Source organism: Dyella sp. KRB-257, from assembly GCF_049445995.1.
Lineage (GTDB): Bacteria > Pseudomonadota > Gammaproteobacteria > Xanthomonadales > Rhodanobacteraceae > Dyella_A.
On record NZ_JBMSDZ010000013.1, the window covers coordinates 56397 to 113659 of the forward strand.

Here is a 57263-nt window from a genome sequence, read left to right on the forward strand (position 1 = left end):
CGGCTCGAGGGGCTCGGCAAGCTGGTTCAGGCCGAGGGCGAGGCCCGGAGCGGCATGCTCGAGGATTTGCGTCGTCTGACTCAACAAGCCGAGCAGACCGGGCAGTCGCTCACGTCGCTGACCGATGAGGTTCGGGACAAATTGGTGGAGATGGTCGAGAAGTTCGGTACGGGTGTCAGCCAGGCGCTTGAACACAACCTTGCCACGTACAACAAGCAACTCAGCGATGCAGTCGGCATGCTCAAGAGCGCCTTCGAGGAGATCGCCGAGTCCGTGGATGCGGCGAGCTGACGATGTTCGCCAAAGCCGTAAAACGCAGCAGCAAAGGCAAGAGCGAGGGGGAGAAGCCCTTCTGGATCTCTTACGCCGATCTCATGACCGCGATGATGACGCTGTTCCTCGCGGCCATGGCCGTCACCATGGTTGCCATCACGCACAAGGTTCGACAGGTCGAGAACAAGGAGGTCGTTCGTGCCAAGCAGATCAAGCAGATCTGCAGCAATATCCAGGGCCGGCTAGCCGGCGACGGCGTGGTTCAGGTGGACTGCGAAGACAACCGCATCAGCTTCGGCGAAGCCGGGCGGTTCGGCCACGATGACTACCACCTCCCTCCCGCCGCAGGTCCGGCGCTGGCCCGGCTGGTCCCGGTGGTGCTTCAAGCCGCAGATGATCCTCTGGGCCGCAAGTGGCTCAAGCAGGTCGTCATCGAGGGCTTTACCGATACCGATGGTTCCTACCTGTACAACCTTCATCTGAGTCTCGAGCGCTCGGAATGGGTGATGTGTCTGCTCCTGGATCCGCAGCGCAATACCGACCTTTCCCTGGCGCCACAGCAGCTTCAGCGCGTTCGGGATCTGTTCCTGGCCGGCGGCGTGTCGTTCAACGGAGCCAAGTCCACCAAAGACGCCAGTCGTCGAGTGGAGCTCAAGCTGCAGTTCTATGGCTCGGATACCGACAGCGCCCAGGCCAGGCCTGTCTTCCAAGTCATGGCGACCGACCGATGCATGCTCCGCTGAAAACTCGGATGCTGGATCTGGGTTTCCTGGACATGCTGCTCGCCGAGCTAGTCCTGGAACGGATCCCGTCCGCCTCGGATCTGCCGTTGGCGGAGCGGGTCGCCGAGGTCAAAGAGCGTTTCGGCGGAACCTCTGCAGCCATCCGGTCGGATCGGGTGGAGGCCGCTGCGCGCCAGGCACTGTCCGACGTGGGGAAGTTGCGGCCCAGTCATCGTTTCGTCCTTGCACACTCGCTAGCGCAGCCGATTGATGGTCTCGGTGGCCGATCGGTCCTCGATCACGATCGTGTAGCTCAGCAACTGCTCAACGACTGGGAGTCGGCGGCACGCGACCAGGTCCTGAAACTGTCGCACTGGCGCGGCCTGTTCCGCTCCTACATGCAGGCTCCGGCCGGTGACTGGCAGAAGCGCTTGAGACTCCTGCTCTCGCGGACGCTCGAACCGGTGGTGAAGCGTCGCCGGGGTCGTCCCGCCTGGCTGGATACCTTGACTCGGCACGAGCACCTGCTGGGTGACGAGCCCTGCCTTCCTTATGTTGACGAGATGGTGGCCGGAGAGCACGGTCTGCTGACCGACCTGCGTGATCACGTGGATATTCCATCCACCAGCTGGTTCTGGCACCAGCTCAAGTCGCGGCTCTTCCAGCAGATCGCTTCCATCGGCGAGGCCGCCTTTCGAGCATCGATCGATGCGTTCCTCGAGCTTGACCGCCTGATTCCCCTCGTGGGGGATGAGCTCCTGAAAGCGATCCTGGAGCGCTATGACGCGGGGAAGGATCGGTCGCTACATCCGTCGCTGATGGATTTTTCCCTGAAGGCCTGGGGCAGTCCCCAGCTGTCGAGAAACACAAAGTGGGATCTCTGCCGACCCTCCGTTCGACAGATGGTCAACGGTTGGCTGGCCAAGGATGACCTCGAGGATTTCTACCGGCTATGCAACACGGAAAAGATGGTCGACGAGCGGCGGCTGGAGTTCTGGCTTCGCTTTAAGGACCAGATGACCTACACCCAGATACTGCTGGGTGGGCGTTTGCGGAGTAGCCGCGATCCGGACGTACGCGCGTTTATCGCAAAAAAGGGTGAGCGCCTGGGTGACCTTACGGCCAGCACTTCGGCCAACAACGCCATCCTGATGCAGATCGGTGGCTGGTTGTTCATCGAGTTCAGCGAGGTGGGCACGGCAGCGCGCGCGATTCGACTGAGCGATGGGGTCATCAAAACGGGAATGGACTTCTACCCGCTGACGACACTCCGGCACACGGGCGATCAGTGGACTCATCAGCCCAGTACCACATGGGAGGAAAAGTTCCTCGGCCTGCTTCGGGAGGTTGGCGTTTCTCCCGACGATTCGAAGATGAAGCGGTCCGTGCGTACGACTTCCGGATCCGAGCGCGAAGTCACGCCAAAGCCCAGTGCTGCGCAGGTACCCACGGAGGATTCCATGGTAAGCAAACTCAAGAGTTTGGGTCTTGAGGTCATCGACAACCGGCCGAAGGGTGGTGCGCTCTGGGTCTATACAGACCGTGGGACAACCGCTGAAAAACTCGCGCAGATCCGCAGCATGGGTTTTCGATGGAAGGACAGTAAGCAAGGGTTCTACCTGCCATGAAGTGGGGTAAATCCAAGCTACCGAGCGAGACGATCCAACGTGCATACACCGACGATGGAGTCCGCTTTTTCCGCGGTGCCGATGCCACGCCACGGTGGTGGGCCGGCGATCATCTCGCGCCGGATGAACGCCCGCTCGTCGCCTATCTTCAGCAGCTGGTGTTCGAAGGTGCGGCGCTCGAGGCGGATGACGCGCTCCTGCTTCCTTGGACAAGCGTCTATTCGCTGCTTTCCGATGAATCCCACCTGGGAAGCGTGCCACTCCTGGCTCTCCCCGAGCGATCGGACTGGGTTCCTCGGCTGGAGTCGACGGGGGCGATATCCGATCCCGACTTCCGGATCGCCGTCCAGGGCTGGTCTTCGGCCCAATGGGGCGAGACCTCGTTGGATCGACAGGGGGCCGTGCTCACGCGCTCCAGCGACCAATGGTTGATGCCGGAGCCCTCGTGGAAGTTGCTTGGCTTGTTATCCCGGTTCGCCCGCGAGCAGGCGTCGCTGGACGCCGACCAGCGACTCCGAGCCGTCGGCGAGATCAGGCAAGCCGCCATCGCAGGCAGGGCCGTGCTGGACGATTTTCTCGACAAGACCGACATTCGTACGCCGGACACGCTGAAGCTTGACCTTCGGCGTGATGAGGCTCTCGGCTTGCCCGTAATCGAGGTCCGGCCGCTACCCGATGGCGCCCCGGACAACTTTGTGGAGACCTTCGATCGCTATGGCCAGGTGAGGGGGCGTTACGACCTAGTCCAGCCCGGAGGGCGTCTGACCCATGTGGCTCCCGGCCCAGCGGTGCGCCGCGTGCTGGAAGTCGTGAAAGGGATGCCGGCACGACGCCTTTCCGCGGAACAGGCGAGGATGTTCACCCACAACCCGTACGCCGTGCTGGGGGATGACGCCGCCGAGGCGCTCGATGAGGAGCAGTTCAATGCCGCTCGGCGCGATGCGGGGTTGCTCCCCGCCCGGTTCGAGGTCGTCCCGGAGGCCTCCACCCCGGCACATGTCGCGCTGCGCATCCCTCAGGCGCAGGGCGAGACGGCATACGAAGATCTGTCGCTGAATCTCGGCCAGGCCAAGCAATGGCTGGCGGCGGCAGGCCGATCTCGTGCCCGGGGTCTCCCCGTCTTCCACTGGGATGGCAGCGAGCTGCTGCTCGATCAGGCGGCCGAGCATCAGTTGGCGCAGCTGGCCGAGTGGGTCGGGCGAAGCGAAGTGGCCCGGATGCATCAGGCCGCCGGAGACGTGCTGGACCTAAGGGCTTTCAGCAGCCGGGTGATCGGCTTTGATTCCAAAGTCCAGGCCGTGCCCTACGTTCCGCATCGCACTCAGGGCAAGGAGTGGCTTCCCGGCGATGACGTGGGCGTGGTCACGGTCGATCACTCGTCAGGCGAGGTCCGAAATCACGCCATGACGCCGGCTTCCATCGACGAGCTCGAGGAGGCGATCGGGCAGGCCAAGGAACAGGGTCTGGCGTCCGTGCGCCTCCCCGGATCCGACGTGGATCTGCCGGTCCCGCAGGCCGAGTCACTGGTGGATGAGTTCCGCGAGCTCGGCATCAAGTCCGGCGGCAAGACACTGCCCAAGCCGCTGTCCGATCCGAAGCCGAACCAGCGGGTCGGGCTTCGCATCCATCACAACATCGAGTCGCTTGAGTACGTCGAGACGGTCGAGGATCTCGTCGGGGCAGTCAGCGCGGAGGATGTCGAGCCTCCCGCCGCGCTCCGTCCGGAAATCTCCCTGTTGCCGCATCAGGCGTACGGTCTGGCTTGGATGCAGCAGCGCTACCGCAACCAGGGCGTGGGCATCGCCGGATGCCTGTTGGCCGATGACATGGGTTTGGGAAAGACGCTCCAGTCCCTCTCGCTGATCGCGTGGGCCTGGCAGCGCTCCCAATCGGCGCGTCCAAGCCTGGTGGTGGCCCCCGTTTCCCTGCTGGAGAACTGGAAGCAGGAGGTCGACAAGTTCCTCGATTGGCCCGATGGAGTCGTTCTCAGCCTGTATGGTTCGGACCTGGCTTTGAAACGTTCCGGTGGCGACGCGCTGGACGATGATCTGCGTCAGCTCGGCGTGACCAAGCTGCTCCGGCCGGGCTTTGCCGACGGCTACCGGCTCGTGCTGACCACCTACGAAACCCTGCGCGATTACGAGCTGTCGATCGCTCGCCAGCATTGGGATATCGTAGTCTGCGACGAGGCCCAGAAGATCAAGAATCCCACCGCCTTCGTGACCCAGGCGGCCAAGGCCTTGCACGCCAACTTCAAGATCGCCTGTACCGGCACGCCGGTCGAGAACTCGCTGGCCGATCTCTGGTGCCTGTTCGACTTTTTCCAGCCGGGCTGTCTGGGGGCTTTGAACGAGTTCACCAAGGTCTACCGGGAGTCCATCGAGTCCCGGCAGGAAGGGCATGAGGCCCTGGTCGAACGCCTCCGCGCCATGATCCAGCCGTGGGTCCTGCGACGGATGAAGAATGAGGTGCACGAGGGGCTGCCCCGCAAGGTCATGGGGCAGGAGGCCGACCGCACCGCAGTCGCGCTTCAGATGTCGCCCGCGCAGCGCCTGGCCTACATGGATGCGGTTGCGGCTTACCGACAGGCCAAGGAGCAGGAAGGGCAGGGCCGCAGCGTGTCCATGCTGAATCTGCTGCACCGTCTGCGCATGATCTGCGCACACCCGCTGGCGGCCTTGCGGGATGACCATGAGCGCGTCCACGTGAAGGAGCACATCGCCGCTTCGCCCAAGCTGGCGTGGCTGCTTGGTCGTCTCGCCCAGATCAAGGCGCGGGGCGAAAAGGCCATCGTATTCACCGACTATCGGGATCTGCAGCGCCTGCTTCAGCGCGCGATCGAACATCATTTCGGCTTCCGGCCGCAAATCATCAATGGTTCCACCGCGATCGGCACGAGCCGGGGCGAATCCCGCCAGGGCCTGATCGACGCCTTCCAGGCCACGCCCGGCTTCGGCGTGTTGATCCTCTCCGCGTCCGCCGTGGGCTTCGGCGTGAATATCCAGGAGGCCAACCACGTCATCCATTTCACCCGGACATGGAACCCGGCCAAGGAAGACCAGGCGACCGACCGTGCCTATCGCATTGGCCAGCGGCGTGACGTGTACGTCTACTGCCCGACAGTGGCAGGGCCGGGCTTCGCCTCCTTCGAGGAGCGGCTCGCGGAGCGCCTGGATTACAAGAGAGATCTGTCCCGAGACATGCTGGCGGGTTCGAAAGAGCTTTCGGTCGAAGATTTCGAGGATCTTTGATCGAGGGAGAGTTCTGCGAAACTGGCGGCCGAGGATTGGCGCTGCGGCCAGTAAAACCTCAGCCACATCGGTCAGCAATCAAACCAGGCAGTACCTATCGTGATCACAGGCACCATCAAATCCCAGGTCGACCAGATCTGGAACGCGTTCTGGAGCGGCGGCATCTCCAACCCCATGGAGGTCATCGAGCAGATGACCTACCTGCTTTTCATCAAGCGGCTGGACGAGCTGCACACGGTGCGCGAGAAAAAGGCCAATCGCCTCGGGCAGCCTATCGAGAACCTCATCTTCAACCGCAACCAGCAGAAGCTGCGCTGGTCGCACTTCAAGGATCTGGGCGATCCGGGCCTGCTGTACCACATCGTTTCGGAAGAGGTGTTCCCCTTCATCAAGAAGCTGGGCGGCACGCACGGCGAGTCCACCTATGCCACCCACATGAAGGATGCGCGCTTCACCATCCCTACGCCCGCGCTGCTGGCAAGGGTGGTGGACATGCTCGACGCCATCCCCATGGAGGATCGCGACACCAAGGGCGACCTCTACGAGTACATGCTCGGCAAGATCGCCAGCGCCGGGCAGAACGGCCAGTTCCGCACGCCGCGCCACATCATCAAGCTGATGGTGGAGATGATGGCGCCCAAGCCCAGCGACGTGATCTGCGACCCCGCCTGCGGCACGGCCGGTTTCCTGGTGGCGGCGGCCGAATACCTCGATCAGCATCACCGCGACGAAATCTACGCGAACAAGAAGGCCCTCAAGCGCTTCAACCACGACACCTTCCATGGCTTCGACTTCGACAGCACCATGCTGCGCGTCGGCTCCATGAACATGCTGCTGCATGGCGTGGAAGATCCGGCCATCGAGAACCGCGACTCCCTCAGCGAAAGCCACGCCAGCGTCGAGGACCAGTTCAGCCTGATCCTGGCCAACCCGCCGTTCGCAGGCAGCCTGGACTACGAAAGCACGGCCAAGGACTTGCAGGCCATCGTCAAGACCAAGAAGACCGAGCTGCTGTTCGTGGCGCTGTTCCTGCGCCTGCTCAAAGCCGGCGGTCGCGCGGCGGTGATCGTGCCGGACGGCGTGTTGTTCGGCTCCTCCAAGGCGCACAAGACGCTGCGCCGCCTGCTGGTGGAGGAGCACAAGCTGGACGGCATCGTCTCCATGCCCTCGGGCGTGTTCCGCCCCTATGCCGGTGTGTCCACGGCCATCCTGCTGTTCACCAAGACCAACTCCGGCGGCACCGACCAGGTGTGGTTCTACGACATGCAGGCCGATGGCTACTCGCTGGACGACAAGCGCAACCCGCTGGATGCGGACAAGCACGAAACCAACAACCTGCCGGACGTCCTCACCCGCTGGCAGCATCGGGACAAGGAAATCAAGCGCGCCCGCACCGAGCAGAGCTTCCTGGTGCCCAAGGCCGAAATCGCCGGCAACGACTACGACCTGTCGATCAACCGCTACAAACAGGTGGTGTACGAGGAAGTGCAGCATGCCTCGCCGCAGGTGATCCTGGCCGAACTGAAGGCGCTGGAGGCGGAGATCATGCGGGGGATGGATGAGCTGGAGGGGATGCTCAAGTGAGCGCAAGCTCAGTTCGTTTCACCGATGCTGTCCGTGACGTATCGGGCGGCAATTTAAAGATTCCTCAGTCTGAATATCAGGCCGTCGGCTCGCTTCCCGTTGTCGATCAAGGGAAGGATTTCGTGGCCGGCTTCACGGACGACGAGAACTATTCGTTCCGGAGTGAGAAGCTTCCGGTCGTCGTTTTTGGCGATCACACTCGCGCCGTTAAGTACGTTGACTTTCCGTTCGCCATGGGTGCGGATGGTGTGAAGGTTCTTAAGCCTACCGAAGAGTGTGATGCAAAGTTTCTCTATCACTATCTACGCCAAGTTCGTATCCCGAACGCTGGCTATAGCCGGCACTACAAGTTCCTAAAGGAGCTGCGCCTCCCATTGCCGCCGCTGGCCGAGCAACGCCACATCGCGGCGATTCTGGACAAGGCCGACGCGCTGCGCGCCAAGCGCCGCGAAGCCATCGCCAAGCTCGATCAGCTGCTGCAGTCCGTGTTCCTGGACATGTTCGGTGACCCGGTGACAAACCCAAAGGGCTGGCCGAATCCCACCGTGGGCAGTTGCTGCGAAAAGGTGACCGTGGGAATCGTTGTTAGGCCAGCTTCCTACTATGTGGATGTTGGTGTGCCGGCAATCCGATCGTTGAACATCGGCGTCAATCGCATCATCGCCGACGACTTTGTCTATTTCAGCGAGCGCGATAACAATGGACCATTGAAGAAGACAGTGCTTCGAACAGGAGACGTAGTGGCTGTCCGCTCTGGGCAGCCAGGCAAAGCTGCGGTTGTACCGCCTGAGTTGGATGGGGCGAACGCTATCGATGTATTGATTACGCGCACCGACGATTCGCTACTCCTCCCCGAATTCCTCGCATACTTCCTGAACTCCGCGGCAGGGAAAAAGCTTGTCCTTAAAGAGCAGCGCGGGCAGGTGCAAAAGCATCTAAACGTGAAGCAGCTATCGGAGGCTGAGATTCCTCTCCCTCCGCTGGATGAGCAAAAAAGGTTTCTCGCATTTGCCAGATGTGTTGGTGATCTGGAGAAGCGATTGACAGCGGGATCTACGCATTTTGAAGCATTGTTCTCGGGTATCCAGTCACGAGCTTTTGCAGGGACGCTCTAACCCATGACCAACTTCCAGTTCCTCCTCCCCGAGTTCAAAGCCCTCTACGAGCCGGCCAAGGGCGCGGAGCAACTGGTTTATTCCGATCCGCGGGCCTGCTGCATGCGCACCCGCCATGCGCTGGAGCAGGCGGTGCATTGGCTGTACGAGCACGACCGCGACCTGCGCATGCCGTACGACAGCGCACTCAATGTGCTGCTGACGGACCGCGACTTCCAACGGCTGCTGCCGCCGCACATCCACCAGAAGACCCGGCTGATCCAGAAGCTGGGCAACCAGGCGGTGCATGCCGGCCAGCCGATCGGCCAGCTGGATGCGCTGCGGCTGGTGCGCGAGCTGTTCCACGTGCTGTTCTGGCTGGCGCGCAGTTACACCCGCGCCAGCGACCCCAAGTCGCTGGAGGCGAGCTTCGATGAGAAGCTTGTTCCAAAGCTGGTGCGCGCCGACGAAGCCATCGCGCTGACCCGCGACGAGCTGAAGAAACAGGAAGCCACCTTCCAGCAGCAGATCGCTGCCCAGCACGCCACGCTGGAACAGCGCGAGGCGGCGATTGCCGAGCAGGCCGCCACGCTGGCCGAACGCGAGGCGCTGCTGGCCCAGGTCAACGCCAAGCTGGCGGAAGCCCGTGCCGAGCTGGCGCAGGCCAAGGCCGCCAACATCGCCGTGCCCGACACGCACGACTACGACGAGGCGGACACGCGCCGCTTCTTCATCGACGTGCTGCTGCGCGAGGCCGGCTGGACGGTGGGCGGCAACGCCTCAGTGGAAGTGCCGGTGGCCGGCATGCCCAACAACCAGGGCGAGGGCTTCGTCGACTACGTGCTGTGGGGCAGGGACGGCCTGCCGCTGGCCGTGGTGGAGGCCAAGCGCAGCCTGAAAGACCCGGACGTGGGGCAGCAGCAGGCCAAGCTCTACGCCGACTGCCTGGAGGTCGAGAAAGGCCGCCGCCCGCTGATCTTCTACACCAACGGCAACACCACCTGGCTGTGGGACGACCGCCGCGCGCCGCCACGCGAGGTGCAGGGGTTCTACACCCGCGAGGAACTGGAGCTGGCGATCCAGCGCCGGGGCATGCAGGGCGACCCGCGCACGCTGGCGATCAACACCGCCATCGTGGAGCGCCCCTACCAGCACCGGGCCATCCGCGCGATGGTCGAGGCGCTGGCCAGTGGCCGCCGCGCCGGCCTGCTGACCATGGCCACCGGCACCGGCAAGACCCGCACCGCCATCGCGCTGGTGGAGCTGCTGATGCGCTCCAACTGGGTCAAGCGCGTGCTGTTCCTGGCCGACCGCGTGGCACTGGTGAACCAGGCGGCCGGGGCGTTCAAGGAACACCTGCCGGACTCCAGCCCGGTGAACCTGGTGACCGAGAAGCACGGGCAGGGCCGGGTGTACCTCAGCACCTACCCGACCATGATGGGGCTGATCGACCAGATGGACGGCGACACCCGCCGCTACGGCGTCGGGTATTTCGACCTGGTGATCGTCGACGAGGCGCACCGCAGCGTGTACCAGAAATACGGCGCGATCTTCCGCTACTTCGACAGCTACCTGGTGGGCCTCACCGCTACCCCGCGCGACGAGGTGGACCGCGACACCTACCACCTGTTTGGCCTGGAAACCGGCGTGCCCACCGACGCCTACTCGCTGGACGAGGCGGTGGCGGACGGCTTCCTGGTGCCGCCGAAGGCGCATTCGGTGCCGATGAAGTTCGTGCGCGAAGGCATCAAGTACGACGAGCTGAGCGACGAGGAAAAGGAGCACTGGGAATCGCTGGACTGGGGCGACCGCGCCGGCGAGAGCGAGGAGGCCCCCAGCGAGGTGGCCGCCCCCGACATCAACAAGAAGCTGTTCAACCAGGACACCGTCGACAAGATGCTCCGCCACCTGATGGAGCACGGCCTGAAGGTGGAGGGTGGCGACAAGCTGGGCAAGACCATCATCTTCGCGGTGAACCAGAAGCATGCCGAGTTCGTCGCCAAGCGCTTCAACGACAACTATCCGCATTACAAAGGCGAGTTCGCCCGCGTGATCACCCACGCGGTGAACTACGCGCAGAGCCTGATCGACGACTTCGGCAGCAAGCTCAACAAGCTGCCGCAGATCGCCATTTCGGTGGACATGCTGGATACCGGCATCGACGTGCCGCAGGTGTTGAACCTGGTGTTCTTCAAGGCCGTACGCTCGAAGGTGAAGTTCCTGCAGATGATCGGTCGCGGCACCCGCCTGTGTCCGGATCTGTTCGCGCCGGGCGTGGACAAGACCGAGTTCTACATCTTCGACTTCTGCGCCAACTTCGAATACTTCAACGAGAATCCGCGCGGCGCGCTGGGCGGGCTGGCCGAGCCGCTGGGCAAGCGGCTGTTCAAGGCGCGGCTGGATCTGCTGTCGCTGCTGCCGGATGGGAAGGGTGACGAGGCCCATCCGCTCTCCGATGGCGTCGGTGGCTACGACACCCTGATGTTCCTGCGCGAAGGACTGACCGACGAGCTGCATGGCGAAGTAGCAGCGATGAACCTGGACAACTTCATCGTGCGCACCGAGCGCGAGCACGTCTCGCGCTTTCGCGAACGGGAGCAATGGAAGGCGCTGGACGATTCGGCGTTGGGCGACCTGCGCGGTCATGTGGCGGGCCTGCCCAGCGAGCGCGAGCCCGAGCACATCACCGCCAAACTGTTCGACCTGATCTGCCTCAACCTACAGCTGGCGCTGGTGCGCTCTACCGCTGACTTCGTCGGCTACCGCGACAAGATCATCGAGCTGGCCAGCGAGCTGGAGACCAAGGACACCATTCCGGCGGTGCGCGCCGAGCTGGCCCTGATCCAGGACGTGCAGTCCGAGGAGTTCTGGAAGGACATCACCCTGCCGATGATCGAGCAGGTGCGCCGCCACCTGCGCGGGCTGATCCAGTTCATCGAGCGCAAGTCGATCAAGCCGGTCTACAGCGTGTTGACCGACGAGATCGGCGAGGCGACGCGCGTCGTGCTGAAGGACTTCAGCACCGGCATCAACCTGGCCCAGTACAAGAAGAAGGTGGAGGCGTACATCCGTGCCAACGAGAACCACGTCGCCATCGCCAAGCTCAAACACAACAAGCCGCTGACGCCCACTGACCTGGCCGAGCTGGAGCGCTTTGTCTATGAGTCCGAGCCCGTGGAGAGCCGGGCACGCTTCGAGCAGGTGTTTGGCACCGAGCGCTCGCTGCCCGCCTTCATCCGTTCACTGGTCGGCCTGGATCGCGCGGCCGCCAAGGAAGCCTTCGGCCAGTTCCTCGACACCAGCCGCTACACCAGCCAGCAGATTCGCTTCATCGAGATGGTGATCGACCGCCTCACCGCGGCCGGTGTCATGGAGCCGGGGCAGCTCTACGATCCGCCGTTCACCAGCATCCACCACGAGGGACTGGACGGCACCTTCGGCGATAGCGACGCCGACGCAATCATCGGGGTGCTCGGTGAGATCAAGCGGCGAGCAGCGGCCTGATACCCGGACGCAGGGAGAGCATGGTGATCCAGCTGAACGACCTTTTGGAGAAAAGCGGCCTCGCCCCGCACGAGGTCATGGTGATGCGCCATCGGCCGACCGAGCCAAAACTGCACCGCGCGCTGCCGTGGTTGGCTCAGGATCAGCCGGAGGTCTACAACGCTTACCAGTCCCAGCACGGGCCGCGGGTGGAGCAATCCCTTGCAAAGAGGAAGTATCTCGCTTCGTTCATCGGCTGGAAGCCTGGGCGTGCGCTCTTTGTGGGTCTGTATGAGAACCGGGGGAGTCGCCGGATCAGCCGCAGGCAGTTTCTGGGCATGCCCGGGAACCAGGCGCTGCTGGACTACGGCACGCGTGGACCCGCAGATGGGCACGATCCACTTTGGTTTGAGCTCCAGCTTCGCGACGAGCTGTCTTCTTGGAAAGGCCGCCTGGAGTTGGAATGGACGGGCATCGATCGCTCGTGGTGGCGCCTTGCCGAAAAGAACGAATTTCCCGTCACCGCGATCCATGGCGAAAACCAGCTCGCTCGAGACATGCCTGACTGGCAGGAACTAGTGCTGAGTTGGCAGGAGTTGAAGGCCTTGCCGGGCAGTTGGGCAAGCCGCCTCGCCGAGTGGCGAGGGATCTACTACATCTTCGACACCGCCGAGCACCTGGGTTATGTCGGGGCGGCTTATGGCAACGAGAATGTCCTTGGTCGCTGGAAGAACTACGCGCGATCGGGAGATGGCGGCAATCGTCGGTTGATCGGCCGAGATCCTAACTACTTCGAGTTCAGCATTCTGGAGCGGGTGTCGCCAGACATGGGCGCTGAGGCCGTACAGGTGCTTGAGGCCCAGTGGAAGAAGCGGCTGCACACACGCTATCCATTCGGTCTCAACGACAACTGAGCGCAAATCGCCGCGTGCCGATCCCGGGGCGCCTCGCAGTGAGGCGAGTGGAGCAGGGCCGCATCGCAAGGCCAAACTGGCTAGCGGGCGAAGGGCTGTAGATGCCGAATCTCTGGGACAGTCTCGCTCCGAAGCCGCGCAGACGTTGCTGGTGGCAAGTGCCTATGTCCGGGACACTTTGGGGACATAAAAGGCGGTGTACGCGAGGTACAGATGGGGACAATTCGGGGACACCAAAAACAAAAAGGCCGAGAGTTCGCATCCTCGGCCTTTCTGTAAGTGCTTGATTTTGGTGCCGGAAATAGGAATCGAACCTACGACCTACGCATTACGAATGCGCCGCTCTACCAACTGAGCTATTCCGGCAAAGAGCCGCGGATTTTACGGGGCGCTGCAGGGCAGCGCAAGTTCCGCGGATGCGGTTTGCGACATTCGGTTTGCGACATTCAAGCTGACGGAGCACGAGCCGTTACTATCCCTGCACCGACCGGTGTCCCATGGCCATGGAGTGGCAGCCGACGAGCGCCCTCCGTGCTGCGATATGCGCCCTCACCGCGAATGCTTGCCGCCTGCCTCGTGGCGCTGTGCATGCTTTCCGTCGCGGCAGCGACGGGGCAGGGCGCGGTGGCGCCGTCCGGCGCCGGGTTCGATCGCCTGGCCGATCAGCTCGAACGCGGTGCGCTGGTCATCAACACGCACGACGATGCGCTGCGGCTGCTCGACCGGCTCAAGCGCGAGCTGCCGCCGCGGGACGCCCGCCGCGAGCTGCGTTACCGCTACATGTTCTGCATCCTGGGCATGGATGGCGACCCCGCCAAGGGCGTGGCGTATGCCGAGCAGGGTATCGCCGATGCCCGCCGCATCGGCTACACGGATGCGGAAATCAACTTCCATTTCTGCCGCGGTTCCATGCTGGAGTCGCTCACCACCCCCCGCGATGCGCTGCCCGACTACAACGCCGGCATCGAGATCGCCCGTCACGCGGAAAACACCCGGCTGGTGGCCGACGGCCTCACCTGGCGGGGCTCCGTGCAGTCCCTGCTTGGCGAACACGCGCTTGCGCTCGTCGACTTTCTGGAGGCACAGAAGTTCTACGACCGTGCCGGTGAGCCGATCGAGAGCGAGCAGAATCTGCTCAATATCGCCGTGGCCTACCGTCGGCTGGGCGAGCTCGAGGAGGCACGCGGTCATCTCGACAACCTGATGAAGCTGGGCATGGCGCGCAAGGATCTGCCGCAGCAGATGGCCGCGCACATGGAACTCGGTTTCCTCGACGCCGAGTCGAGCCCGCGGCAACTGCAGTCGGCGCGGAAACATTTCACGGCGGCGCTGCAGATGGCCCGCACCACCGGCAGCCATGTGGCGCAGGGCTCGGCCCACATGGCGCTGGCGCAGGTGCTCAACCAGATGGGCGACTACCACGGCGCCTTGCGTGAACTGGACGCGGCGCATGCCGAGGACGCCATCTCGGGCGATCAATCCGATGGCGACATGTTTGCCCTGCAGGAGGGCGTGGCGCACGCCGGCCTGGGCGATCACGCCCGGGCCATCGCCGACTTCAACCGTTCCGAGGCCCTCCTGCGGAAGAGCGGCAACCTGCGTTATCTCGCGCAGCTGCTCGATCACCGCTCGCGCAGTTACGAGGCGCTGGGAAAAACCGCGCAGGCGCTGGCGGACCTGCGGCGGATGGTGAAGGTGCACGAGGCGCTGGATCGCAAGGCGCAGTCGTACAACACCACGCTGATGAGCTACCAGTTCGATACCGCACGCAAGGAGCAGGAAAACCGCAGGCTCGAAGCCGATCGCAAGCTCCGCGATGAGCAGCTCGCCTCGCTCAAGCGCGTGCGCCACTGGCAGCGCACCGCCCTGGCCCTGGGCGGCGTGCTGATCGTGCTGCTGCTGTGGCAGGCGCAGCGCCAGCTGCGTCGGTCCCGCCGCCTGCACCGCATGGCGATGACCGATCCGCTGACCGGGGTGGCCAATCGGCGGGGGCTGGAATACGTCGGAGAGCGGGCGCTGCGGCACGCTTGCACGATGGACGAGCCGATGGCGCTGCTGGCGATGGATCTGGACCACTTCAAGCAGGTCAACGACGACCACGGCCATCCAGTGGGCGACGAGGTTCTGAAGCGGTTCTGCAGCCTGTGCACCGAGAGCCTGCGGCAGATCGATCGCATCGGGCGCATGGGCGGCGAGGAATTCCTGGTGGTTCTTCCCGGTACGGCCCTCGATGCGGCGCGACCCATTGCGGAGCGGCTTCGCGAGTCGGTGTCCGCACTGGTGCTCGACGATCTGGTGCCAGGCCTGCGCATCACGGTAAGCATCGGCGTCACCGAGCGCCGCGAATCGGACAAGGAGTTCAACCAATTGCTGACGCGCGCGGACCAGGCGCTCTACGCAGCGAAGCGGCAGGGGCGAAACCGGACGGAGTCCCTCTGAGTAACCGTGTTGAAAGTCAAGCAGTGAGAGGCGGATTTTGAGCGCCGGCCGAACCTGTGACGCCCGTCGCGCCATGCCGGAGCGCGTCGACCGCTGATCGGGGGAATGGCGCCGCTTGTCGGATGCAAGACCGGATCCGCGGCCCGCCATGATTATTCTCCGTGCCTTCAGATGGGGGATGACCATGGGCCAGTTTTTCAGGCAACCCGATCACGCCGGGGGCGCGGCCGGCAGCCGTGCGGGGCGATCGGGCGTCTGTGCGGGGCGATCCGTCGCTCCGCCCCGCGCCGCTCGACCGCAGCGGCGCGAGCGGGGTTTCACGCTGATCGAGCTGATGGTGACGGTGTTCGTCGCGGCGATCCTGGCGGTCATCGCGGTACCCAGCTTTCGCTCGATCATCGCCTCCAGCCAGCTGCGTTCGGCCGCCGACGACGTGTACAGCGCGGTGAACACGGCCCGCCTCGAAGCGATCAAGCGCAATGCGACCATCCAGCTTTGCGGAAGCCCGCAATCCACCAACGGCACCGGTACGCTGGCGACCAACTGCAGCACGCAGACGGCGGGCGCGATCGTCTCGTCCACCGGCGTGGGCGTCATCCGCTCGGGCTTACCCGGGATCAAGTCGCCGGTGCAGCTGAAGGGCGGTCTGACGGCGCTGCAGTTCGACAGCAACGGCATCGCCCACGCCGTGGGCAGTACGGCGAACTACACGGGCACGATCGCCGATATCTGCACCTCGGCGCTGTCGACCAACAATCATCGCCTCGTGCAGCTCGCAGCCGGGTCGATTGTTACCGTGGCCGATCCTTCCAGCGGAGCCTGCCCATGATCTCGCCTGGCCGCCATCGAATAGTGACCCGTTTGCAGGCCGGAGTCGGTCTGATCGAAGTGCTGGTTGCCTTGGTGGTGCTCTCGATCGGCCTGCTCGGCGTCGCCGCGCTCTTGGCGACCTCGCTCTCCACCAACAACAGCGCGATGTCGCGCAGCATGGCCGTTGTGTCCAGCTACTCCATTCTCGATGCGATGCGTGCCGACAGCACCAACGCCAAGGCGGGCCAGTACAACACCACGGTGACGGCCGATGCTTGTCCCACCGGGCAGGGCACGCTGGCCGCTGCTCAGCTGGCTGGCTGGTGCGGCCAGCTCGGGACGTACTTCGGCCAGACGGCCAATACGCAGGGCATCATCAACTGCACGACGCTGGGCATCTGTCAGGTGCAGGTGGTGTTCGACGACAGTCGTGCGGGGAAGGGTGGAGTCAATAACCAGACCGTGACCACGCAGGCCCAGCTATGAAGAAGTATCGGTCTCTCCGGCAGGCCGCCGGCTTCACCCTCGTCGAGCTGATGATCGCGATGCTGCTGGGGCTCATCGTCGTGGGTGGCGCGGTGAGCGTGTTCCTGGCCGGACAGAACACCTACACCACGAACACAGCCTTGGCCGATGTCCAGGAGAACTCCCGCGTGGCGTTCGAGATGCTCATGCAGGACTTGCGCGCAGCCGGACTCACCGGTTGCGACAACGCCGCCCCGGTGGCCAACGTGCTGCAGGACCAGGACACGCAGTGGTACGCGAACTTCGGCAACGCGGTGCACGGCTATACCGGTAGCCAGACCGATCCGGCCGTCACCACCGGCACTGCGCTCGGGCAGCGGGTGACTGGTACCGATTCGGTACAGATCCTCAGTGCGAACGACGCTGGGCTCAGCATCAAGACCTACGACAAGAATTCGGCGCAGTTCACGCTCAATCAACCCTCGCCCCTGGTGCCGGGCGACATCATCGTGGTGTGTGACCCCACCCACACGGCGATCACCCAGGTGACCGGGCCGAGCAGCGCCAGCAGTACCAACGTCGAGGTGGTGAGCAACACCGGCAACACGGTGTATCCCGGCAACTGCTCCAAAGGTCTCGGTTTCCCGCCGGTGTGCACCCCCAACGGCAACCAGTACGTGTTCCAGTCCAATTCGCAGATCATCAAGCTGCAGGCCCACGACTGGTACATCGGCTACAACTCTGCGGGCACCAAGTCGCTGTTTCGCGGTTCGGTCAATACTCACTCGAGCAATACGAGCGCGCCGGCGATCTCCGATGAAATGGTGCGCGACGTCACCGACATGCAGCTGCGCTACCACGTGCAGGGCGAGGCGCGCTTCAAGACCGCCGACCTCGTCGCCGACTGGTCGAGAGTCGACGCGGTCCAGGCGACGCTGACGCTGGAGAGCACCAACAAGCGTGCCAGTACCGCCCAGCAGGCAATCAGCCGCAAGTTCACGGCCACCGCCACCATTCGCAACCGGGTGAACTGAAATGATGCATACCAGCCCTCGGTATTCCACCATTCTGCTCGCGCGACGGCAGCGAGGCGTCGCCCTGGTCGTTGCGCTGCTGCTGCTACTGGTCATCACGATCGTAGGCCTGGCCGCCGTGCGCAGCACGACCATGCAGCAGAAGATGACCTCCAACTTCCTCGACCGTCAGATCGCCTTCCAGGCGGCCGAGGCGGCGCTGCGGCAAGGCGAGGTAGCGGTGCAGGCAGCCACGTCACCGGGAAACTTCTACAACTGCACGCCCACGGGAGGAAACAACTGTTTGGTCAATCCCATGGCTGATGCCAATGTGCCGACCAGCCAGTATGTGACGGTCGCACAAACCGCATTTGACGCAGGGGCGCTCTCGGCAAGCCAGCCCCAGTATGTGGTCGAGTACCTCGGGAATTTCCAGATTCCCTCGCCGGCCGTCAGCCAGGTATCCAGCTGCTCGGGCTACGGTCCGTGCAGTTCCAACAGCACCGCCGATTTCTTCCGCATTACCGCGCGCAGCGGTCCGGCCAATGCCGGCGACCGTGCCACGGTGACCCTGCAGTCGATCTACCGCAAGTAACGGCGAACGTCGTCCTGTCCTGATTGGGAAACCACCATGAAGCGCAATTTCCTCATCGCCAGCCCGCTGCTGACGCTCCTCTGCTTCGGCGGGGTGGCGCACGCCACCACCTATACCGACAACTTCTCGGGTGCGCAGGCGACACTCGACTGGAAAGCGCTGGACTACGCCTGCCTCACCGCCGGTTCCGGCACGGGCAGCATTCCCAAGTGCGCCAGCCCGAATGACAATCCGGGATATGGTGCCCTCCGGCTCACTCCTGCCGTAAACGAGAAAACCGGCGCGATCCTTTCCAACTTCAGTTTTCCCCTGAATCAGGGCCTGCAGGTCACGTTCACCACCTACACCTATGGTGGCGACAGTGGCGGTACGGCAGGGGATGGTGCCGATGGCATCACGTTCTTCATGACCGACGGCACCCAGCCGGTACCGTCCACGGCCGGTGCGCTGGGTGGCAGCCTGGGTTACAGCTGCTCGAACATCAACTCCAAATACGAAGGCCTGGCCAACGCCTACCTCGGTCTGGGTATCGATGAATTCGGAAACTTTCTGAACAGTGGCGATAACACCAACACCGGTGTGGTAAATACCCATTACTCGGGCGATACCTCGTTCGGCTTCAACACCTGGTACAACGGCGGACACCAATATCAGCCGATGCGCATTGGCCTGCGTGGCGCAGGAAACCTGACCTGGGCTTATCTGCAGTCGCTGAATCCCGACTACTACTCCGGTTCGCCGAACAAGAGCAAGCTGACCGCGGTTTGCAGGAGTGGCAAATACGTCAATGACGATGGCGACCATGCGTGGTTGCCCGCCTACACCAATTACGCGGTCATCCCTGGAGGCTATCGGGTGCTCCCGAATTCGCAGAAGATCGCCAAGGAGAGTGCCACCACGCGCACCGACGCATACCCGATCACCTACAAGATCACCATCTCGCCGTCGGGTTTGCTCAACTTCGCCTACAGCTACAACAACGGCGCGTTCACCCCAGTTCTTGCCAACCGCCTGATCACCCAGGACAACGGCCCGCTGCCCAGCGCGCTGCGCTTCGGCTTCTCGTCCGGTACGGGCGGCAGCAACAACGTCCACGAGATCACCTGTTTCCAGGCTTCGCCGCTGCAGTCCAACTCCAGCGCGGCGACCAACACGATCCAGTCCGGCGAAGTGAAGATCGGGTCGCAGGTCTACCTGGCCACCTACACGCCCGACAACTGGTGGGGTTCGGTGCAATCGCTGCCCCTGGTGACCACCAACGGAACGCTGAGTATTTCCACCCAGGCGAACTGGGACGCCAGCTGCGTGCTGACCGGCGGTGCCTGCCCGGCCATGGGGACCGATGCCAACGGCAATGCCACCACCACGGTGACCGCCGAGTCGCCGTCCTCGCGCCAGCTGATGACCTGGAATCCGACCAGCGGGCAGGGTGTGGGTCTGCAGTGGTCCAACCTGACCACCACGCAGCAGACCGCCCTCAACAGCACCGACAGCCTCGGCCAGGACCGCGTGAGCTGGCTGCGCGGCACCCGCAGCGTCGAGCAGCTGCAGTCGCCGCCGGGCAACCTGCGGGCGCGTACCAAGGTGCTCGGCGACGTCATTGACTCCAGTCCGACCTTCGTCGGTGCGCCGGTTTCGGGCACCTTGCCTGACTCGTTCGCCGATGCGCTGTACAGCAATGCGAGCATCCCCGAGGCGGCAAGCGGGGCACAAAGCTACAGCGCTTTCGTGACCGCGCAGACCGGGCGCACCAACATGGTCTACGTGGGTGCCAATGACGGCTTCCTGCACGGCTTCGAGGCTGGTGCCTACGACAGCTCCGGCAGCTACGTCAGCACCCTCAACGACGGTAAGGAACTGCTCGGTTACCTGCCGTCCGGCCTGTTGACGGGCAGCAAGCTGGTCAACCTCACCAGCCCGGTCTATACGCACGACTTCTATGTCGATGCGACACCGGGTGTGGGTGACCTGTTCTACGGCAACGCCTGGCACACCTGGCTGGTGGGCGGTGTGGGTACGGCCGGCAGCGAGATCTACGCGCTGGACATCACCAATCCGGGCAACTTCTCCGAGCCCAATGCCGCCAGCCTGGTGAAGGGTGATTGGATCGGCGGTTCCGGTTCGCTCAGCCACCTGGGCAAGACCGTGGGGACGCCGATCATCGTGCGCATGCACAACGGCCAGTGGGCGATCATCTTCGGCAACGGCCTGGACAGCGGGCAGACAGCAGGCGTCTACATCGGGCTGGTCGACTCGACCACCGGTGCGGTGACGTTCCAGTTCCTCGATACCAAGATCGGGAGCTCCACGTCCGCCAACGGCATCGCCTACGTGACCTCGGCCGACCTCGACGGCGACCACATCGTCGACTACCTGTACGGCGGCGACCTGCAGGGCAACGTCTGGCGCTTCGATGTGACCAGCAAGAACAGCAACAGCTGGTCGGTATCCAAGTTCGGCGCAAGCGGCGCCAACAACTTCAATCCGCTGTTCGTCGCCAAGGACGCCTCCAGCAACCTGCAGCCGATCACCACCTCGCCGGTGGTGGCCAGCGTGCGCACCGGCAACACCAACCGGCTCATGGTTTTTTTCGGCACGGGTCATAAGACCCCGTTCACCGCCAGCCAGGGCGACCAGTACGCCAGCGGCACCCAGACCTTCTATGGCATCTGGGACTACGACATGAGCAACTGGAACAGCATGGCGTCGATCAAGTACGCGACGCTTTCCGGAACCCAGTCGATCTCGCGCAGCACGCTGCTGCAGCAGGCGCTGGTGTCGCAGACGACCGGCAGCGGCAACGGGCAGGTGCTCGGCTACCGCACGCTGCCGACCTCCAGCAAGGTCTGCTGGAAGGGATCGACCGATTGCGCCAGCAACAACAACGAGTACGGCTGGTATTTCGACCTGCCCGATACCCATGAGCAGATCATCTACAATCCGACCATCGTGGAGGGTGCGGTGGTGGTGAACACCGCGGTCCCGCCGACCATTTCGGCCATCCAGTGCAACCCGGGCCTGCAGACCGGTTGGACCATGGCGTTCGATCCGGCCTCCGGTGGCGGCGTGAAGAATGGCTTCTTTCCGGGCATCAGCGGTGGCTTCGGCGCCGGGGACGATGGTTCGGTCACCTCGGGCATCCGGTTAGACGCGGTGGGTACGGTGACGACGGTCAAGTACGGTGGCGACACCTACATCGTCACCCAGACCGTGCAAGGCGCCGCCAAGCTCAGCAAGGTCAATCCGCCGAACAACGAGAACCCGTCCCGCGTGTCGTGGCGCGAGCTGCGTTCGAACTGACAGCGTGCAGTGCAAGGCAATCGGCAGCGGCGCATCTGGCGCCGCCGCCCGCCCGGCGAGTCGGGCAAGGATCCAGGAGAACGATCGATGTCCCACCCGCACCGTAAATTCCAGTCCAAGCACCGTGGCGCCGGCTTCTCGCTGATCGAGTTGATGATCGTGGTGGCGATCATCGCGATCCTGGCGGCCATCGCCTTTCCGTCCTACACGCGCTACGTCACGCGCACGCACCGTGTGGCAGCCGAGGGCTGCCTGTCGGAGCTGGGCAACTACATGGAGCGCTTCTACACGACCAACCTGCGTTACGACCAGGACAGTTCGGCCACGGCGCCCTCGATCACCGGCTTCGATTGCGAGGGCGCCGCCCAGACGGGGAATGACTACACATACCAGTTCAAGGCGGGCCAGCCGACCCGATCCACCTTCGTCATCGAGGCCGTTCCGCAAGGGGCGCAGGCCACGCGCGACGCCAGTTGCGGCACGCTGTCGCTCGATCAGGCGGGTACGCGCACGGTCAGCGGTACCGGGGCCTTGTCGGATTGCTGGCGCTGAGAGGAAAAAATCGCCCGCCTGCTGCGGCCGCCGCCAAACGCCCGTGCCGGCGGCGCGCTGGGCGCAAATCCGGGTCATTGGGCTCACCCGATTGCTCACTTGTGTCGCCTGTCCTGGCCCCGCTCCGGGCGCCGACGCCCAGGTGAGCGCCCCGGGCGTTCGTGCGGGTCTTGCCCGCAGGCGTGGCCCTGTCGTCGCCCGCGTGCGCCGTCCCAACGGATCGACACTCAGCCCGTGCCTGCCGCTGCATGCGGTGGCGTGTGACGTGCTAGAAAGTTCACCGGTGGGTCCGCATCTGCGGGCTCCAGGGAGAACGGCATGGTGGAGCAGCCTGGGAGGCAGCGATGGGCGGGCGGGCGTGAGCTTGCGCGCGCGCTGGCATGGGCGGCCATGCTGGCGGGGCTCCTCGATGCCGGCCGGATAGCGGCGCAATCGGCCCGGTGGGCGGGGATCGTGCCGGGCCTGTCGCTGGCCGGCGTGGCGCTCCTGGTGATGCTGTCGCCCGCACCGGCCAGCCGCCGCGCACGTGTGCTGTGGGCGGTGCTGGCCGGTGCCACGATCGCGGGGATTGGCCTCATCGGTCCGCTTGCCGGCGAATCGGGCGCCGCGCGGTGGCTGCTCGCCATGCTGTGGATCGCGGCGCTCGCCCACGCCCTGTCCAGCGGTTCCCCGGGCGTCGCTTCCCTGGCGCGCGGGTGGGCCCTGGGGGCCGGGATGTCCGCGCTTGCCGGGCTTGCCGCCGCGCAAGGTGGCGCCGCGGGCCCGTCGCAACTGCTCGATGTGGGCATGGTCCTGCTCGGCGCGCGGTTCGTCCTGATGCCGGCTGGTGCACCGAGGCTGATCTTTTCCTCCCTGCTGGCGGGTCTGGGCTGGATGGGGTTGGTCGGCCTGGCGCTTCGCTTGCCCTGGCTGAGCCGGGGCGGTGTGGGTCCGGTCCCCATGGCGCTGAGCGCGGCCATCGCCTTTGTGCTGCTCGCGGTGGCTGCGTTGGCTGCCGCCGCTCTGGTCAATCGGCGGGCCGGTGCGTGGACGCTGGTGTGGGCGCTGGGTCTGCTGGTGGCGATGCTCGGCCTGTTGTCGGTGACGGGGCTTGTGCTCGGGATGCGGACCATGGACGTCCTGGGCGGTTACGACCAGGTCTCCTGGCCCACCGCACTGGGGCTGATCGTGCTTGGCCTCGGTCTGGTGGCCGCATGCCCCCGCTCGCCGTGGGAGAGCAATTACCGCACCTATCTTTTCCCGGCGGGCATGGGGCTGGGCCTGGTGCTGTTGGCGGTGATGCTGTGGATCGCGCTCGTGCGCCAGCAGCAGGCGGTCGAGCAGCGCGAGCAGACCAGCCGGCAGGACAGCGTGCTCACCGCGCTGCGAGGCGGCATGGATGCCCAGGTCATGGCGATCCGCCGGATGGCGTGGCGCCTGGCGAGCGTGGACGAGGCGACGCAGCGCCAGCTCTTCACCGTCGACGCCGCGCAGTATCTGGATGACCTGCCCGGGCTGCGCGCCGTGGGCTACGCCGACCGCGGACACGTGTTGCGAATGATCCAATCGCGCGGAGGCCTGCCGGCACTGCCGGCACTGCCGGATGGACAGATGGATGACGTGCCCGCGCGCCGCCGGGTCTTCGACGCGGTGGATGCCATCGGCGACGTGCGGTTGAGCGGTCCCACGCCATTGCGGCGTGACGGCACCGGCGCGTTGATCGTGTCGCCCGTCCATGCCGCCACCGGATCGCGTGGATACGTGGTGGGCGTGGTGGTCTACGACCATCTCTTCCCGGCGCTGCTGGCGGCACAGCGTGACGTCGGCCAGGTGCGCGTGCTCGAGGATGGCCACACGCTGTATGCAAGTGGCGCGGTCACCGCCGCCGCGCCCGCGTTCGCGCCGACGGCGAGCCGGTCCCTGCCGATGTACGGCCGGACGTGGCAGGTGGAGCTGGGCAGGCGCAGCGGATCGCCTCCCGCTTACGCCTCGCTCGTGCTGCTGCTGGGTTTCGCCCTGGGTGGGCTGCTGGCGGTGGCGCTGCGCCTGTCGGCGCTGGCGCGTGAGCGGGCGCGCCAGGCCGAGGCGGTGAGTGGGGAGCTGCGCGACCAGATCGAGGCGCGCGAGGTGGTGCAGGCCGCCCTGGTGGACGCCGAACGCGACATGATCGCGGTGCTGGAGAGCATCAGCGACGGCGTGTTCATGGTCGATCGCGAATGGCGTTTCACCTACGTCAATCCGCAGGCCGCGCGCATGTTCGGCGCGACCGCGTCATCCCTGCTCGGCTTGCGCTGCTGGGACGTGCTTCCCGATGTGCTGGACGAGGGCGGGCCGCAGGGCCATCTGCGGCGCATGTGGGTGCGCGCCCTGCGCGACGGCACGCCGCTCAGCATCGAAGCTGCTCACGGATCGAGCCAGCGCTGGTACGAATTGCGCGCGTATCCGCACGCGCACGGCCTGACCGTCTACCTGCACGACGTCTCCTCGCGCAAGCGACAGGAGCGCGAGCTGCTCAAGCGCGATGCCGAATCACGCCATGCGCTGCAGCTTGGTCGCATGGGCAGCTGGGAGCTGGATCTGCGCAGCGGTCGCCTGCACTGGTCGGCGGAAACCTGCGCGATCTTCGGTGTCGAGCGCAGCCCGGAGGAGGAGGGCATGGAGGCTCTTCGTCGCCTCGTCCATCCCGATGACTGGGCCTCCCTGATGGAAGACCAGGACGTGCTGCGCCGTGGCGAGGGCGTGGTCGATCGCCGCTACCGCATGATCCGTCCCGACGGCGAGCTGCGCGTGATCCGCGCGCTGGCCGAACGGGTGGACAAGGACGGCGATCCGGTCGTCGCCGGCGCGGTGCAGGACATCACCGAGCAGCAGCGCGCCAGCGAAGACCTGTCGCGGGCGATGGAGGCCACCCAACTGGTGATGGACAGCGCGCCGGACGTGATCATCGTGCTCGATCGCGAGGGCCGCTTCCTGCGCGTGAGTGCCGCCGCCAGGCGGCTGTGGGGCTATGCGCCGGAAGAGCTGATCGGCGAATCGATGGGCAGCCTGATCCATCCCGACGACCGCGCATCCAGCTTCGCCGAGGTGGTGCGCATCGCCAGCGGGCACCCCAACGCCAATTTCCGCAACCGCAATGTCACCCGCGACGGCCGAGTGCTCCACATGCAGTGGTCCGGCGTGTGGTCCGCGCAGGCGCAGTGCCTGTACGTGGTGGGACGCGACCACACCGAGATGCACCGCGCGGAGCAGATGGATGCCGCGCAGCGCCGCATCCTCACCGCGATCGCCAGCGGGCAGCCACTGGCCGACGTGCTCGAGGCCATCGTGCTGGCCTACGAGGCGCAGTGGCCCGATGCGCTGTGCTCCGTGCTGCTGCTGCGCGAGGGCTGCCTCCATCATGGCGCGGCGCCGCATCTGCCGCGGCTGTACATGCAGGCGATCGACGGCAGCAGGATCGGGCCGGAGGCCGGTTCCTGCGGCACGGCGGCATGGCGGGGCGAGCGGGTGATCGTGGCCGACATCGCGACCGATCCGCTGTGGCAGGACTATGCCTCGCTGGCGCTGCCGCACGGCCTGCAGGCGTGCTGGTCGACCCCGATCGTGGCACGCGACGGCGTCGTGCTGGGCACGTTCGCGGTGTATCACGGCGAACCGCACGAACCCTCCGCGGCGGAACTGGACAGCATCGACGGCCTGACCGCGCTGGCCGCCATCGCGATCGAACACGAGCATGCCTTCCGACAGCTCAGCGCCAGCGAGCAGCGTTTCCGCTCGTTGTTCGAGCACCACCCCGACGCGGTGTTCGCGCTGGACGGCGAAGGGCGCGTGCGGCAGGCCAACGCCGCGGCGGCGGCGCTGCTGGGCCTGTCGCCGGATGCACTGCGCCAGCGACCGCTGCGGCACTTCCTGCACGGCGACCGCGATCGCCTCGACGCGGCGCTTGCGGCAGCGGCGGCCGGCGACGCCGAGCGGCTGGACGTGTCGGTGCACGACGGTGCGGGCGGGCACTTCCCCGCCGCCCTGATCACCTTGCCGATCATGGTGCAGGGGCAGGCGCACGGCATGTTCGCCGTGCTGCAGGACCGCCGCGAACTGCGCCGGGCCCAGCAGGCCACGGCCAGCCAGCTGGCCCTGCTGGCCGCGGTGGCCGACAGCGTGGGCGAAGGCCTGCTGGCCGTGAACGTCGACGGCGCGCCGACATTTCTCAACCGCACCGCCGCGCGGTGGCTGGAGCTGCCGGCGTACGGCCTGCCGCAGGCGCATGCGCTGCCGGCGGAGGCACGCGATGCGCTGGCCGGCATCCTCGCCGGCAGCGGCTATGCCAGCAGCGACGACGCGCGCTTCTCGCTGGGCGAAGGACGCGCGCTCGACGTGTCCTATGTCGCCACGCCATTGCGCATCGACGGCCGGCTGTCCGGCGCGGTGCTGGCGTTCCGCGACATCGGCGACATCAAGCAGACCCGCCGCACGCTGCACGAGCGGCAGCGTTTCTTCGAGCTGTCGCTCGAAGTGTTCTGCATCCTCGACGCCGCGAGCGGCCATTTCGTGCAGGTCAACCAGGCGTTCTGCCGCCTGCTTGGGTACGAGGAGGAGACGATCCGTGCGATGCCGCTTTTCGCGTTGATCCACCCGCAGGATCGCCTGGCCACCGAGGATGCCGTCCACTGGCAGCAGGAAAGCGGCGAACTGCTGACCGGCTTCGTCAACCGCCTGCGCCGCGCCGATGGCAGCGACGTGTGGCTGGAGTGGACCTCGCGGCTGTCGCCGGAAGGGCTGATCTTCGCCGTGGCCCGCGACGTCACCGCCAAGCGCCGGGCCGATGCGGCGCTGGCCAGGGCGATGGACGACCTGCGCATCCGCAACCGCGAGCTGCAGGACTTCGCCTATGTCGCCTCGCACGACCTGCAGGAGCCGCTGCGCAAGATCCAGACGTTTTCCGACCGCCTGCAGTCCCGCCTCGCCGACACGCTGGACGAATCGGCGCGCGATTACCTGCAGCGCATGGGCGACGCCGCCTCGCGCATGCAGACGCTGATCGACGACCTGCTGGCCTATTCGCGCGTGGGCACGCGCACCGGCATGCCGGTGGCGGTCGACCTGTCCGCCGAGCTGGCCACCGTGCTCGACGACCTGGACGCGCGCGTGCAGGAGGCGGCCGCGACGGTGGAGGTCGAGCCGCTGCCGACCATCCATGCCGACGCCTCGCAGATGCGCCAGCTGCTGCAGAACCTGCTGGCCAATGCGCTGAAGTTCCGCGCGGCCGACCGGCCCTGTCATATCCGGGTCACCGCCCATCCGCTGGGCGAGCACGAGCACATGCCGGAGCGCTGGGAGATCCGGGTGGAGGACAACGGCATCGGCTTCGATCCGACCTATGCCGAGCGCATCTTCGCCCCGTTCCAGCGCCTGCATCCGCGGAATGTCTATGCCGGCACGGGTATCGGTCTGGCCATCGTCCGGCGTATCGTTGAGCGACACGGAGGATCGATCCACGCCGAGAGCCGCAGCGGCGAAGGTGCCCGTTTCATCGTGATCCTGCCGGTACAGGCGTCCGCCACGCTCACGCGCATGGCCGAGGATGCGCCCTTGGTGAACACGGATTCGTCGGGAGCCGGAACATGACCAAATTGCACGGATCGTTGTCGATACTGATGGCCGAGGACGATGCCGACGACCGCGTCCTGCTCGCCGACGCCTTCGCCGAGAGCGGCGTGGTGGTGGCGCTGGACTTCGTTTCCGACGGTGTCGAACTGATGCAGCGTCTGGCGCAGCTCGACGCCGACGTGAACCTGGGGCTGCCGGATCTCGTGCTGCTGGATCTAAACATGCCGCGCATGGACGGCCGCGAGGCGTTGCGCGCCATCCGCGGGCACGCGCGGCTGCGGCACCTGCCGGTAATCATCCTCACCACGTCCAGCGCCGAGCTGGATATCCGCGTGAGCTACCAGCTGGGCGCCAATTCCTACGTCACCAAGCCGCGCCGCTTCGACGAGCTGATCGCGGTGCTGCGTTCACTGGAGCGTTACTGGATGGATATCGTGCAGCTTCCTTCCGATACTCGCCGGGGGCAGTCATGAGGCGGCACCCCCTGCGCGTATTGGTCGTCGACGACGACGAGGACGATTACATCCTGATCCGCGACATGCTGCGGGACGTCAGCGAGGGCGGCTACATCTTCGAGTGGTGCCCCACGCCGGAACAGGGACTGGCCGCGCTCCGACGCGGCGACCACGACGTCTACCTGGTGGATTACCTGCTCGGCCCGGCCAGCGGGCTGGACCTGATCGAGACGGTGAACCGCGAGGGCCTGATCCGCGCGTTCATCGTGCTCACCGGCCGCGGCAACCCCTCGGTGGACATGGCCGCGATGGAAGCCGGCGCCAGCGATTACCTGGTCAAGGGGCTGATCGACGCCGAGCGGCTGGCGCGCAGCATCCGCTACGCGGTGGACCACACCCGTTTCGTCGAGGTGCTGCGCGACAGCGAAACCTGCCATCGGCTGCTGTTCGACGAGGGACCGGTGCCGCTGCTGCTGTTCGATGCGCACAGCCGGGAAATCCTCACCGCCAACGCCGCGGCCCAGGCCGAATACGCCGACCTGCTGCCGGAGCTGGTCGGCCAGCGCTTCGATGCACTGCTCGCCCCGCACGAGCACGATCGGTTCCTGGCGCAGCTGGCGTCCGGTCAGCTCACCAACGGCGAGCTCAGCGCCTGGGAATATCGCCGCGACGGGCATGCGCTGCGCCATGTCGAGGGCATCTTCCACGCCATGGATTTCCGCGGCAGGCGGACCGTACTGGCGCACGTGCAGGATGTCAGCGCGCGGGTCCTGGCCGACGCCCAGCTGCACCTGTTCAACCGGGCCATCCAGTGCACCGGCAACGGCGTGGTCATCACCGCGGCACGCCAGCCCGATCAACCGATCATCTTCGTCAACCGCGCGTTCGAGCGCATGACCGGCTACAGCGCGGACGAGGCGATCGGCCGCAACTGCCGCTTCCTGCAGGACGGCGAGGACAACCAGGCCGAGCGCGCCGCGATCCGCCAGGCGCTGGCCGCGCGCCAGGAATGCAGCATCCTGCTGCGCAATGTGCGCAAGGACGGCACGTTGTTCTGGAACCAGCTGTACATCTCGCCGGTGACCGACGCCGGAGGCGAGGTCACGCATTACGTGGGCATCCAGATGGATGTCACCGCCCAGCGCGACACCGAGGCGCGCCTCGCCTATGCGGCCACCCACGATAGCGGGACCGGGCTGGCGCGCTACCCGGTGATCGAGGCGATGCTGGAAGAGCACGCGCTGCATCGTGCCGACTGTCCGATGACGCTGGTCTATGCCGACGTGGACCGTTTTCACGCGATCAACGAGACCATGGGGCACGAGATCGGCGACCAGGTGATCGTGGCGCTGGCCCGGCGCATGCGCGAGCTGGTGGGCGAGCGCGGGCGGGTGGCGCGCTTCGCCGGCGACGAGTTCGTGATCGCGCTGCCCGGCATGCCGCTGGACGACGCGATGGAACTGGCCGAGCAGCTGCGCCAGCGCGCGGCGATGCCGATCGCCATCGCCACCGGCGAGGTGCTGGTGACCATGAGCATCGGCGTCGCCACCTACCCGCAGCGGGTCAACCCGCTGGCCGACCTGCTGCTGCGCGCCGAGGCGTCGATGACGCGCGCCAAGCACCTGGGGCGCGATCAGGTGTGCGCCTATTCGCACGACGACATGCGGCGCGAGGAGGATCGCCGCACGCTTGGCGCGCGCCTGCGCGCCGCGCTGCAGGGCGGCGAGCTGTTCCTGGACTACCAGCCCCAGGTGAGCGCCGCCAGCGGCCGCATGCAGGGTTTCGAGGCCTTGCTGCGCTGGCACAGTCCCGAGCTGGGCCTGGTAATGCCCGACCGCTTCATCGCGGTGGCCGAAGGCATGGGCCTGATGCCCGAGCTGGGCCAATGGGTGCTCGAACGGGCCTGCGCGCAGATGCGCACGTGGATCGACGGCGGCCTGGCCGACGGCCTGGTAATGGCGGTGAACGTGGCGGCGCAGCAGGTGCAGCGAACGGATTTTGCCGAGCGCGTCACCGATACGCTGCGGCGTCATGGACTGCAGCCGGCGCAGCTGGAACTGGAGTTCACCGAAAGCTCGCTGATGGAGAACATCGAACGCGGCCTGCACTCGATCCGCAAACTCTCCGCGCTCGGCGTACGGCTGGCGTTCGACGACTTCGGCACCGGTTATTCCAGCCTGTCCTACCTGCGCCAGTTCAAGGTGGATCGGCTGAAGATCGACAAGTCCTTCGTGCTTGATCTGCCCGACGACGAGGACAGCGTGGCGATCGCCCGCACGATCATTGCGGTGGGCCACCAGTTGCAGATGGACGTGGTCGCCGAAGGCGTGGAAACCCCCGAGCAGGCGCGCCTGCTTGCGGGGCTGGGCTGCGACGTGCTGCAGGGCTATCTGATCGGCTATCCGATGAACGCGGCCGCCGCGGGCGACTGGCTGCGCGGCCATCCGGCCGGCGTGCCGGTGCCGGACCTCGCCTGAGAGGCTGTGAAAAAATCGCCCGTCTACTGCGACCGCCGCCAAACGCCCGTGCCGGCGGCGCGCTGGGCGCAAATCCGGGTCATTTGGCTCACCAAACTCCCCGGATTTGCGCCCAACGCACCTTGTCACGAACGCTTGGCGGCGCTCTCGCTACGGCGGTCGAATTTTTCACAGCCTCTGACCCGCGGGCGCGCGGGCCGTCCGGCCCGTCAATCCAGCAGGATCGGCTCGTGCATCCCCGGCATCTGGCTGGGGATGCCCAGTTGGTCCAGTCGCTCGCGCATCGCGCGCATGCCCACGTCGTAGTCACCGTGCACCAGCAGCACCTTGCGCCGCGGCGACTGGCCCAGCCAATGCAGCAGGGTGGTCTGGTCGGCGTGGGCGGAAAATCCGTTGATGGTCCAGATCTGCGCGCGCACGCGAATCTCCTCGTTGAAGATGCGCACGATCTCGGCGCCGTCCACGATGCGTCGCGCCAACGTGCCCTGCGCCGCATAGCCGACGAACACCACACTGCAGCGCTCGCGCCACAGGTTGTGCTTGAGGTGGTGGCGCACCCGCCCGCCGTTGCACATGCCCGAACCGGCGAGGATCACCGCGCCGCCCTCCATCCGGTTGATCGCCATCGACTCGGCCGTTTCGCGTGCGAAGTGCAGGTTCGGCATGGCGAACGGGTCGCCGCGCTGCAGCTCCTCGCGGAAGCCGTCGTCGAAGCACTCCGGATGGCGGCGGAAGATCTCGGTGGCGGAGATCGCCATCGGTGAATCGAGAAACACCGAGGTGTGCGCCGGGATGTGTCCGTCGCGGATGCCCTGATGCAGGTAGTAGAGAATCTCCTGCGCGCGTTCCAGCGCGAAGGTGGGGATGATCACGTTGCCGTGGCGCGCCATGGTTTCGCGGATTGCCCGGTACAGCTCGTCCACCGTATCCGGCAGCGAGCGGTGCGGCCGGTTGCCGTAGGTGGTTTCCATCACCACGTAGTCGGCCGCGGGCGCCGGCACCGGGTCGCGCAGCAGCGGGCGCCCGGGGTTGCCCTGGTCGCCGGAGAACACGATGCGCCGCACCTGCTCGCCATCGTCCAGGGTGAGCAGGATCGAGGCCGAGCCGAGGATGTGGCCGGCATCCAGGAACTGCGCCTGCACGCCCGGCGCCAGCGGCACGATCTCGCCGTAGGACACCGGGTCGGCGAAGAAATCCAGCGCGTGGAAGGCGTCGTCGAGCGTGTACAGCGGCGTGCCGGCTGCCTCGTCGCGCCGCCGGCCGCTGCGCTGGGCGCGGCGGGCCTCCTCTTCCTGCAGCCCGGCGGCGTCCAGCAGTACCACGCGGGCGAGATCGCGCGTGGCCGCGGTGGCGAGAATGTGGCCACGGAAGCCCTCGCGCACCAGCTTGGGAATGCGGCCGCAATGATCCAGGTGCGCGTGCGTGAGCAGCAGCACGTCGACGCTGGCCGGCTCGAAGCCAAACGGCTCGGCGTTGGCCCGTTCCTCCTCGTCGCTGCCCTGGAACAGGCCGCAGTCCACCAGCACGCTGAACTTGCCGAAGCGCAGCAGGTGGCACGATCCGGTGACCTGCTTGGCGGCGCCATGCGCGCTGTAGACGATGCGCGGGTTCATGGGGACGTTCTCCGGTGGGGTGGGGCGACGGTGCGCAGGCGGCCGCCGCAACGCTCGAGCATCACCTGCGCCAGATCCCCGCTGAGGTCGATCTGCGCCTGCGGCGAGGCGATGGTGTTGCTGGTGACCACGCGGCCCGCGCCCGCGGCGTGCAGGGCCTGCAGCGCGCCGTCGGCGAAGATGCCGTGCACGGCCACGCACACCGGTGGCGGCAGCGAGCGCTCGCGCAGGCACTGCACGGTGGCGATCATGGTGTGGCCGCTGGCGATGATGTCGTCCAGCACCACCGGTGTATGGCCTTCCCAGCGATCCAGCGCGGGCAGGGTGATGCGCACGTCGCGGTCGCCGTGGCGCTGCTTGGCGGCCACGGCCCACGGCGCGCCGAGCATGCGCGCCACCGCGCCCACCCACTGCGCGCTCTCGCCGTCGGGGCCGATCAGCAGCGGCTGCGGCACTTCGCGGGCGATCCACTCGGCCAGCCGTGCGGCCGCGTGCACCACGTAACCGTCCAGCGGGTAGACGTCGCCGAGGCGGCGATAGCGGTGCAGGTGCGGGTCCGCCGTGATCAGCCAGTTGAACGCGCCGCCCAGCAACTGGCCGAAGACACGCGCCGACACCGCCTCGCCGGTGTGGAAGCGCGTGTCCTGGCGCATGTAGGCCAGATAGGGCGCGATCAGGCCCACGCGCGAAGCGCCCAGTTCGCGGGCGGTGGCCGCGGCCATCACCAGCGGCAGCAGCTTGGCGTCGGGATGATCGAGCGTGCACACGATCACCGCCACGCTGCGCGGCAACGGCGGCTCGATGCGCACGCGGCTCTCGCCGTCGGGAAAGCGATGCACCTGCACCACCCGGCGCGGCAGGCCGCTGTGCTGCGCCAGTCGGTCGGCGAAATCCTCGTTGCCGGGCAGGGCGTAGATGGCGCTCACGGCGTGTCCTCCAGCGAAATGATGGTGGGGTGCCGCGCCACGTATTCCATCGCGTAGGCCAGCTCGCCGGGGCTCTGTGCGTGCACGGTGAACAGAGGTTGGCCGGTGCTCACGCGGTCGCGCCCGTGCGCCTGCAGGGTGAGCCCGGCCAGCGGTGCGGAGGGTGCGCCGGCGAGCTTGGCCACGCGCGACAGTCGACGGTTGTCGATCGCCGCGACGACGCCGTCGCGCGGGGCCAGCACCGGCTGCTGCCAGGGGGCACTGCCCGGCACGCGCAAGCCACCCTGTGCCGTGCAGATCGCCTGGAACTGCACCCACGCGCGGCCGGAGTCCAGACACTCGGCGGCCACGGCACCGGCGCCCAAGGCGCTGGCCACGCCGCCGAGTTCGAGCACCGCGGCGGCAATCTGCAACGCGCGTGCGCGCAGGTCGGCCGGGGCGTCGGCGTGGTTCTGCAGTACGGCGAGCACGTCGTGTGCTTCCAGCGCAGGGCCGATACCGCGGCCGATCGGTTCACGGCCGTCGCTGAGCAGCACGCGCAGCTGCAGCCCGAACGCCGCGGCCACTTCTTCGAGCAGGCGCCTGAGGTCGCCCGCTTCGGCGTCGCTGCGTATTTTTGCGGTGGGGCCGACCGGCACGTCGATAACGACGTGGGTGGAGCCGGCGGCGATCTTCTTGGACAGCACCGAGGCCACCAGCTGGCCGGCGCTGTCCACGTCGAGCGCGCGCTCCACCCGGATCAGCAGATCGTCGGCGGGAGCGAGGTTCATCGCGCCACCCCAGACGATGCAGCCGCCGCAGCGCTCCACGGCGTGGCGCATCCGGGCGAGGTCCAGCTCCACCGGTGCGAGCATGGCCATGGTGTCGGCGGTGCCGGCCGGCGAGGTGATGGCGCGCGAGGAGGTCTTGGGCATCACCAGCCCCAGCGCGGTGACGATCGCCACCACGATCGGCGTGGTGCGGTTGCCGGCCAGGCCGCCGATGCAGTGCTTGTCCACCACGGTGGGCTGCGGCCAGCGCAGCCGGGTGCCGGTGTCGACCATGGCGCGGGTCAGCGCGATCACCTCGTCGGTGGCGAGATGGTCGCCGCTGCAGGCGGTGATGAAGGCGGCCAGCTCCAGGTGGCTGTAGCGATGCTCGACGATGTCGCGCACGATCGCGTGCAGCTGCGCATCGTCGAGCGTGCGACCGTAGATCTTCGCCCGCACGCTGGCGAGCGACTCGACGCTGGCCGGGTGGGCGATCACCACGTGCTCGTGCGGTTGCGGCTGCAGTGCGCGCCACGCCGATTCGCTGAGGCCGGCCTCGTCCGACGCCAGCAGCTCGCCGTGCACGATCGCCAGCGTGGCCAGCAGCCGGCGCTCGCCCACCTGCAGCTGCACGCGCGCATGGGCGCCGAGACCTTCGCTGCGGCAGATCGGCGAGGCGTGGTGCAGGTAGACCATGTGCTCGGCGCCGGTATCGATGCCCAGCCGCCGCAGGCGATCGCCGCCCACGGTGGGACGATGCGTGGTGCCTGGATCTGCCATGCCGGTCTCCATCGACTCGCTCCCGCCGGATCGCCGTCGCGTGCGCTGCTGGTGTCGCATCGGCACGGCCCGCGGGGGATGTTGCCGCACGTGGCGGGTGGCGCCGCCCGGCACACGTTCGCGCACCCGCGAGTGGCTGTATAGCCGCCCATCGCCAGCATATCGGCCGGCGTGCCGGCAGGATATGGGGCCGGCGTGCCCGCGCCGTGCATCGCGCCGGGGGCAGGCGGCGTTTGCGATGGCGCGACGCGGACACCCGACATCGGCGCGTCACTCACAGTGCAAGGGTGTGGATGACCTGCGAGCCGTCGTCCGGATCGAGCCGGCGCTCGAAACCCAGATGCCGGGCCAGCTCGCGCATCGGCTCGTTGTCGGCGTCGTCGATCGAGAACATCTGCTTGAAGCCGTTGCGGCGCGCCAGCTTGATCAGGTGCTGCATCAGCGTCACGCCCAGGCCGCGGTGGCGCCAGTCCTCGGCCACCGTCACCGCGCACTCGCAACGCTTGCCGTCGGCGGTGGCGCTGTAGCGGCTTATGCCGACCTCGCGCAGCTCACCGTTGTCGTGCGCCAGCGCCACGAACGCCATCCGCTCGGGGTAGTGCACGTCCATCAGCTGCTGCATCAGCGCGGGGCTGACCTCCTTGAAGTCGGACAGGAACCGGTAGCGTCGGGATTCCCCGGAGAGGCGTTCGATGAAGGCCTCCTCGCGCTCGCGGTCCTCGGCGCGCAATGGTCGGATCAGCACGCGCGTGCCGTCGCGCAGGGTGTCGATCCAGTGCGTGCCCTCGAGGGCCGTCGGCGGCAGCGGCGGTTCGTGCGAGGCAGCAGGGGGTTGTGCGTTCATGGCGGACTCCGGGGGAGATGCCGCCGATGCTAGGCAACTGCCCGGGAGGTCGGGTTGACCTCGGTCAAGGCCGGGGCCCGGAGCCTCAGAGGTTGAGAAAAATTCGACCGCCGTAGCGAGAGCGCCGCCAAGCGTTCGTGACAAGGTGCATTGGGCGCAAATCCGGGGAGTTTGGTGAACCAAATGACCCGGATTTGCGCCCAGCGCGCCGCCGGCACGGGCGTTTGGCGGCGGTCGCAGTAGACGGGCGATTTTTCTCAGCCTCTCAGATGGCGCCGCCCTTCCTGCCAGCGTCGCGCGAACTGCTGCACATCTCCTCAAGCAGGTCGGGACGCAGGATGGTGATCGACTTGCGGTCCACCTCCAGGATGCCGGCTTCCCCCATGCGGGTGAACAGCCGGCTCACCGTCTCCACTGCCAGCCCGAGGTAGCTGGCGATGTCGTAGCGCGACATGGACAGGTTCAGCGTGCTGCCGTCGCGGTGCAGTCGCGCGTAGCGGTCGGACAGGCTGCGCAGGAAGATCGCCATGCGCTCCTGCGCCGGCTGCCGGCCCATCATCATCATGTGCTGGTGCTCGGCGGCCACCTCGCGGCTGATCACGCGCATCAGCTGGCGCTGCAGCGAGGGCATCTGGGCCAGCAGCAGGTTGAGCCGGTCGTAGGGCAGTTCGCAGATGCTCGAGCGTTCCAGCGCCTCGGCCTGGCTGGCATGGTGGTCGTGGGCCAGCGCGTCCATGCCGACCAGCTCGCCGGGCAGGTGGAAGCCCAGCACCTGCACGTTGCCCGAGGCGTCCTCGACGAAGGTGCGCAGCGAGCCGGAGCGCACCACATACAGGGCGTGGAACTGCCCGCCCTGGCGGTACAGCGCCTCGCCGGGATCCAGCGTGCGCTTGTCGCGGATGGTGTCGTCCAGCCGCCTGAGGTCGTCGCCATCGATGCCGGCCGGCAGGCACAGTTCGCTGAGCGCGCAGGAGGCACAACTGCGACGCAGCTGGTTCAGGTCGAGGACGCTGCTGGTTTCCATGCGGTGGCCTCCCGGCCTTCCAGGGCAAGACATGCGCCAGGCGGGCACGCACGCCCACGCAGGTTACCCCATGGACGGGCAGCCGTCTCCCTCGTGCGGCGCGCAGTAGATGCCGTGCAGCGCCTCGATGACCTTGGGGGCGGGGCCGGCGGCCAGTGCGTAGTAGATGGTCTGCGCCTCTCGGCGGGTGGTGACCAGGCCGTCCTGGCGCAGCCGGGCCAGGTGCTGCGACAGCGCGGACTGGCTGAGCGTCATCGACGCATGCATGTCGCTCACCGAGCGTTCGCCGCCCAGCAGCAGGCAGAGAATGCGCAGCCGCTGCCCATTGGCCAGCACCTTCAGCAGTGCGGCGGCCTGGTCGGCGTTCTCGCGCATCGCATCGATGTCCATCGCGGGCAGCGCAGGGGAATGGGGGCGTGTCATGGCAGTCGTCTCGTGGCGGATCCGCGGGGCGCCGCGCGTCCCATGGAAAAGCGTTGACATGCTAGCTTGAAGCTAATTAAGATGTCACTACATTAGAATAAGCTAATTTAGTGAGCATTTGATCGGCGGCAAGGCGGGGGTGGATAGCCCGGCGCATGGTCGCTGGCACTGCGGCCTTTCCGGCGCGTCACCCACAGGAGTCAACTCATGGCACACGTCATCGTCATCGGCGCCGGCATCGGCGGCATGTGCGCGGCTTACGAGCTGCGCGCCGCGATCGGTGGAAGCCACACCCTCACGGTCGTGGGCGAGGCACCGAACTTCTCGTTCACGCCGTCCAATCCCTGGGTGGCGATCGGCTGGCGCGAGCCTGCCGACATCCAGGTCGAGGTGGCTCCGGTCCTGGAGCGCCGCGACATCGGCTACATCGACTGCGGCGCAGCGCGCGTGGTCCCGCAGGAGAACCGCATCGAGCTGAAGGACGGGCGCAGCCTGGCCTACGACTACCTGGTGATCACCACCGGACCGCGGCTGGCGTTCGACGAGGTGCCGGGGCTGGGTCCGCATGGCGGACACACCCAGTCGGTGTGCACCACGCCCCATGCCAAGGACGCCTGGGCGAACTACGAGGCATTCGTGAAGAACCCCGGGCCGGTGGTGGTGGGTGCGGCGCAGGGCGCCAGCTGCTTCGGCCCGGCCTATGAGTTTGCCCTGATGCTCGACACCGACCTGCGCCGGCGCAGGATCCGCGACCGGGTGCCGATGACCTTCGTCACCAGCGAGCCGTACATCGGCCACATGGGGCTGGGCGGCATCGGCGACTCGCAGGGCCTGCTCGAGCGCCAGTTCCGCCAGCGCCACATCCGCTGGATCACCAGCGCGAAGATCGACAGGGTCGAGGCGGGGCAGTTCCACGTTTCCACGCTCGACAGCGCCGGCCAACCGGCCGGCGAGCACACGCTGCCGTTCGCCTACTCGATGGTCATCCCGGCGTTCACCGGCGTCGATGCGGTGCACGGCATCGAGGGCTTGGTCAACCCGCGCGGCTTCGTGCTGATCGACAAGCACCAGCGCAACCCGACCTACCGCAACATCTTCTCCGCCGGCGTGTGCGTGGCGATCCCGCCGGTGGAAGCCACGCCGGTGCCCACCGGCGCGCCCAAGACCGGCTTCATGATCGAGTCGATGGTGACCGCCCTGGTGGCCAACCTGAAGGCCGAGCTGGAAGGGCGCGAGGGCAATGCCGAAGCGACCTGGAACGCGGTCTGCCTGGCCGACATGGGCGACAGCGGGGCGGCTTTCGTGGCGCTGCCGCAGATCCCTCCGCGCAACGTCACCTGGGCCCGCGAAGGCAAATGGGTGCACGTGGCCAAGGTGGCCTACGAGAAGTATTTCCTGCGCAAGATGCGCGCCGGCACCAGCGAGCCGCTGTACGAGCGGTACGTGATGAAGGCGCTCGGCATCGAGCGGATCAAGCCGGGTACCGGCAAGCACTGAAACCGATTTTTCCCCACCGGAGAACCGTCATGAACATCGATCGCTTCGTCCTCGCCTTTGCCGGCAGCGTGGTGCTGCTGAGCGTGGCGCTGGCCCACTTCGTCTCGCCGTGGTGGCTGCTGCTCACCGTGTTCGTCGGCGCCAACCTGCTGCAGTCGGCGTTCACCGGCTTCTGCCCGCTGGCGATGATCCTGCGCAAGGTCGGCCTCAAGCCCGGCTGCGCGTTCGGCGAGCGCTGATCCACCTTCCCCGAGAGAGACCGACATGACCGTGCGCGTGCGCCGCCTGGCTCCCTTTTTCGCGCTGGCGCTGCTCGCCGGCTGCGGCGGCAAGTCCGCGTCCGAAGTGGGCCAGGCGTCCCGGCCATCGCTGGCCTCGGTGGTGATCCATGCCGGCGAAGCATCCCGCGAGCAGACCTGGGACGGCGTCGTCGAGGCGGTCAACCAGGTCACCCTGACCGCGCAGACCAACGCCCGCGTGCTGGCCCTGCCCCACGACGTCAACGACGTGGTGCCGGCCGGCGCGGTGCTGGTGCGCTTCACCGACGTGGAGCAGCGCTCCTCGCGTGACGCGGCGCTGGCGCAGCTCGCCTCGGCGCGGGCCAGCTACAGCGATGCGCAGGCGTCGTACGAGCGCTTTGCCGCGCTGCTGCCCAAGGGCTACGTGTCCAAGTCGGACATGGACAGCGTGCGTGCCCGGCGCGACGCCGCCAAGGCCGCGCTGGACGCGGCGCAGGCGCAACTGGCGCAGGCCAGACAGAGCGTCGACTACACCGAGGTGCGCGCGCCCTACGCGGGCGTGATCACCCGCCGCTTCGTGCACGTGGGCGAAGCAGTGCAGTCGGGCCCGCCCTCGCCGCAGCCGCTGATCGCGATGGAGTCGCTCGACGCGCTGCGGGTCAGCGTGCAGGTGCCGCAGGGTTCGGTCGACGCGATCCGTGCCGCGAAGAGCGCGACCATCATCGCCAATGGGCGCCGCGTGCCGGCTGGCGACATCACCGTGTTCCCGTATGCCGACCCGGCCACGCATACCTTCACCGTGCGCGTCGACGTGCCGGGACAGGACAGCGGGCTTCGCCCGGGGACGTCGGTCAAGGTGGCGTTCCCGGTCGGCGATGCGAGGCAACTGCTGGTGCCGGCTTCCGCGCTGGTGCGGCGTGGCGAGCTGATCGGCGTCTACGTGATCGGCGATCATGGGGTGTCGCTGCGCCAGCTGCGCGTGGGCGATCCGGTGGGCGACCGGGTGCAGGTGCTGGCCGGCCTGGACGACGGCGAGACCATCGCCACCGACCCGGTGGCCGCGTTGAACTACCTTGCGCAGCAGCGCGCCAAGGACGCGACCGGCCATGAGTGAGGCAGGGAGGATGGGCATTTCCGGGCGCATCGCACGGGCCTTCCAGGCTTCGCAGATCACCCCGCTGCTGGCCCTGGCGGGCCTGCTGCTGGGCATCGCCGCGGCGATCATCACGCCCAAGGAAGAGGATCCGCAGATCGAGGTCACCATGGCCAACGTCATGGTGCCGTTCCCCGGCGCCAGCGTGGACAACGTCGAGCATCTGGTCTCGTTCCCGCTGGAGCAGAAGCTCTCGGAGATCCGCGGCATCAAGCACGTCTACTCGATGAGCCGCCCGGGCATGGCGGTGGTGACGGTCGAGTTCCAGGTCGGCGTGCCGCGCCAGGAGGCGCTGGTGCGGCTGTACAACAAGATCTATTCGAACGCCGACTGGGCGCCGCCGGGCCTCGGCATCGGCCAGGCGCTGGTCAAGCCGTACGGCATCGACGACGTGCCGATGATGGCACTCACGCTGTGGTCGGATCGCCCGGAGGTGGACGCCGAGCAACTGGCCCGTGTCGCACATACCCTCGAAACCGAGGTCAAAAGCATCCCGGGTACGCGTGACGTCTACACGCTCGGTGCGCCCGACCGCGCGGTGACGGTGCAGATCGATCCGTCGAGGCTGGCCAACTACCAGCTCACCGTCGGCGATCTTGCCCAGGCGCTGAAGGCGGCCAACATGGCGGCCGACGTCGGCAGCGAGATCGGCGACAACCGCAACGTGCCGGTGAAGGCCGGTCGCCTGCTGATGCATGCCGACGAGGTCGCGCATCTGGTGATCGGACTGTCCGGTGGCAAGCCGGTGTACCTGTCCGACGTGGCGCAGGTGGCCGCCGGCGCCGACCAGCCCAGCCAGTTCGTCTCGTTCGGCACGCCGCCGGGCAAGACCGGCCCGCTCGCCGGTCTGGTGCCGGCGGTGACCATCGCGATCGGCAAGAAGGCAGGCACCAACGCGCACACCATCGCCAGCGAGGTGCAGGCGCGCATCGCCGCGCTGCGCAACGTCTCGATCCCGGACAGCGTGCACGTCACGATGACCCGTGACTACGGCTATACCGCCAACCAGAAGGCCGACGAGCTGATGCTGCACCTGGCGCTGGCCGCGCTGGCGGTGGTGGCGCTGGTGCTGTTCGCGCTGGGCTGGCGCGAGGCGGTGGTGGTCGGCGTGGCGGTGGTGGTGACGCTGGCGATCACCCTGTTCGCCTCGTGGGCGATCGGTTTCACCATCAACCGCGTGTCGCTGTTTGCGCTGATCTTCTCCATCGGCATCCTGGTCGACGACGCCATCGTGGTGGTGGAGAACATCCACCGGCACATGGCGCGGGGCGGCAAGCGTCTGCTGGAGGCGATTCCGCAGGCGGTGGACGAGGTCGGCGGCCCGACCATCCTGGCCACCTTCACGGTGATCGCCGCGCTGCTGCCGATGGCCTTCGTCGGCGGCCTGATGGGCCCGTACATGCGCCCGATCCCGATCAACGCCTCGGCCGGCATGCTGATCTCGCTGGCGGTGGCCTTCGTGGTCACGCCGTGGCTGGCCTTCCGCCTGCTCGGTCATCACGAGCGCCACGCGCAGCCGATCGGTGAGGCGGCCAGGCCATCGCGCGTCGATGCGTTCCTGCAGCGCTTCTTCATGCGCCTGATGACGCCGTTCCTGGTGGGCCGTGGCGCGCCGCGGAAACGCCGCCTGCTGTTCGCCGGCATGGGCCTGCTGGTGCTGCTGGCGGTGGGCCTGGTGGGCATGAAGGCGGTGATCCTGAAGATGCTGCCGTTCGACAACAAGAGCGAGTTCCAGGTGGTGCTCAACATGCCCGAGGGCTCCACCCTCGAGCAGACCCAGCGCGTGCTGGTGGAGATGAGCCAGGTGATCGACAAGGTGCCGGAGGTGAAGGATTTCCAGCTCTACGCCGGCACCTCCGCGCCGATGAACTTCAACGGCCTGGTGCGCCAGTACTACCTGCGCAACCAGCCGTACCAGGGCGACATCCAGGTCAACCTGGTCGACAAGGACGAGCGTACGCGGCAGAGCCACGAGATCGCCAGTTCGGTACATCCGGCGCTGGCCGCGGTGGCGCGCAAGTACCACGCCCACATGGTGCTGGCCGAGGTGCCGCCGGGTCCGCCGGTGATGGCGCCGATCGTGGCCGAAATCTACGGGCCGTCCTACGGCGGGCAGCGCCAGTTGGCGCTGACGATGGAGCGGATGTTCGACAAGACCGACGGCATCGCCGACATCAATTCGAGCGTGGAGAGCCCGGCCGCACGCCGCAAGGTGCTCGAGATCGACCGCGGACATGCCGCCACGCTGGGCGTGAGCCAGGCCGAGATCGTCGCGGTGCTGCAGGCGGCGATGGGCGGCGACCGCGCCACCTACCTGGGCGAGCCCGGCATCAAGTACGCGGTGCCCGCGCTGCTGCGGCTGTCGCCGGCCGCGCTGGCGTCGACCCCGACCATCCTCTCGCTGCGGGTGCGTTCGCGCAGCGGTGCGCTGATCCCGCTGTCGGAGGTGGTGAAGGTGAGCGACGAGCCGTGGGCCGGCGCGGTCTACCACAAGGATCTGCGCCCCTATGCCTTCGTCACCGCGGACGATGCCGGCAGCGAGGACAGCCCGATCTACGGCATGTTCCGGCTGGTCGGCAAGCTCGGCGCGGGCAAGGTGGACGGAAACACGCTCACCCAGCACTTCACCGGGGCGCCGATCGGCGCCGACCACTACGCGATCAGCTGGAGCGGCGAGTGGGAGATCACCTACGAGACTTTCCGCGACATGGGCATCGCCTATTCGGTGGGCCTGGTGCTGATCTACCTGCTGGTGGTCGGCCAGTTCCGCAGCTACCTGGTGCCGCTGGTGATCATGTCGCCGATCCCGCTGACGGTGATCGGCGTGATGCCGGGCCACTGGCTGCTCGGCGCGCAGTTCACCGCCACCTCGATGATCGGCATGATCGCGCTGGCCGGCATCATCGTGCGCAACTCGATCCTGCTGGTGGACTTCATCAACCACGCGATCGCCAGCGGCCTGCCGCTGGAAGAGGCGGTGATCGAGGCCGGCGCGGTGCGCGCCAAGCCGATCGTCCTGACCGCCATCGCGGCGATGCTCGGCGCGTTCTTCATCCTCACCGATCCGATTTTCCAGGGCCTGGCGGTGTCGCTGGTGTTCGGCGTGCTGGTGTCCACCGTGCTCACCCTGCTGGTGATCCCGCTGCTGTATTACGCCATGCTTGACCGGCGCCGCCGGAAGACCGCGGCGATCGCCGATGAAGGAGCGCACGCATGAGCGAGACCCAGGAATTCACCCTGACCCTGACCCAGGAGAGCGACTACGTTTTCCGTATCGCCTTCGACGACACGCCGATCCCCGAGCTGGTGACCGACGAGACCGCACCGCTGGGTGGCGACCAGGGCCCGAACCCGTCGCGCCTGCTGGTGGCGGCCGTGGCGAACTGCCTCAGTGCGAGCCTGCTGTTCGCGCTGCGCAAGTTCAAGAACAACCCGGGCACGCTGGTGACCCGGGCACGTGCGACGCTGGGCCGCAATGAGGAAGGACGGCTGCGGGTGCAGCATATCGCCGTCACGCTGGAGCTGCCCGAGGCGGTGGCCGACTACCAGCAGGCCGAGCGCCTGCTGGCGCAGTTCGAGCACTTCTGCGTGGTGACCGGCAGCGTGCGCGATGGCGTGCCGGTGGAGGTGAGCGTGCGCGACCGCGATGGCCAGCTGGTCCATCACAGCGAGGCGGAGTAGGGCGGGCGATCGAGGGCTGCGGCAGGGCGTCGCAGCAAGACGGATCGGGTCGAAAGAACTGACGGCGGTCAACAGGCGAAACGAAGGGCTGATGACAATGCATCCGTCTTTCGACACAAAAACAAAGGAACGCCCCATGAAAGCATCCGCTCTTGCCCTGACCGCCCTGGCCCTCGCCTTTGGTGCCGCATCCGCCGCCCACGCCGCCGATACCTCGCCGTGGGTGTTCCGGGTCGGCGTCCACACCGTCAATCCGAAGTCCAACAACGGCACCCTGGCCGGCATGAAGGCCACCATCGACAGCGACACCAAGCCGACCTTCAGCATCGAATACATGTTCGATCGCCACTGGGGTGTCGATGTGCTTGCCGCGCTGCCGTTCAAGCACACCGTGCGCCTCGACGGCACGGCCGCCGCGACCACCAAGCACCTGCCGCCGACGGTGGGCGTGAACTACCACTTCATGCCCGATGCCATGGTGTCCCCGTTCGTCGGCGTCGGCCTGAACTACACCCGCTTCTTCGAAACCCGCGGTGTCGGTCCGCTGCAGGGTACGCATGTAAGCATCGCAAACAGTTTCGGCGCAGCCGCGCACGTCGGCCTCGATTTCCGCATCAACGATCGCTGGCTGGCCACTGCGGATGTACGCTGGATGAGCATCGCCGATGACGTGAAGGTAAACGGCAGCAAGGTCGGCAAGGCCAGCATCGACCCGCTGGCCTACGGCCTGAGCATCGGTTACCGCTACTGATGCCGGCGAGGCGATCACCTTCGTCCACTAGGGAACCAAGGGAACCAAGGACATGATCGACAGCACGGTCGTTGAACTCTCGCGGTGGCAGTTCGCGGTCACCGCGCTCTACCACTATCTGTTCGTTCCGCTCACCCTCGGCTTGAGCTTCTTCATCGCGGCGGTGGAGACGGTATACGTCACCACCGGCAAGACCATCTACCGCGAGATGGCCGAGTTCTGGGGCAAGTTGTTCATCATCAACACGGCCCTGGGCATCGCCACCGGCCTGACCATGGAATTCGAGTTCGGCACCAACTGGTCGTTCTATTCGGGTTTCGTCGGCGACATCTTCGGCGCGCCGCTGGCGATCGAAGGGCTGATGGCGTTCTTCATGGAGTCCACCTTCGTGGGCCTCATGATCTTCGGCTGGAGGCGGCTGACCAGGGTGCAGCATCTGCTGGTGACGTACCTGGTGGCCTTCGGCGCCAACCTGTCGGCGCTGTGGATCCTGATCGCCAACAGTTTCATGCAGAACCCGGTGGGCGCGAAGTTCAACCCGGTCACCATGCGCATGGAGCTGGCCAGCTTCTCCGAACTGATCTTCAGCCACGATGCCCAGGCCAAGTTCGTGCACACCAGCATCGCCGGCTACGTCACCGCGGCGATCTTCGTCACCGGCATCAGCGCGTTCTACATGGTCCGCAACCGGCACATGGCGATGGCGCGGCGCTCGTTCCGCATGGCGGCGCTGTTCGGCGTGCTGGCGACCGCCGGCGTGATCACCCTGGGCGACGCGCTCGGCTTCGTCGGCGGCCAGGCGCAGCCGTCCAAGCTGGCGGCGATGGAGGCGATGTGGGAGACCGCCCCGGCCCCGGCGCCGTTCAACGTGATCGCCTGGCCGTCGCAGGACGAGAAGCGCAACCTGTTCGAAGTGCAGGTGCCCTACGTGCTGACGCCCCTGCTGACCCACACCATGACGCAGGAAGTCCCGGGCGTGGACCGCATCGAGGCGGACGCGGCGCGGCGGATCGCCAACGGCATTCCGGCGGTGGCGGCATTGAAGGTGCTCAGTGCCGACCCGACCGATGCCGATGCGCTGGCCCGGTTCAACGCGCACCAGTCCGACCTCGGCTATGGCTTCCTGGTCAAGCGTTATGCCGCCGACCAGGACGTGGAGAAGGCCACCCCGGCGGACATCCGGAGGGCGGCGAACGACGCGGTGCCGAACGTCTTCGCGATGTTCTGGAGTTTCCGCGCGATGGTGGGCCTGGGCCTGCTGATGCTCGCCTACTTCGTGCTGGCGGTGATCTATTCGGTGCGCAACGACGTGCAGCACAAGCGCTGGTTCCTGCGGCTGGCGCCATGGATGATCCCGGTGCCGTTCATCGCCAACGAGTTCGGCTGGCTCACCGCCGAGATCGGCCGTCAGCCATGGACGGTGTACGGCCTGCTGCCGACCTGGATGTCCGCCTCCAGCCACAGCGTCGGCTACATGGTGTTCTCGCTGATCGGTTTCGTCGCCCTCTACACGGTGTTCATCGTGATCGAGATGTTCCTGATGGTGAAGTTCATCAAGAAGGGTCCGCATGACGCGGATCACCGCCCGGCACCGACGTCGCGCCCCGCCATGGGCGGTGGTCATGCGTCGGCTGTCGCCATGATGCGCAAGGAGGACTGAGCGATGGAACTGTATTTCGCATTCAAGCTGCTCTGGTGGCTGCTGCTTGGCGTGCTGCTGATGGGCCTGGCGATCATGGTCGGCATGGACATGGGCGTGGGCACGCTGCTGCGCTTCGTGGGGCGTGACGACAACGAACGCCGGGTCTGCCTCAACGCCATCGGCCCGCACTGGGACGGCAACCAGGTGTGGTTCATCCTGGGCGGCGGGGCGATCTTCGCGGCGTTCCCGCTGATCTACGCCACGGCGTTCTCCGGGCTCTATATCGTGATGCTGCTGCTGTTGTGGACGATGATCGTGCGCCCGCTCGGTTTCGAATACCGCAGCAAGCTGCAGTCGCCGGCCTGGCGCAACGCGTGGGACTGGGCGCTGCTGGTCAGCGGCGCGGTGCCGATGATCATCTACGGCGCCGCGATGGGGAACATGCTGCAGGGGGTGCCGTTCCACTTCGACTGGGACATGCGCTCGTACTACACCGGCAGCTTCGTTTCCCTGTTCAACCCGTTCGCCGTGCTGTGCGGCCTGCTCTCGCTGTCGCTGTCGATCTACATGGGCGGCGTGATGCTGCTCGGCCGCACGGGCGGCGCGATCGCCCCGCGGGCGCGCAAGGCGGCGATGGGCGCGGCAGTGGCTGCGATAGGCCTGTTCACGCTCGGCGGCATCTGGGTGTCGACCATGCACGGCTACGTGCTCGATCACTCGCCGGCGCCGGGCCTGCCGCAGAACCCGCTGCAGCAGCAGGTGAGCGTGGTGGCCGGCGGCCTGCTGGCCAACTTCCGCGCGCAGCCGCTGCTGTGGGCGGTTCCCGCGCTGGGCTATGCCGGCATGCTGCTGGGCCTGCTGGCGGTGCGGGCGCGGCGCCCGACGCTGGCCTGGTGGCTGGGCGCGCTGGCGTGGATCGGCGTGATCGGCACGGTGGGGGCGGCATTGTTCCCGTTCCTGATGCCCTCCAGCACCGAGCCCTCGCAGAGCCTGACCATCTGGAACTCGGTATCCAGCCAGACCACGCTGCTGTGGGCGACCGGCTTCGCCGCGGTGTTCGTGCCGCTGGTGATCTGGTACACGAGCTGGGCCTTCTGGGTGATGCGCGGCGAGGTGGATGCCCACGCCATCGAACACGACGATCACGCTTACTGAGGGGCACGCCATGAAGACGTTTCTGCAGTTCCTGATCTACATGCTGCTGGCCGTGGTGGCGATCGTGATGGGAGTGATCCTGGGCGACTACGGCTCGTGGTATTTCGCCTGGTTCGTGGGCACCGCGATGATCGTGCTGGTGGCCGCCGCCGGCGGCGCCTGGATGGACGCGCACGACGAGACGTCCGAAGAAGACGGCAGCGCCGCCCGCTGACGGGAGAGTCGTCGGGTGAGGGCGAGGGGACCGGCAACGGTCCCCTTCGTTTTTGTCAGCCCAGCAGATCCTGCAGCGCCCGGTACGGACCATCGGTGGCCGCCAGCGCGGCCGGGCTGCCCCGCTGCACGATGCGCCCGGCATCCAGCACCGCCACTTCGTCGACCAGACCGGCGAGCGGGCCGAGCTGGTGGGTGATCAGCAGCACGGTGCGGCCGGCCATGGCGCCGGCCAGCGAGTCGTACAGCGCGCCGGCGGTAGCGGCATCGAGCCCTTCGGTGGGTTCGTCCAGCAGCAGGATCGGCGCGTCCTTGAGCAGGGCGCGGGCGATCGCGAGACGACGCGCCTGGCCGCCGGACAGCCGCGTGCCGGCCTCGCCGAGCGACGTGTGGTAACCGTCGGGGAGGGCCTCGATCACCTCATGCACGCGCGCCGCGCGGCAGGCTGCCTCGATGCTGACGGCATCGGCATCGGGTCTGGCCAGCAACAGGTTGTCCAGCACGCTGCCGTTGAACAAGTAGGCGTCCTGCGAGACCACCGCGATGTGGCGGCGGGCATCGTCCGGCGCGTAGTCGTCGAGCGGATGGCCGCCCAGCAGGATCCGGCCCTCCTGGCAGTCCCAGAAGCGCGCCAGCAACTGCAGCACGCTGCTCTTGCCGGCGCCGCTGGCGCCGACCAGGGCGGTGCGCGAGCCCGGGGCGAGCGTGAGGTCGAATCGGTCCAGCACCCACGGCTGCGACGGGTCGTAACGGAAGCGCACGCCATCGAACACCACGCCCGCGTCGAGCGGAGTCGGCGACTCGCCTGCCGGCGAGCTGACGGCCGGTTCGGCGTCGACCACCGCAAAGATGCGCCGCGCCGCGGCCAGTTGCTCGCCCAGCATCTGGAACGCCAGCGGCAGCGGCATCACCGCCTCGAACGCGGCCATCGCGAACAGCGCCAGCATCGCCAGTTGTGCCGGGGCGATCGCGCCCTGCGCAACCGCGGGAGCGACCGCGATCACCGCCCACCACAGGGCGAGATGGGCGCACAGGCCGACGGCACCGGTGGCCAGGCCGGAGAGCCCGCTCAGCTGGCGCTGGTCGTCGAGCAGGGTTTCCGACTGCTGCTGCACCCTGGCGTGCCAGCGTCCCTGCGCCCGGTAGACGCGCAGTTCGGCGTCGCCACCCAGCGCATCGGCCACGGTATTGCGCAGTGCCGTGCGTGTCTGCACCACGCGGGCGCCGGCGGCCGCGCCGCGGCGCTGCAGCCAGCGCGGCAGCCACACGCCGGCCGAGGCCAGCAGCAGGGCGGTGCCCAGGGCCACCGGCACGCTGAAAACCGCCATCACCGCGACGATCGCCACGCTGGCCAGCGCCGCGACCGCCACCGGCACGAACAGGCGCAGGTAGAGCTGGTTGAGCGTGTCGATGTCGGCCTGGATGCGCGACAGCAGGTCGGTCGCGCGCAGTGCCTGCAGCCGGGCGGGAGCCAGCGGCTCCAGGCGCTCGTAGAACCACACCCGCAACTGGGCCAGCAGGCGGAAGGTGGCCTCGTGGGTGATCAGCCGTTCCAGATATCTGCCGCCGGTGCGAGTGAGCGCGAAGGCGCGGATCAGCGCGGCCGGCGTGAAATAGTTGAACGCGATCCCCGCGACCCCGGCCAGCGCCATCGACGCGATGAAGTGCCCCGATACCGCCAGCAGGCCGACGTTGGCGAGCAGGGCGGCGTTGGCGAGCAGTGCGCCGGCGAGCATCCAGCCGACGTAGGGCCGGAACAGCGTCCACAGGCGACGCATGTCCGCCCGGGATTGTGCGGACAGGTCCCGGCGCTTCATGCGGCCACCTGCTGTGCGGCGGCGAGCAGGCGGGCGAACGGCCCGGAGCCGGCGCGCAGCCGGGCGACCGGGCCCTGCTCGGCCACGCGGCCACCCTCCATCACCACCACATGATCGGCGAGCGCCAGTGCGTGCAGCCGATGGGTCACCAGCAGCACGGTGCGGCCGCGGGCGATCCGCGCCAGCGCGGCGAGTACCTCGCGCTGGCTGTGCGCGTCCAGGTGGGCGGTCGGTTCGTCCAGCAGCAGCACCGGGGCATCCTTGAGCAGGGCCCGCGCCAGTGCCAGGCGCTGGATCTGGCCACCGGAGAGCCCGACGCCACGCTCCCCCAGCGGGGTGTCGTAGCCCTGCGGCAGGGCATCGATGAACGCCGCGGCGCCCACCGCGCGCGCCGCCTCGCGCAACGCGTCGAGGTCGGCGTCGGGGCGACCCAGGCGCAGGTTGTCGGCGACGCTGCCCTCGAACACATGCGCGCGCTGCGGCACCCAGGCCACGCGTGCCAGCCAGGCGTCCTCGTCGATCCTGGCGAGGTCGGTGTCGTCGAGCCGGATCGTTCCCGCACCCGGAGCCATGAAGCCGAGCAGCAGATGGAGCAGGGTGCTCTTGCCCGCGCCGCTGGTGCCGACCACCGCCGTGACGCGTCCGGCCGGAGCGGTGAAGGTGCAACGGTCCAGCGCGATGGTGCCATCGGCATACGTGAAGCTCAGCTCGTGCAGGGTAAGCGCCGGCGGCGCAGCGGGCGCCGGGGCGCTGCCGATGCGAACGGCGGGTGCCGACTCAGCGAGGAGCTGCACCATGCGCTCGGCCGCGCCGATCGCTTCCATGCGCAGGTGATAGACCGTGCCCATGTTGCGCAGCGGAGCGAAGAACTCGGGCGCCAGCAGCAGCGCGAACAGGCCCGGCAGGAACGCCAGCTCGCCCCACATCAGCCGGAAACCCACCAGCACCGCCACCACCGCGATGCTGACGGTGGCCAGGAACTCCAGCACCACCGAGGACAGGAACGCCACCCGCAGAACCTGCATCGTGCTGCGCCGATAATCGTCCGACACCCTGGCGACCACTTCCGCCTCACGCCGGCTGGCGCCGAGCAGCTTGAGCGTGGTCAGGCCCTGCAGCGTGTCCAGGAAGCGCGCACTGAGAAAGGCGAGCACGCGCCACTGCTTCTGGTTCAGCTCCTCGGTGCCCTTGCCGATCATCCACATGAACAGCGGTATCAGCGGCGCGCTGACCAGCATGACCAGCGCCGACACCCCGTCGGCCGGCACCACCGCCACCAGGATCACCAGCGGCACCAGCGCGGTCATGCGCATCGTCGGCAGGTAGCGCGCGTAGTAGCCTTCGAGCGCTTCCACGCCGCCGACCACGCTGTTCACCAGGTCGCCGCGTGCCTGCCCCTGCAGCCATGCCGGGCCGAGCCGCTGCAGATGGGCCAGCAGATCGGCGCGCATCGTGCGGCGCACCGTGGCACCTGCCTGGAACGCCACGCGTTCGGCGGCGCGGGCCAGCGCGAAGCGCACCGCGAACACCAGTGGCAGCGCCACCAGCGCAGGCCACATCCGGTGCAGCGGCAGGCGATGCATCACCCCGGCGTTGATCGCCCAGGCGATGAGCCACGCCTGCGCCACCAGCAGCATGCCGTTGACCAGGCCGAGCAGCATCGCTTGCCGCAGCTGCGTGCGCACCCGCGGCCGGAAGCTCTTGAGCCAGGTTTCGGGGCTCGACAGATGATCGGAGGCGGCAGGCACGCGACGGGCACCCTCGGCAGCGGAAGCGGGAAGCGTCGCGCCGGGCACGCGAGCCGCCGCAGGATAGCAGTGCCGGTTGCTCAGACGGTGCGGCGCACGAGCGCAGGATCGTGCCGCCAGCGCCGCATGACCGCCAGCCACGCGCTCGATGCGACCAGCATCGCGGCGATCGCCAGCACGGTGCGCCCATCCGGCACCGCCAGCCCCATGACCCGGCGCAGGAATGGCACGGCGATCACTGCCGTCAGCATCACCAGCACCGCGACCAGCATGCGACCTACCCACGGATTGTGCGCGGGATTGTGCGCGGCGCCGGGCATTCCCTGGCGATTGGCCAGGGTGAGCGCGAACACGCCGCCGACCAGCGCGGCAAAGACCGCCGTCCGCGCCCGTGCGACATCACCGCCGTGGGCGAGCAGCAGGCCATAGCCGGCGAGCAGCACCGACGCCACGCCGGCTCCCTGCAGCACGCCGCGGGCGAGGTTGCGCCAGGCGAACGGCGATGCCCCCGGTGCGCGTGGCGGTTGCCGCATGATCTCGTCCGACGCGGGCTCGGCCTCGAACACCACCGAGCAGGCCGGATCGATCAGCAGCTCCAGCAGCATGATGTTCACCGGCATCATCAGCAGCGGCCAGTGCGCCAGCGTGGGCACCAGCGCCAGCGCGATCACCGGCACGTGCACGGCGAACACGAAGCGGGTGGCCAGGGTGATGTTGGCGTAGATGCGCCGGCCCTGGCGGATCGCCGCCACGATGCTGGCGAAGCTGTCGTCCAGCAGCACCAGCGCGGCGGCCTCGCGCGCCACGTCGGTGCCGCGTTCGCCCATCGCGATGCCGACGTCCGCTGCCTTCAGCGCCGGCGCGTCGTTGACGCCGTCGCCGGTCATCGCCACCACGCGGTCGCCGTGGCGCAGCTGCTGCACCAGCCGCAGCTTCTGCATCGGCTGCACCCGCGCGCAGACGTCCACGGTGTCCAGTCGTGTGCGCAGGGCGTGGTCGTCCAGCGCGTCGATCTCCGCGCCGGTGAGCACTTGCGGGTGCTCGCCCAGGCCGACCATTCGCGCGATCGCCTGCGCGGTGGCCGGGTGGTCGCCGGTGAGCATGATCACCCGCACGCCGGCGGCGCGGCATTCGGCCAGCGCGGCGGGCACCTCCGGCCGCGGCGGATCGATCAACCCCACCAGGCCGAGGAAGGTGAAGGCGAAGTCATTCTGGCTGGCCGGCCACGCGCCGCCCTGCCAGGTGCCACGGGCCACGCCCAGCACGCGCAGGCCGCGTTCGGCCATCGCCTGCACCTGGAGGTGGATGGCCGCGCGCGCCGATTCGCTCAGATGGCACAGGTCCGCCACCGCCTCCGGCGCGCCCTTGGTGGCGAGCAGGTGGCAGTCCGGCGTGCCGTGCGGGTAGACGCGCGTCATGGCGAGAATGTCGGGCGAGAGGCCGTATTCGGTTTCCGGCTGCAGCTCGGCGTGCAGGTGCCCGGTGCCGCGCAGCCAGCGCTGGCCGGTGTCCTGGATCGCCTTCTCCATCGGATCGAACGGGTCGGCCGGCGTGGCCAGCACGGCGAACTCGAGCAGGGCGTGGAAGTGTTCGGGCAGCACCGGCGCTTCCATCGCGGCGAAGTGTTCGCCGTCCACGGCCAGCTCGGCCACGCGCATGCGGTTTTGGGTGAGCGTGCCGGTCTTGTCCACCGCCAGCACGGAGATGGCGCCGAGGGTTTCCACCGCATCCATGCGCCGGGTAAGCACCTTCTGCCGGGCGATGCGCCACGCGCCGAGCGCGAGGAACACGGTAAGAATCACCGGAATCTCTTCCGGCAATATCGCCATGCTCAGCGCCACGCCGGCGAGCACGCTTTCCAGCAGGCCGCGGCCGTCCCACCGCCAGGCAAGCAAAAAGTAGGCGACGGCCAGCGCGAGCCCGCTGACGGTGAGCAGGCGGATCAGCCGGCGCGACGCCCGCTGCAGGCCGGAGACCGCCTCGCGGGTGCCGGCCAGCGACTGGCCGATCGCACCGACGGCGGTGCTCGCGCCGGTGGCGAAGACTTCCGCCACGCCCACGCCGCGCGTCACCACGGTGCTGGCGGACAGCGTGCCGGCTTCGCCGGGCAACTTGCTGACCGGCACCGGCTCGCCGGTGAGCAGCGATTCGTCCACGTCGAGCTGGCCGTCGAGCAGGCGGGCGTCGGCGGCGATGCGGTCGCCCTCGTGCAGCACCAGCAGGTCGCCGACGACGACGTCCAATCCGGCCACGCGTTGTTCGACGCCGTCGCGGATCACCAGCGCGCGCGGTGCGGACAGCCCGCGCAGCGCCTCCAGCGCACGCTGCGTCTTGCGCTGCTGCGCCAGCGTGATGCCGATGACGAACAGCACCGAGGCCAGCAGGAACATCGCCTCGGCGCGGTCGCCCAGCGCGAGGTAGATGCCGCCGGCGACCAGCAGCATCAGGAACATCGGCTCGGCCAGCACGCCGAGCGCGATGCGCCACAGCGACTTGCGCCCGCCGCCGGGCAGCAGGTTGGGGCCTTGCGCGGCGAGTCGCCGTGCCGCCTCGTCGCGGCTCAGGCCGCGGCGCGCGGTGGTGGCTGTCGCAGCGCGTGGCGAGGGTGACGGCATGCGGCACTCCCGGAAGATCGCCCCGGCCCGACGCCGGTGCGCATCGGCACATCATCCACCGGAAGGCTCAGTGGCAGACCAGCACCGGCACCGTCGACTGCAAGAGCACCTTGTGCGTCTCGCTGCCGAGCAGCAGCAGGTTGAGCCCATGCCGGCCGTGCGAGCCCATCACGATCAGGTCGCAGTGCTTGTCGGCAGCCGTCTGCACGATCACCTTGTGCGGGTGGTCGTCGAGCGCGTAGTGGCTGTCGCACGCTATGCCGGCCCTGGCGGCCAGGTCGCGCACCTCGCCGAGGTAACGTTCGGCGCGGGCGATGGACTCCTGCGTGTAGGTGAGCTCGGTGGCGGCCAGCATCTCGGCCATGTACGACACGGTGTGGAACGGCGGCACCACGTGCAGGACGTGGATGCGTGCGCGGCAGGTCTGCGCCAGTTCGATGGCCATCTTCGCCGCGCGCAGTGACGGTTCCGAACCGTCGGTGGGAACCAGCAGGTGCTTGAACATGATCGACTCCCGGAAAGTGGCTGGGGACTCGAACGTATACGGCGCGGAGATTGTCCGCCTTGATGGACGTCAAGCGCGGGGTGCCGCGCACTTGCCGCGGCCCCACCATGGCTTGGCAGCGCCTGACCGGTCCGTGCGGGCAGGTGGACCCGTCCGCGGCGGATGATCCGCCGGCGTTCGATCCGCCAGCCCTTGCCGCATGGGTCCATCGGCCGGGCGCAAAGCCGGCTTGACGCCGGTCAAGACGGAGCGATGGACCCCGTGCACAATCAAAGGCACGCTCCTAGGCGAGGACAGCCCATGCTCGATCTCATCATCAACGTCGAACGGATGGACGACGACGCGCCTGCCAACGTCGTCGGCATGGCCACGGCGCGTCGGATCGGTGCCTTCGTCACCGGCATGCACGTGGTGGCGGTGTATCCGCCGATCATGGGCCTGCCCGAGGCGATGGCTCTGCTCGACACCGAGGAACGCGCCGCGCAGGCGCACGGCGGCTGGTGGCAGGGGTTGTGCGAACGCTACGGCGTGCAGGGCGAGTGGGAGGTGATCCGCGGCAGCTATGTGCCGATCCTGGCCAAGCGCTCGCGGCTGGCGCAGTTCATCGTGACCGAGCTGCCGGTGAAGAATCCCGATTCGCCGATCGGCTTCGACAACATCACCCGCGCGCTGTTCGGCGACGCCGCGCCGATGCTGCTGGTGCCGGAGACCTGGCAGGGCCCAGTCGCGCTGGAGCGCGTGCTGATCGCATGGAACGGTTCGGGCGAGGCCGCCGACGCCGTGAAGGCGGCGCTGCCGCTGCTGCAGCGCGCGAGCAAGGTGCGCGTGCTCGATGGCGAGCGCGCCGGCTTGCCGGGCCTGGCACCGCCGGTGCTACTGCTGCGCGCGTGGCTGGCCAGGCAGGGCGTGACGGTGGAGTGGGAACACTTCGACGACGCGCCCAACACCGGCAAGGCGCTGCTGGACGAAGCGCGCGCGATGGACGCCCATCTGCTGGTGATGGGCGCATGGGGACGTTCGCGGCTCAGTGAGCTGGTGCTCGGTGGCGCGACCCGCCACGTGCTGGATCACACCCATCTGCCGCTGCTGATGGCGCATTGAGCGCCCGCGCATTCACGGGCTGAGCGCGGCCTGCGTGCCGGCCTGGCCGTGGGCGTGGCCGGCATCGCCGTCCAGGCTGGCGGTGACGCTGGCGCCGCAGTTGCCCAGGGTCGCGGCGTTGCCCAGCCAGCGCTGGTCCGGGTAATAGGCGAACACCACCGAACGCTCGCGGATCGCGTCGATCAGCTTGTGCGCCACGCCTGCACGCACCGCCGGGCAGCCCCAGCTGCGGCCGATGCGTCCCTGCGTCCTGGCGAACGCCGGGCTCACGTAGTTGGCGCCGTGGATCACGATGGCGCGGCTTTCGGCGTTGTCGTTGAAGCCGTCGTCCAGGCCCTTCAGTCGCAGCGAATAGCCGTTGTGTCCCTGGTAGGTGCCGTCCGTGACGAAGGTGCCCAGGCTGGACATCAGGCTGCCCGGCGTGTTGGAGAAACGCCTGGTCAGGTTGTCGCCGCTGTTGCGTCCGTGCGCGACCCACTCGTTGAACAGCAGGGTGCGCTGGTTCACGTCGAACACCCACAGGCGCGGTTCGGTGGAGGGCCGCGAGTAGTCGATCACGCTCAAGGTGCGTGTCGGCATCGCTTTCTGCACGCACTGCAGCGCACGCGTGGCCAGGGCAATCACCTTGGGATCGGCGGCCGGTGCGGCGCGGGACAGCGCGCTGGCCAGATCACCCGATGCATCGGGCGATGCATCGGGCGATGCGGCGGCCGCCCGGGATGCAAACGTCATCATCAAAAGCAGGGAAACAACGGGGAGCACACGACGCACCAGGGTGCGAGGGGCAAGGATCGACATGGGGATTACCGCATTCAGCTGGGACGGGCGGCGGCCAGTCTGGCCAGCGCAAGCTGAACGAATTGTCAGGGAAAACTGAACGGTCAGCGGCTTCCGTGATTTTTGACCGGCTTGGCGCCGGTGCCGGCCGCGGGCTCGGATTCGAGCAGCTTGGCGTAAGGCGGTCCGGCCGGATTGCCGTAACCCGGCAAGTCGGTCACCAGCACGGTGGAACCAGGTACCAGCGCCTCGCGCAGGCGAGCGCCGAATGATTCAGGAACCCGCAGGTGGCTGGCCATCTGGCCTGGCTCGGGCACCGGACCGCCGCCCAGGATGCGGTAGGCCGACCAGTTCGGCAGGCCGCGGGGCACCGCCGTCTCGGGACCGTTGGGGCGGGCGCCGGTCATCACGTACAGCACGATGCCGCTGAGGGCAGGGTCGGCCACCATGTCGAGCGGTGAACTGTCGACCAGCAGGCCGCCGCGCAGCACGTAAACGGCGCGGTCGTGGGTGCTCGCCACCACGCTGACCGGCGGCGTCGGTTCGGCGGCCAGCGTGGTGGCGCCTGCCGATGCGGGTGCGATCACCGTGGCCGCCGACATCGGCGCGCCGTTCAGGTCGATCGGTGCCACGGCCGCCGGGTGGGCGATCCGCGCGGGTGATATGCGGGCGTCGGCCACCACCACGATGCCGCCGCGCCGGGTGATCGCAAACAGCTTCTCGGCGAAGGCCTGCGGCAGGCGCACGCAGCCGTGCGAAGCCGGGTGGCCGGGCAGGGTGCCGCCATGCAGCGCGATGCCGTCCCAGGTGAGCCGCTGCATGTACGGCATCGGCGCGTCGTCGTAGAGGTTGGAACGGTGTTCGCGCTTCTTCTGCAGGATGGTGTAGACCCCCGGCGGCGTCTCGTAGCCGGGCTTGCCCGAGCTGATCGGGCCGGCGCCGATCGCCACGCCGTTGCGATACACGTAGATCTGCTGCTCGTCCAGGCTCACCACCACCACTACCGGGCCGCTGGGGGCGATTTCCGGATGCCAGAAGAAGCGCGTACTGCCGGTCGCCCTGCTGGCACCGATCGTGACCAGTGCCAGCAGGGCGTACAGGATCAGGGCAGGCAAGTGACGGGACGCATGGCGTCGAGGGTGGTGCATGAAGTTCAGCGAGGTTGGCGCTCACGTGTGGCCGCGGTCGGGCAGGGGCTCGACCATCATGGCCTCCGGCAGCCGCCCCGGCAACTCGGTGTTGGCTCGGAACGTGTCAACAGTAACCCAACACACGGCGCGAGATTTCTATGTAACAACCTCGGGGATGCCGGTGTCGACCGGGGTGGGGACGAGGCGTAGGGCGCCAGCGGTGTCGAGCAGTTGCGTGGCCT

General features: G+C 67.3%; 40 protein-coding genes and 1 tRNA gene (1 of these 41 only partly in view). 28 read left to right on the forward strand and 13 right to left on the reverse strand.

Annotated features, from left to right (window positions below):
• The 8 genes from zorA to ACO2Q2_RS11490 all read left to right on the forward strand — a co-directional run.
• Positions 1-291: the final stretch of an anti-phage ZorAB system protein ZorA gene (gene zorA, locus ACO2Q2_RS11455; protein ID WP_423255909.1), read on the forward strand. Its footprint begins 1587 nt before the window's first position; 291 of the gene's 1878 nt are visible here — the last part of the coding sequence; its start codon lies off the left edge, out of view; it ends in the stop codon at positions 289-291.
• A 2-nt stretch (positions 292-293) separates the two neighbouring features.
• Positions 294-1016 carry a flagellar motor protein MotB gene (locus ACO2Q2_RS11460; protein ID WP_423255910.1) on the forward strand — a complete coding sequence of 241 codons (723 nt, stop codon included), beginning with the start codon at positions 294-296 and terminating at the stop codon, positions 1014-1016.
• Positions 1017-1024: 8 nt separating this feature from the next.
• Positions 1025-2623 carry an EH signature domain-containing protein gene (locus ACO2Q2_RS11465; RefSeq protein WP_423255911.1) on the forward strand — a complete coding sequence of 533 codons (1599 nt, stop codon included), beginning with the start codon at positions 1025-1027 and terminating at the stop codon, positions 2621-2623.
• The gene (locus tag ACO2Q2_RS11470) at positions 2620-5874 is read left to right on the forward strand and encodes an SNF2-related protein (RefSeq protein WP_423255912.1); all 3255 of its coding nucleotides are present in this window, start codon (positions 2620-2622) and stop codon (positions 5872-5874) included. The genes ACO2Q2_RS11465 and ACO2Q2_RS11470 overlap by 4 nt, the downstream gene beginning before the upstream one ends.
• Before the next feature lie 99 nt (positions 5875-5973).
• The gene (locus tag ACO2Q2_RS11475) at positions 5974-7458 is read left to right on the forward strand and encodes a type I restriction-modification system subunit M (RefSeq protein WP_423255913.1); all 1485 of its coding nucleotides are present in this window, start codon (positions 5974-5976) and stop codon (positions 7456-7458) included.
• Positions 7455-8573 carry a restriction endonuclease subunit S gene (locus tag ACO2Q2_RS11480; RefSeq protein WP_423255914.1) on the forward strand — a complete coding sequence of 373 codons (1119 nt, stop codon included), beginning with the start codon at positions 7455-7457 and terminating at the stop codon, positions 8571-8573. Before ACO2Q2_RS11475 ends, ACO2Q2_RS11480 begins: the two co-directional genes overlap by 4 nt.
• 3 nt (positions 8574-8576) lie before the next feature.
• Positions 8577-12056 (forward strand): DEAD/DEAH box helicase family protein, encoded by a 3480-nt coding sequence (locus tag ACO2Q2_RS11485; protein ID WP_423255915.1) that lies wholly within the window; start codon positions 8577-8579, stop codon positions 12054-12056.
• Between the two features lie 20 nt (positions 12057-12076).
• Positions 12077-12949, forward strand: coding sequence for a GIY-YIG nuclease family protein (locus ACO2Q2_RS11490; RefSeq protein ID WP_423255916.1), 873 nt, complete (start codon positions 12077-12079; stop codon positions 12947-12949).
• A gap of 290 nt (positions 12950-13239) precedes the next feature.
• Here ACO2Q2_RS11490 and ACO2Q2_RS11495 read toward each other — a convergent pair.
• Positions 13240-13315 (reverse strand) — tRNA-Thr (locus ACO2Q2_RS11495).
• A 222-nt stretch (positions 13316-13537) separates the two neighbouring features.
• On the opposite strand from ACO2Q2_RS11495, the gene ACO2Q2_RS11500 reads away from it, so the two are divergent.
• The 10 genes from ACO2Q2_RS11500 (at position 13538) to ACO2Q2_RS11545 (ending at position 30638) form a co-directional block, all read left to right on the forward strand.
• Complete coding sequence (locus ACO2Q2_RS11500) at positions 13538-15388, forward strand: diguanylate cyclase (protein WP_423255917.1); 1851 nt, start codon at positions 13538-13540, stop codon at positions 15386-15388.
• Positions 15389-15572: 184 nt separating this feature from the next.
• Entirely contained in the window at positions 15573-16217 is a 645-nt protein-coding gene (locus tag ACO2Q2_RS11505) for a GspH/FimT family pseudopilin (RefSeq protein ID WP_423255918.1), read from the forward strand.
• The gene (gene pilV / locus ACO2Q2_RS11510; protein ID WP_423255919.1) at positions 16214-16684 is read left to right on the forward strand and encodes a type IV pilus modification protein PilV; all 471 of its coding nucleotides are present in this window, start codon (positions 16214-16216) and stop codon (positions 16682-16684) included. The genes ACO2Q2_RS11505 and pilV overlap by 4 nt, the downstream gene beginning before the upstream one ends.
• A complete protein-coding gene (locus tag ACO2Q2_RS11515; protein ID WP_423255920.1) occupies positions 16681-17697 on the forward strand; it encodes a PilW family protein in 1017 nt (338 codons plus the stop codon). Before pilV ends, ACO2Q2_RS11515 begins: the two co-directional genes overlap by 4 nt.
• Position 17698: 1 nt before the next feature.
• Positions 17699-18271, forward strand: coding sequence for a pilus assembly PilX family protein (locus tag ACO2Q2_RS11520; protein WP_423255921.1), 573 nt, complete (start codon positions 17699-17701; stop codon positions 18269-18271).
• Positions 18272-18307: 36 nt separating this feature from the next.
• On the forward strand, positions 18308-21571 hold the full coding sequence (locus ACO2Q2_RS11525; RefSeq protein ID WP_423255922.1) for a PilC/PilY family type IV pilus protein: 3264 nt from the start codon (positions 18308-18310) through the stop codon (positions 21569-21571).
• A gap of 87 nt (positions 21572-21658) precedes the next feature.
• Entirely contained in the window at positions 21659-22123 is a 465-nt protein-coding gene (locus ACO2Q2_RS11530; RefSeq protein ID WP_423255923.1) for a type IV pilin protein, read from the forward strand.
• Positions 22124-22513: 390 nt separating this feature from the next.
• A complete protein-coding gene (locus ACO2Q2_RS11535; protein ID WP_423255924.1) occupies positions 22514-27724 on the forward strand; it encodes a PAS domain S-box protein in 5211 nt (1736 codons plus the stop codon).
• Positions 27721-28179 carry a response regulator gene (locus tag ACO2Q2_RS11540; RefSeq protein ID WP_423255925.1) on the forward strand — a complete coding sequence of 153 codons (459 nt, stop codon included), beginning with the start codon at positions 27721-27723 and terminating at the stop codon, positions 28177-28179. Before ACO2Q2_RS11535 ends, ACO2Q2_RS11540 begins: the two co-directional genes overlap by 4 nt.
• Complete coding sequence (locus ACO2Q2_RS11545) at positions 28176-30638, forward strand: EAL domain-containing protein (protein ID WP_423255926.1); 2463 nt, start codon at positions 28176-28178, stop codon at positions 30636-30638. Before ACO2Q2_RS11540 ends, ACO2Q2_RS11545 begins: the two co-directional genes overlap by 4 nt.
• Positions 30639-30847: 209 nt before the next feature.
• Here the strand turns inward: ACO2Q2_RS11545 and ACO2Q2_RS11550 are convergent, their stop codons facing one another.
• The 6 genes from ACO2Q2_RS11550 to ACO2Q2_RS11575 form a co-directional block, all read right to left on the reverse strand.
• Positions 30848-32251 (reverse strand): MBL fold metallo-hydrolase RNA specificity domain-containing protein, encoded by a 1404-nt coding sequence (locus ACO2Q2_RS11550; protein WP_423255927.1) that lies wholly within the window; start codon positions 32249-32251, stop codon positions 30848-30850.
• On the reverse strand, positions 32248-33177 hold the full coding sequence (locus ACO2Q2_RS11555; RefSeq protein WP_423255928.1) for a ribose-phosphate pyrophosphokinase: 930 nt from the start codon (positions 33175-33177) through the stop codon (positions 32248-32250). The genes ACO2Q2_RS11550 and ACO2Q2_RS11555 overlap by 4 nt, the downstream gene beginning before the upstream one ends.
• On the reverse strand, positions 33174-34706 hold the full coding sequence (locus ACO2Q2_RS11560; RefSeq protein WP_423255929.1) for a thymidine phosphorylase family protein: 1533 nt from the start codon (positions 34704-34706) through the stop codon (positions 33174-33176). The genes ACO2Q2_RS11555 and ACO2Q2_RS11560 overlap by 4 nt, the downstream gene beginning before the upstream one ends.
• A 274-nt stretch (positions 34707-34980) precedes the next feature.
• Positions 34981-35550, reverse strand: a complete 570-nt coding sequence (locus ACO2Q2_RS11565; protein WP_423255930.1) for a GNAT family N-acetyltransferase — start codon at positions 35548-35550, stop codon at positions 34981-34983.
• Between the two features lie 265 nt (positions 35551-35815).
• The gene (locus ACO2Q2_RS11570; protein ID WP_423255931.1) at positions 35816-36574 is read right to left on the reverse strand and encodes a cyclic nucleotide-binding domain-containing protein; all 759 of its coding nucleotides are present in this window, start codon (positions 36572-36574) and stop codon (positions 35816-35818) included.
• A gap of 63 nt (positions 36575-36637) precedes the next feature.
• Positions 36638-36997 (reverse strand): ArsR/SmtB family transcription factor, encoded by a 360-nt coding sequence (locus tag ACO2Q2_RS11575; protein ID WP_423255932.1) that lies wholly within the window; start codon positions 36995-36997, stop codon positions 36638-36640.
• Positions 36998-37204: 207 nt separating this feature from the next.
• Between ACO2Q2_RS11575 and ACO2Q2_RS11580 the strand changes: the two genes are divergently transcribed.
• The 9 genes from ACO2Q2_RS11580 (at position 37205) to ACO2Q2_RS11620 (ending at position 47329) form a co-directional block, all read left to right on the forward strand.
• Positions 37205-38494 carry an NAD(P)/FAD-dependent oxidoreductase gene (locus ACO2Q2_RS11580; RefSeq protein ID WP_423255933.1) on the forward strand — a complete coding sequence of 430 codons (1290 nt, stop codon included), beginning with the start codon at positions 37205-37207 and terminating at the stop codon, positions 38492-38494.
• Positions 38495-38523: 29 nt separating this feature from the next.
• Complete coding sequence (locus ACO2Q2_RS11585; protein WP_423255934.1) at positions 38524-38733, forward strand: YgaP family membrane protein; 210 nt, start codon at positions 38524-38526, stop codon at positions 38731-38733.
• A gap of 25 nt (positions 38734-38758) precedes the next feature.
• The gene (locus ACO2Q2_RS11590; protein ID WP_423255935.1) at positions 38759-39847 is read left to right on the forward strand and encodes an efflux RND transporter periplasmic adaptor subunit; all 1089 of its coding nucleotides are present in this window, start codon (positions 38759-38761) and stop codon (positions 39845-39847) included.
• Entirely contained in the window at positions 39840-43103 is a 3264-nt protein-coding gene (locus tag ACO2Q2_RS11595) for an efflux RND transporter permease subunit (protein ID WP_423255936.1), read from the forward strand. The genes ACO2Q2_RS11590 and ACO2Q2_RS11595 overlap by 8 nt, the downstream gene beginning before the upstream one ends.
• Positions 43100-43567 carry an OsmC family protein gene (locus tag ACO2Q2_RS11600; RefSeq protein ID WP_423255937.1) on the forward strand — a complete coding sequence of 156 codons (468 nt, stop codon included), beginning with the start codon at positions 43100-43102 and terminating at the stop codon, positions 43565-43567. Before ACO2Q2_RS11595 ends, ACO2Q2_RS11600 begins: the two co-directional genes overlap by 4 nt.
• Positions 43568-43703: 136 nt before the next feature.
• Positions 43704-44318, forward strand: coding sequence for an OmpW/AlkL family protein (locus ACO2Q2_RS11605; protein ID WP_423255938.1), 615 nt, complete (start codon positions 43704-43706; stop codon positions 44316-44318).
• A gap of 52 nt (positions 44319-44370) precedes the next feature.
• Positions 44371-45978, forward strand: a complete 1608-nt coding sequence (locus ACO2Q2_RS11610) for a cytochrome ubiquinol oxidase subunit I (protein ID WP_423255939.1) — start codon at positions 44371-44373, stop codon at positions 45976-45978.
• Positions 45979-45981: 3 nt separating this feature from the next.
• Positions 45982-47115 (forward strand): cytochrome d ubiquinol oxidase subunit II, encoded by a 1134-nt coding sequence (gene cydB / locus ACO2Q2_RS11615; protein WP_423255940.1) that lies wholly within the window; start codon positions 45982-45984, stop codon positions 47113-47115.
• Positions 47116-47125: 10 nt separating this feature from the next.
• Positions 47126-47329: a hypothetical protein gene (locus tag ACO2Q2_RS11620; protein ID WP_423255941.1), complete on the forward strand. Its 204-nt coding sequence runs from the start codon at positions 47126-47128 to the stop codon at positions 47327-47329.
• Positions 47330-47384: 55 nt separating this feature from the next.
• On the opposite strand, the gene cydC is transcribed toward ACO2Q2_RS11620, so the two are convergent.
• The 4 genes from cydC to ACO2Q2_RS11640 form a co-directional block, all read right to left on the reverse strand.
• Positions 47385-49145, reverse strand: a complete 1761-nt coding sequence (gene cydC, locus ACO2Q2_RS11625) for a thiol reductant ABC exporter subunit CydC (RefSeq protein ID WP_423255942.1) — start codon at positions 49143-49145, stop codon at positions 47385-47387.
• Positions 49142-50893, reverse strand: coding sequence for a thiol reductant ABC exporter subunit CydD (gene cydD, locus ACO2Q2_RS11630; RefSeq protein ID WP_423255943.1), 1752 nt, complete (start codon positions 50891-50893; stop codon positions 49142-49144). The genes cydC and cydD overlap by 4 nt, the downstream gene beginning before the upstream one ends.
• Positions 50894-50973: 80 nt before the next feature.
• Positions 50974-53508: a cation-translocating P-type ATPase gene (locus tag ACO2Q2_RS11635; protein ID WP_423255944.1), complete on the reverse strand. Its 2535-nt coding sequence runs from the start codon at positions 53506-53508 to the stop codon at positions 50974-50976.
• A gap of 67 nt (positions 53509-53575) precedes the next feature.
• Positions 53576-54013, reverse strand: a complete 438-nt coding sequence (locus ACO2Q2_RS11640; protein WP_423255945.1) for a universal stress protein — start codon at positions 54011-54013, stop codon at positions 53576-53578.
• A 300-nt stretch (positions 54014-54313) separates the two neighbouring features.
• Between ACO2Q2_RS11640 and ACO2Q2_RS11645 the strand changes: the two genes are divergently transcribed.
• Entirely contained in the window at positions 54314-55114 is an 801-nt protein-coding gene (locus tag ACO2Q2_RS11645) for a universal stress protein (protein ID WP_423255946.1), read from the forward strand.
• 12 nt (positions 55115-55126) lie between these two features.
• Here the strand turns inward: ACO2Q2_RS11645 and ACO2Q2_RS11650 are convergent, their stop codons facing one another.
• On the reverse strand, positions 55127-55888 hold the full coding sequence (locus tag ACO2Q2_RS11650) for a murein L,D-transpeptidase catalytic domain family protein (RefSeq protein ID WP_423255950.1): 762 nt from the start codon (positions 55886-55888) through the stop codon (positions 55127-55129).
• 107 nt (positions 55889-55995) lie between these two features.
• Complete coding sequence (locus ACO2Q2_RS11655; RefSeq protein WP_423255947.1) at positions 55996-57006, reverse strand: L,D-transpeptidase family protein; 1011 nt, start codon at positions 57004-57006, stop codon at positions 55996-55998.
• Between the last annotated feature and the right edge of the window lie 257 nt (positions 57007-57263).

Bases quoted from the DNA above. Each gene is read 5' to 3' on its own strand.
- ACO2Q2_RS11520 (WP_423255921.1), top strand. From the start codon at position 17,699: ATGATGCATACCAGCCCTCGGTATTCCACCATTCTGCTCGCGCGACGG.
- ACO2Q2_RS11540 (WP_423255925.1), top strand. From the start codon at position 27,721: ATGACCAAATTGCACGGATCGTTGTCGATACTGATGGCCGAGGACGAT.
- ACO2Q2_RS11490 (WP_423255916.1), top strand. From the start codon at position 12,077: ATGGTGATCCAGCTGAACGACCTTTTGGAGAAAAGCGGCCTCGCCCCG.
- ACO2Q2_RS11505 (WP_423255918.1), top strand. From the start codon at position 15,573: ATGGGCCAGTTTTTCAGGCAACCCGATCACGCCGGGGGCGCGGCCGGC.
- ACO2Q2_RS11460 (WP_423255910.1), top strand. From the start codon at position 294: ATGTTCGCCAAAGCCGTAAAACGCAGCAGCAAAGGCAAGAGCGAGGGG.
- ACO2Q2_RS11570 (WP_423255931.1), bottom strand. From the start codon at position 36,574: ATGGAAACCAGCAGCGTCCTCGACCTGAACCAGCTGCGTCGCAGTTGT.
- ACO2Q2_RS11610 (WP_423255939.1), top strand. From the start codon at position 44,371: ATGATCGACAGCACGGTCGTTGAACTCTCGCGGTGGCAGTTCGCGGTC.
- cydB (WP_423255940.1), top strand. From the start codon at position 45,982: ATGGAACTGTATTTCGCATTCAAGCTGCTCTGGTGGCTGCTGCTTGGC.
- pilV (WP_423255919.1), top strand. From the start codon at position 16,214: ATGATCTCGCCTGGCCGCCATCGAATAGTGACCCGTTTGCAGGCCGGA.
- ACO2Q2_RS11500 (WP_423255917.1), top strand. From the start codon at position 13,538: ATGCTTTCCGTCGCGGCAGCGACGGGGCAGGGCGCGGTGGCGCCGTCC.
- ACO2Q2_RS11550 (WP_423255927.1), bottom strand. From the start codon at position 32,251: ATGAACCCGCGCATCGTCTACAGCGCGCATGGCGCCGCCAAGCAGGTC.
- ACO2Q2_RS11600 (WP_423255937.1), top strand. From the start codon at position 43,100: ATGAGCGAGACCCAGGAATTCACCCTGACCCTGACCCAGGAGAGCGAC.
- ACO2Q2_RS11485 (WP_423255915.1), top strand. From the start codon at position 8,577: ATGACCAACTTCCAGTTCCTCCTCCCCGAGTTCAAAGCCCTCTACGAG.
- ACO2Q2_RS11515 (WP_423255920.1), top strand. From the start codon at position 16,681: ATGAAGAAGTATCGGTCTCTCCGGCAGGCCGCCGGCTTCACCCTCGTC.
- ACO2Q2_RS11605 (WP_423255938.1), top strand. From the start codon at position 43,704: ATGAAAGCATCCGCTCTTGCCCTGACCGCCCTGGCCCTCGCCTTTGGT.
- ACO2Q2_RS11590 (WP_423255935.1), top strand. From the start codon at position 38,759: ATGACCGTGCGCGTGCGCCGCCTGGCTCCCTTTTTCGCGCTGGCGCTG.
- ACO2Q2_RS11640 (WP_423255945.1), bottom strand. From the start codon at position 54,013: ATGTTCAAGCACCTGCTGGTTCCCACCGACGGTTCGGAACCGTCACTG.
- ACO2Q2_RS11565 (WP_423255930.1), bottom strand. From the start codon at position 35,550: ATGAACGCACAACCCCCTGCTGCCTCGCACGAACCGCCGCTGCCGCCG.
- ACO2Q2_RS11575 (WP_423255932.1), bottom strand. From the start codon at position 36,997: ATGACACGCCCCCATTCCCCTGCGCTGCCCGCGATGGACATCGATGCG.
- ACO2Q2_RS11525 (WP_423255922.1), top strand. From the start codon at position 18,308: ATGAAGCGCAATTTCCTCATCGCCAGCCCGCTGCTGACGCTCCTCTGC.
- ACO2Q2_RS11545 (WP_423255926.1), top strand. From the start codon at position 28,176: ATGAGGCGGCACCCCCTGCGCGTATTGGTCGTCGACGACGACGAGGAC.
- ACO2Q2_RS11465 (WP_423255911.1), top strand. From the start codon at position 1,025: ATGCTGGATCTGGGTTTCCTGGACATGCTGCTCGCCGAGCTAGTCCTG.
- ACO2Q2_RS11470 (WP_423255912.1), top strand. From the start codon at position 2,620: ATGAAGTGGGGTAAATCCAAGCTACCGAGCGAGACGATCCAACGTGCA.
- ACO2Q2_RS11595 (WP_423255936.1), top strand. From the start codon at position 39,840: ATGAGTGAGGCAGGGAGGATGGGCATTTCCGGGCGCATCGCACGGGCC.
- ACO2Q2_RS11530 (WP_423255923.1), top strand. From the start codon at position 21,659: ATGTCCCACCCGCACCGTAAATTCCAGTCCAAGCACCGTGGCGCCGGC.
- ACO2Q2_RS11560 (WP_423255929.1), bottom strand. From the start codon at position 34,706: ATGGCAGATCCAGGCACCACGCATCGTCCCACCGTGGGCGGCGATCGC.
- ACO2Q2_RS11645 (WP_423255946.1), top strand. From the start codon at position 54,314: ATGCTCGATCTCATCATCAACGTCGAACGGATGGACGACGACGCGCCT.
- ACO2Q2_RS11620 (WP_423255941.1), top strand. From the start codon at position 47,126: ATGAAGACGTTTCTGCAGTTCCTGATCTACATGCTGCTGGCCGTGGTG.
- ACO2Q2_RS11580 (WP_423255933.1), top strand. From the start codon at position 37,205: ATGGCACACGTCATCGTCATCGGCGCCGGCATCGGCGGCATGTGCGCG.
- cydC (WP_423255942.1), bottom strand. From the start codon at position 49,145: ATGAAGCGCCGGGACCTGTCCGCACAATCCCGGGCGGACATGCGTCGC.
- ACO2Q2_RS11535 (WP_423255924.1), top strand. From the start codon at position 22,514: ATGCTGGCGGGGCTCCTCGATGCCGGCCGGATAGCGGCGCAATCGGCC.
- ACO2Q2_RS11585 (WP_423255934.1), top strand. From the start codon at position 38,524: ATGAACATCGATCGCTTCGTCCTCGCCTTTGCCGGCAGCGTGGTGCTG.
- ACO2Q2_RS11635 (WP_423255944.1), bottom strand. From the start codon at position 53,508: ATGCCGTCACCCTCGCCACGCGCTGCGACAGCCACCACCGCGCGCCGC.